Source organism: SAR202 cluster bacterium (genome assembly GCA_016872285.1).
Lineage (GTDB): Bacteria > Chloroflexota > Dehalococcoidia > Lucifugimonadales.
Map to the genome: position 1 here is coordinate 55,107 of VGZZ01000003.1, position 55,539 is coordinate 110,645.

62 protein-coding genes, 4 tRNA genes and 1 rRNA gene (1 of these 67 cut by a window edge) are annotated in these 55,539 nt (G+C 59.8%); 42 read left to right on the forward strand and 25 right to left on the reverse strand.

Annotated features, from left to right (window positions below; translation table 11 throughout):
• On the reverse strand, positions 1-835 hold the 5' portion of the coding sequence (locus FJ320_01785) for an FAD-binding oxidoreductase (protein ID MBM3924712.1). It extends 329 nt beyond the left edge of the window; 835 of the gene's 1,164 nt are visible here — the first part of the coding sequence; it begins with the start codon at positions 833-835; its stop codon lies beyond the left edge, outside the window.
• A 129-nt stretch (positions 836-964) separates the two neighbouring features.
• Between FJ320_01785 and FJ320_01790 the strand changes: the two genes are divergently transcribed.
• Positions 965-2,080: a beta-lactamase family protein gene (locus FJ320_01790; protein ID MBM3924713.1), complete on the forward strand. Its 1,116-nt coding sequence runs from the start codon at positions 965-967 to the stop codon at positions 2,078-2,080.
• A 1-nt stretch (position 2,081) separates the two neighbouring features.
• On the opposite strand, the gene FJ320_01795 is transcribed toward FJ320_01790, so the two are convergent.
• From FJ320_01795 to FJ320_01805, 3 genes are read right to left on the reverse strand one after another with little or no spacing between them, the layout of a single operon-like run.
• Positions 2,082-2,852 (reverse strand): SDR family oxidoreductase, encoded by a 771-nt coding sequence (locus FJ320_01795; protein ID MBM3924714.1) that lies wholly within the window; start codon positions 2,850-2,852, stop codon positions 2,082-2,084.
• Positions 2,853-2,881: 29 nt separating this feature from the next.
• Positions 2,882-3,118 (reverse strand): hypothetical protein, encoded by a 237-nt coding sequence (locus FJ320_01800; GenBank protein MBM3924715.1) that lies wholly within the window; start codon positions 3,116-3,118, stop codon positions 2,882-2,884.
• Between the two features lie 15 nt (positions 3,119-3,133).
• Positions 3,134-3,904: an SDR family oxidoreductase gene (locus FJ320_01805; GenBank protein MBM3924716.1), complete on the reverse strand. Its 771-nt coding sequence runs from the start codon at positions 3,902-3,904 to the stop codon at positions 3,134-3,136.
• Between the two features lie 331 nt (positions 3,905-4,235).
• Between FJ320_01805 and FJ320_01810 the strand changes: the two genes are divergently transcribed.
• From FJ320_01810 to FJ320_01825, 4 genes are all read left to right on the forward strand, one after another.
• Positions 4,236-4,952, forward strand: a complete 717-nt coding sequence (locus FJ320_01810; protein ID MBM3924717.1) for a phosphoadenylyl-sulfate reductase — start codon at positions 4,236-4,238, stop codon at positions 4,950-4,952.
• A 48-nt stretch (positions 4,953-5,000) separates the two neighbouring features.
• Entirely contained in the window at positions 5,001-5,528 is a 528-nt protein-coding gene (locus tag FJ320_01815; protein MBM3924718.1) for a CinA family protein, read from the forward strand.
• A gap of 285 nt (positions 5,529-5,813) precedes the next feature.
• A complete protein-coding gene (locus tag FJ320_01820) occupies positions 5,814-6,416 on the forward strand; it encodes a hypothetical protein (GenBank protein MBM3924719.1) in 603 nt (200 codons plus the stop codon).
• The gene (locus tag FJ320_01825) at positions 6,374-6,910 is read left to right on the forward strand and encodes a DUF1905 domain-containing protein (protein ID MBM3924720.1); all 537 of its coding nucleotides are present in this window, start codon (positions 6,374-6,376) and stop codon (positions 6,908-6,910) included. Before FJ320_01820 ends, FJ320_01825 begins: the two co-directional genes overlap by 43 nt.
• Here the strand turns inward: FJ320_01825 and queG are convergent.
• Both queG and FJ320_01835 read right to left on the reverse strand, forming a co-directional pair.
• Positions 6,907-8,025: a tRNA epoxyqueuosine(34) reductase QueG gene (gene queG, locus FJ320_01830; protein MBM3924721.1), complete on the reverse strand. Its 1,119-nt coding sequence runs from the start codon at positions 8,023-8,025 to the stop codon at positions 6,907-6,909. The genes FJ320_01825 and queG overlap by 4 nt on opposite strands.
• 45 nt (positions 8,026-8,070) lie before the next feature.
• Positions 8,071-8,469, reverse strand: coding sequence for a DUF2203 family protein (locus tag FJ320_01835; protein ID MBM3924722.1), 399 nt, complete (start codon positions 8,467-8,469; stop codon positions 8,071-8,073).
• A gap of 371 nt (positions 8,470-8,840) precedes the next feature.
• Here FJ320_01835 and FJ320_01840 point away from each other — a divergent pair, with 371 nt between their 5' ends.
• From FJ320_01840 to FJ320_01880, 9 genes are all read left to right on the forward strand, one after another.
• The gene (locus FJ320_01840) at positions 8,841-9,176 is read left to right on the forward strand and encodes a hypothetical protein (protein ID MBM3924723.1); all 336 of its coding nucleotides are present in this window, start codon (positions 8,841-8,843) and stop codon (positions 9,174-9,176) included.
• A 73-nt stretch (positions 9,177-9,249) separates the two neighbouring features.
• Positions 9,250-10,074 (forward strand): sulfite exporter TauE/SafE family protein, encoded by an 825-nt coding sequence (locus FJ320_01845; GenBank protein MBM3924724.1) that lies wholly within the window; start codon positions 9,250-9,252, stop codon positions 10,072-10,074.
• Between the two features lie 72 nt (positions 10,075-10,146).
• Complete coding sequence (gene gcvT / locus FJ320_01850; GenBank protein MBM3924725.1) at positions 10,147-11,244, forward strand: glycine cleavage system aminomethyltransferase GcvT; 1,098 nt, start codon at positions 10,147-10,149, stop codon at positions 11,242-11,244.
• A complete protein-coding gene (gcvH, locus tag FJ320_01855) occupies positions 11,241-11,636 on the forward strand; it encodes a glycine cleavage system protein GcvH (protein MBM3924726.1) in 396 nt (131 codons plus the stop codon). The genes gcvT and gcvH overlap by 4 nt, the downstream gene beginning before the upstream one ends.
• A gap of 71 nt (positions 11,637-11,707) precedes the next feature.
• Positions 11,708-12,973 (forward strand): aminomethyl-transferring glycine dehydrogenase subunit GcvPA, encoded by a 1,266-nt coding sequence (locus FJ320_01860; protein ID MBM3924727.1) that lies wholly within the window; start codon positions 11,708-11,710, stop codon positions 12,971-12,973.
• On the forward strand, positions 12,970-14,457 hold the full coding sequence (locus FJ320_01865) for a glycine dehydrogenase subunit 2 (GenBank protein MBM3924728.1): 1,488 nt from the start codon (positions 12,970-12,972) through the stop codon (positions 14,455-14,457). The genes FJ320_01860 and FJ320_01865 overlap by 4 nt, the downstream gene beginning before the upstream one ends.
• Positions 14,441-14,824: a cupin domain-containing protein gene (locus FJ320_01870; GenBank protein MBM3924729.1), complete on the forward strand. Its 384-nt coding sequence runs from the start codon at positions 14,441-14,443 to the stop codon at positions 14,822-14,824. The genes FJ320_01865 and FJ320_01870 overlap by 17 nt, the downstream gene beginning before the upstream one ends.
• A 37-nt stretch (positions 14,825-14,861) precedes the next feature.
• Positions 14,862-14,999: a redoxin domain-containing protein gene (locus FJ320_01875; protein ID MBM3924730.1), complete on the forward strand. Its 138-nt coding sequence runs from the start codon at positions 14,862-14,864 to the stop codon at positions 14,997-14,999.
• Positions 15,000-15,062: 63 nt separating this feature from the next.
• Entirely contained in the window at positions 15,063-15,326 is a 264-nt protein-coding gene (locus FJ320_01880; GenBank protein ID MBM3924731.1) for a redoxin domain-containing protein, read from the forward strand.
• A gap of 52 nt (positions 15,327-15,378) precedes the next feature.
• Here FJ320_01880 and FJ320_01885 read toward each other — a convergent pair whose 3' ends face one another.
• The gene (locus tag FJ320_01885; GenBank protein MBM3924732.1) at positions 15,379-15,642 is read right to left on the reverse strand and encodes a hypothetical protein; all 264 of its coding nucleotides are present in this window, start codon (positions 15,640-15,642) and stop codon (positions 15,379-15,381) included.
• Between the two features lie 216 nt (positions 15,643-15,858).
• On the opposite strand from FJ320_01885, the gene FJ320_01890 reads away from it, so the two are divergent.
• Positions 15,859-17,277, forward strand: coding sequence for an ATP-grasp domain-containing protein (locus FJ320_01890; protein ID MBM3924733.1), 1,419 nt, complete (start codon positions 15,859-15,861; stop codon positions 17,275-17,277).
• Between the two features lie 37 nt (positions 17,278-17,314).
• On the opposite strand, the gene FJ320_01895 is transcribed toward FJ320_01890, so the two are convergent.
• Together FJ320_01895 and FJ320_01900 are read right to left on the reverse strand one after the other, a co-directional pair.
• Entirely contained in the window at positions 17,315-17,608 is a 294-nt protein-coding gene (locus FJ320_01895; GenBank protein ID MBM3924734.1) for a hypothetical protein, read from the reverse strand.
• Positions 17,609-17,829: 221 nt separating this feature from the next.
• Entirely contained in the window at positions 17,830-19,932 is a 2,103-nt protein-coding gene (locus FJ320_01900) for a sodium-translocating pyrophosphatase (protein MBM3924735.1), read from the reverse strand.
• A gap of 235 nt (positions 19,933-20,167) precedes the next feature.
• Here FJ320_01900 and FJ320_01905 point away from each other — a divergent pair, with 235 nt between their 5' ends.
• The 3 genes from FJ320_01905 (at position 20,168) to FJ320_01915 (ending at position 22,148) form a co-directional block, all read left to right on the forward strand.
• A complete protein-coding gene (locus FJ320_01905; protein ID MBM3924736.1) occupies positions 20,168-20,635 on the forward strand; it encodes a thioredoxin-dependent thiol peroxidase in 468 nt (155 codons plus the stop codon).
• Positions 20,636-20,704: 69 nt separating this feature from the next.
• A complete protein-coding gene (locus FJ320_01910) occupies positions 20,705-21,580 on the forward strand; it encodes a tRNA (adenine-N1)-methyltransferase (GenBank protein ID MBM3924737.1) in 876 nt (291 codons plus the stop codon).
• 1 nt (position 21,581) lies between these two features.
• Positions 21,582-22,148 (forward strand): HDIG domain-containing protein, encoded by a 567-nt coding sequence (locus tag FJ320_01915; GenBank protein MBM3924738.1) that lies wholly within the window; start codon positions 21,582-21,584, stop codon positions 22,146-22,148.
• Here the strand turns inward: FJ320_01915 and FJ320_01920 are convergent.
• Positions 22,145-23,356, reverse strand: coding sequence for an SAM-dependent methyltransferase (locus tag FJ320_01920; GenBank protein MBM3924739.1), 1,212 nt, complete (start codon positions 23,354-23,356; stop codon positions 22,145-22,147). The genes FJ320_01915 and FJ320_01920 overlap by 4 nt on opposite strands.
• Before the next feature lie 59 nt (positions 23,357-23,415).
• Complete coding sequence (locus FJ320_01925; GenBank protein MBM3924740.1) at positions 23,416-24,561, reverse strand: citrate (Si)-synthase; 1,146 nt, start codon at positions 24,559-24,561, stop codon at positions 23,416-23,418.
• 197 nt (positions 24,562-24,758) lie between these two features.
• Here FJ320_01925 and FJ320_01930 point away from each other — a divergent pair.
• From FJ320_01930 to FJ320_02030, 21 genes are all read left to right on the forward strand, one after another.
• Positions 24,759-24,850, forward strand: a tRNA-Ser gene (locus FJ320_01930).
• 26 nt (positions 24,851-24,876) lie between these two features.
• Positions 24,877-25,446, forward strand: coding sequence for a hypothetical protein (locus FJ320_01935; protein MBM3924741.1), 570 nt, complete (start codon positions 24,877-24,879; stop codon positions 25,444-25,446).
• Positions 25,447-25,460: 14 nt separating this feature from the next.
• A complete protein-coding gene (gene moaD, locus FJ320_01940) occupies positions 25,461-25,763 on the forward strand; it encodes a molybdopterin converting factor subunit 1 (GenBank protein MBM3924742.1) in 303 nt (100 codons plus the stop codon).
• Positions 25,760-26,251 carry a molybdenum cofactor biosynthesis protein MoaE gene (locus FJ320_01945; protein MBM3924743.1) on the forward strand — a complete coding sequence of 164 codons (492 nt, stop codon included), beginning with the start codon at positions 25,760-25,762 and terminating at the stop codon, positions 26,249-26,251. The genes moaD and FJ320_01945 overlap by 4 nt, the downstream gene beginning before the upstream one ends.
• Before the next feature lie 59 nt (positions 26,252-26,310).
• A 5S ribosomal RNA gene (rrf, locus tag FJ320_01950) occupies positions 26,311-26,427 on the forward strand.
• A 351-nt stretch (positions 26,428-26,778) separates the two neighbouring features.
• Positions 26,779-29,244, forward strand: coding sequence for an ATP-dependent Clp protease ATP-binding subunit (locus tag FJ320_01955; GenBank protein ID MBM3924744.1), 2,466 nt, complete (start codon positions 26,779-26,781; stop codon positions 29,242-29,244).
• A gap of 103 nt (positions 29,245-29,347) precedes the next feature.
• Positions 29,348-30,634, forward strand: coding sequence for an MFS transporter (locus FJ320_01960; protein MBM3924745.1), 1,287 nt, complete (start codon positions 29,348-29,350; stop codon positions 30,632-30,634).
• A 61-nt stretch (positions 30,635-30,695) separates the two neighbouring features.
• Positions 30,696-32,126: a DNA repair protein RadA gene (gene radA, locus FJ320_01965; GenBank protein MBM3924746.1), complete on the forward strand. Its 1,431-nt coding sequence runs from the start codon at positions 30,696-30,698 to the stop codon at positions 32,124-32,126.
• 115 nt (positions 32,127-32,241) lie between these two features.
• Positions 32,242-32,314 (forward strand) — tRNA-Thr (locus FJ320_01970).
• Between the two features lie 81 nt (positions 32,315-32,395).
• Positions 32,396-32,483: transfer RNA gene (locus FJ320_01975), tRNA-Tyr, on the forward strand.
• Between the two features lie 30 nt (positions 32,484-32,513).
• Positions 32,514-32,589, forward strand: a tRNA-Thr gene (locus tag FJ320_01980).
• 29 nt (positions 32,590-32,618) lie between these two features.
• Entirely contained in the window at positions 32,619-33,821 is a 1,203-nt protein-coding gene (gene tuf / locus FJ320_01985; GenBank protein ID MBM3924747.1) for an elongation factor Tu, read from the forward strand.
• Positions 33,822-33,824: 3 nt separating this feature from the next.
• A complete protein-coding gene (rpmG, locus tag FJ320_01990; GenBank protein ID MBM3924748.1) occupies positions 33,825-33,995 on the forward strand; it encodes a 50S ribosomal protein L33 in 171 nt (56 codons plus the stop codon).
• On the forward strand, positions 33,996-34,241 hold the full coding sequence (secE, locus tag FJ320_01995; protein ID MBM3924749.1) for a preprotein translocase subunit SecE: 246 nt from the start codon (positions 33,996-33,998) through the stop codon (positions 34,239-34,241).
• A 9-nt stretch (positions 34,242-34,250) separates the two neighbouring features.
• A complete protein-coding gene (nusG, locus tag FJ320_02000; GenBank protein ID MBM3924750.1) occupies positions 34,251-34,841 on the forward strand; it encodes a transcription termination/antitermination factor NusG in 591 nt (196 codons plus the stop codon).
• 9 nt (positions 34,842-34,850) lie between these two features.
• Positions 34,851-35,273, forward strand: a complete 423-nt coding sequence (gene rplK, locus FJ320_02005) for a 50S ribosomal protein L11 (protein MBM3924751.1) — start codon at positions 34,851-34,853, stop codon at positions 35,271-35,273.
• A gap of 9 nt (positions 35,274-35,282) precedes the next feature.
• The gene (locus tag FJ320_02010) at positions 35,283-35,996 is read left to right on the forward strand and encodes a 50S ribosomal protein L1 (protein MBM3924752.1); all 714 of its coding nucleotides are present in this window, start codon (positions 35,283-35,285) and stop codon (positions 35,994-35,996) included.
• 139 nt (positions 35,997-36,135) lie between these two features.
• Positions 36,136-36,672 carry a 50S ribosomal protein L10 gene (locus FJ320_02015; protein MBM3924753.1) on the forward strand — a complete coding sequence of 179 codons (537 nt, stop codon included), beginning with the start codon at positions 36,136-36,138 and terminating at the stop codon, positions 36,670-36,672.
• A gap of 43 nt (positions 36,673-36,715) precedes the next feature.
• A complete protein-coding gene (locus tag FJ320_02020; GenBank protein MBM3924754.1) occupies positions 36,716-37,102 on the forward strand; it encodes a 50S ribosomal protein L7/L12 in 387 nt (128 codons plus the stop codon).
• 24 nt (positions 37,103-37,126) lie between these two features.
• Complete coding sequence (locus FJ320_02025; GenBank protein MBM3924755.1) at positions 37,127-37,390, forward strand: hypothetical protein; 264 nt, start codon at positions 37,127-37,129, stop codon at positions 37,388-37,390.
• Positions 37,391-37,822: 432 nt separating this feature from the next.
• On the forward strand, positions 37,823-38,746 hold the full coding sequence (locus FJ320_02030; protein ID MBM3924756.1) for a hybrid sensor histidine kinase/response regulator: 924 nt from the start codon (positions 37,823-37,825) through the stop codon (positions 38,744-38,746).
• Positions 38,747-38,899: 153 nt separating this feature from the next.
• Here FJ320_02030 and FJ320_02035 read toward each other — a convergent pair whose 3' ends face one another.
• Positions 38,900-39,682: a prepilin peptidase gene (locus FJ320_02035; GenBank protein MBM3924757.1), complete on the reverse strand. Its 783-nt coding sequence runs from the start codon at positions 39,680-39,682 to the stop codon at positions 38,900-38,902.
• A gap of 341 nt (positions 39,683-40,023) precedes the next feature.
• Between FJ320_02035 and FJ320_02040 the strand changes: the two genes are divergently transcribed.
• Both FJ320_02040 and FJ320_02045 read left to right on the forward strand, forming a co-directional pair.
• Positions 40,024-40,701 carry a JAB domain-containing protein gene (locus tag FJ320_02040; protein ID MBM3924758.1) on the forward strand — a complete coding sequence of 226 codons (678 nt, stop codon included), beginning with the start codon at positions 40,024-40,026 and terminating at the stop codon, positions 40,699-40,701.
• Between the two features lie 34 nt (positions 40,702-40,735).
• Entirely contained in the window at positions 40,736-41,098 is a 363-nt protein-coding gene (locus FJ320_02045) for a cupin domain-containing protein (GenBank protein ID MBM3924759.1), read from the forward strand.
• Here the strand turns inward: FJ320_02045 and FJ320_02050 are convergent.
• The 3 genes from FJ320_02050 to FJ320_02060 are packed head-to-tail and all read right to left on the reverse strand — an operon-like array spanning position 41,095 to position 44,684.
• Positions 41,095-42,432, reverse strand: a complete 1,338-nt coding sequence (locus FJ320_02050) for a CoA transferase (GenBank protein ID MBM3924760.1) — start codon at positions 42,430-42,432, stop codon at positions 41,095-41,097. The two genes, FJ320_02045 and FJ320_02050, sit on opposite strands and share 4 nt — an antisense overlap.
• Positions 42,429-43,625, reverse strand: coding sequence for a CoA transferase (locus FJ320_02055; GenBank protein ID MBM3924761.1), 1,197 nt, complete (start codon positions 43,623-43,625; stop codon positions 42,429-42,431). The genes FJ320_02050 and FJ320_02055 overlap by 4 nt, the downstream gene beginning before the upstream one ends.
• Before the next feature lie 3 nt (positions 43,626-43,628).
• Positions 43,629-44,684, reverse strand: a complete 1,056-nt coding sequence (locus FJ320_02060) for a hypothetical protein (protein ID MBM3924762.1) — start codon at positions 44,682-44,684, stop codon at positions 43,629-43,631.
• 119 nt (positions 44,685-44,803) lie between these two features.
• On the opposite strand from FJ320_02060, the gene FJ320_02065 reads away from it, so the two are divergent.
• Positions 44,804-45,943 (forward strand): aminotransferase class V-fold PLP-dependent enzyme, encoded by a 1,140-nt coding sequence (locus FJ320_02065; protein ID MBM3924763.1) that lies wholly within the window; start codon positions 44,804-44,806, stop codon positions 45,941-45,943.
• Between the two features lie 7 nt (positions 45,944-45,950).
• Here FJ320_02065 and phoU read toward each other — a convergent pair whose 3' ends face one another.
• The 10 genes from phoU to speB form a co-directional block, all read right to left on the reverse strand.
• Entirely contained in the window at positions 45,951-46,616 is a 666-nt protein-coding gene (gene phoU / locus FJ320_02070; protein MBM3924764.1) for a phosphate signaling complex protein PhoU, read from the reverse strand.
• 13 nt (positions 46,617-46,629) lie between these two features.
• Positions 46,630-47,559 (reverse strand): phosphate ABC transporter ATP-binding protein, encoded by a 930-nt coding sequence (gene pstB / locus FJ320_02075; GenBank protein MBM3924765.1) that lies wholly within the window; start codon positions 47,557-47,559, stop codon positions 46,630-46,632.
• A 2-nt stretch (positions 47,560-47,561) separates the two neighbouring features.
• Positions 47,562-48,452, reverse strand: coding sequence for a phosphate ABC transporter permease PstA (pstA, locus tag FJ320_02080; GenBank protein MBM3924766.1), 891 nt, complete (start codon positions 48,450-48,452; stop codon positions 47,562-47,564).
• Positions 48,452-49,288 carry a phosphate ABC transporter permease subunit PstC gene (gene pstC, locus FJ320_02085; GenBank protein MBM3924767.1) on the reverse strand — a complete coding sequence of 279 codons (837 nt, stop codon included), beginning with the start codon at positions 49,286-49,288 and terminating at the stop codon, positions 48,452-48,454. The genes pstA and pstC overlap by 1 nt, the downstream gene beginning before the upstream one ends.
• Before the next feature lie 177 nt (positions 49,289-49,465).
• Positions 49,466-50,419: a PstS family phosphate ABC transporter substrate-binding protein gene (locus tag FJ320_02090; GenBank protein ID MBM3924768.1), complete on the reverse strand. Its 954-nt coding sequence runs from the start codon at positions 50,417-50,419 to the stop codon at positions 49,466-49,468.
• A 179-nt stretch (positions 50,420-50,598) separates the two neighbouring features.
• Complete coding sequence (locus FJ320_02095) at positions 50,599-52,101, reverse strand: HAMP domain-containing protein (GenBank protein ID MBM3924769.1); 1,503 nt, start codon at positions 52,099-52,101, stop codon at positions 50,599-50,601.
• Positions 52,014-52,715, reverse strand: coding sequence for a response regulator transcription factor (locus tag FJ320_02100; protein MBM3924770.1), 702 nt, complete (start codon positions 52,713-52,715; stop codon positions 52,014-52,016). Before FJ320_02100 ends, FJ320_02095 begins: the two co-directional genes overlap by 88 nt.
• 51 nt (positions 52,716-52,766) lie before the next feature.
• Positions 52,767-54,254, reverse strand: coding sequence for an FAD-binding dehydrogenase (locus FJ320_02105; GenBank protein ID MBM3924771.1), 1,488 nt, complete (start codon positions 54,252-54,254; stop codon positions 52,767-52,769).
• Between the two features lie 7 nt (positions 54,255-54,261).
• The gene (locus FJ320_02110) at positions 54,262-54,474 is read right to left on the reverse strand and encodes a hypothetical protein (GenBank protein ID MBM3924772.1); all 213 of its coding nucleotides are present in this window, start codon (positions 54,472-54,474) and stop codon (positions 54,262-54,264) included.
• Between the two features lie 57 nt (positions 54,475-54,531).
• Positions 54,532-55,473, reverse strand: a complete 942-nt coding sequence (gene speB, locus FJ320_02115) for an agmatinase (GenBank protein MBM3924773.1) — start codon at positions 55,471-55,473, stop codon at positions 54,532-54,534.
• Positions 55,474-55,539 lie beyond the last annotated feature (66 nt).

Sequence of the window (55,539 nt, forward strand, 5' to 3'; positions counted from 1 at the left end):
GGTCAACGCCTTGCTCGTAGTGGTTAACCTCCGCCTCCCCCTCGCCGATGCCGATAAGGGTCAAGTCCTCAGCGTCGGGACGAAAGGAGAACTCCTGAGCGATGTCACCGACGGTGGGGTGCTGCGGCAGAAGCCCCTGGGGTCGCCGCACCATGACCACCTGGTGTCGAGTAGTAGTGATGGGCAGTTCCAGGCCCAGCGGCTGCAGCAGTCGAGGCGTCCACGGCCCCGCCGCTACCAGCACCCGCGGCGTCGATATAAAGCCTTTAGGCGTCTCGACACCCGTGACCTTGCCGCCAGCGGTGATGACGCTGGTCGCGCCCGCCCGCATATATACCTCGGCGCCCATCTCGCGAGCGCGGTGGGCGAAGCCTGTCGCGGTCAGATACGGGTCCGCGTAACCCGATTGCGGCTCGTAGGCGATGGCGCCGGCGTCGGAGACCTCCAGCATTGGCGCCAGGTCCTTCACTTCATGATGGGATACCAGCCGCGTGTCGATACCCAGGTCCTGCTGCATCGCCACGTTCTGCTTAAGAGGCGTCACGTCCTCCGGCTTCACGATGGCGAAATAGCCCGTCCGCACATAGCCCGCGGACTGTCCAACAATTTCTTGAAAATTCTGAAAGACATCCAGGCTCTTCCACGCCATGCCGGCGGTGATAGGGTTGGAGTAGTGCATCCGCAGGATGGCCTGGGAGCGGCCGCTGCCTCCAGACGCTAGCACGTCCTGCTCCAGCAACGCCACGTCTCGCATGCCCAGGGTGGCCAGGTAATACAGAGCGCTGCACCCGGTCACACCCCCGCCGATAATTACAGCTTCCGCGGTCTTACGCATTTCAACCGCCGTCGAGTGATGGCCCCATTATAGTCGGCGGGCGAAGGGGTACAACTGCCTGGTTGACCCGCCTCCATCCCATCGCTAATATCTTCTTCGTTCACACTATACCCCCGCGAGGAGGACTCCATGGCTACCCAGGCGCCCGCCGCTCACAAGCTCGACCCCAAGAAGCTGGACAAGGTCAAGACCCTTTTCCAGAAGCAGCTAGACCAGGGCCTTCACCCCGGCGCGGCCATGGCCGTCTATCACAACGGCAAGCCCGTCCTCGACCTCTACGGCGGCGTCGCCAACAAGGAGTCGAAGCAGCCCGTCACCAAGGACACCCTCTTCGTCACCTATTCCTGCTCCAAAGCCCTGGCCGCCTTCTGCTGGCTGGTCATGTGGGAGCGAGGCCAGATCGAGCTGAACCGTCCCATCGCCGAGGTATGGCCGGAGTTCGGCAAGAACGGCAAGGAGAAGATTACCTATCGACAGGTCCTCACCCACACCGGCGGCTTTCCCGACACCCCCACCGAACTGACCTACGACAAGATGGTCAAGTGGGACGCCGCCGTCAAAGCCATGGAGAACGCCAAGCCCAAGTACCAGCCCGGTCAGGTCATCGCGTACCACTCCATAAACTTCGGCTTCGTGATCGGTGAAATTATCCGCCGCGTCGATGGCCGCACCATCAGCCAGTTCCTGAAGGACGAAGTCACCGGCCCCCTGGGCATCAAAGACATCCATATCGGCCTGCCGGCCAAGGACGAGAAGCGCGTCGCCAAAGCCTACTCCATGCCCGGCTTCGAGCGCCCCGAGGCCGTGGACTTCTACAACACCCCCGCCTGCCACCAGGCCGCCATCCCCGCCGCCAACGGCATCGCCACCGCGCGGGACCTGGGCCGCTTCTACGGTATGCTCTCCATGGGCGGCACCCTGGACGGGGCGGATATCATTCGATCCGGCGCCATCAAGGGCGCGATTATGAAGCAGGTGGAAGGCACCGACATCAACGACCAGCGGCGGCAGGTCAAGCTGGGCCTGGGCTTCGCCCTCGACGCAGCGCCCATGGGGAAACCCGCCAACGCCGGCAAGAACCGGCCCGCCGTCTTTGGACACGGCGGCATGGGCAGCTGCATCGCCTTCGCCGACCTTGAAACGCGGCTGGCTGTGGCCATTCTCACCAGCGGCATCCAGCCCGAGCCCAAGAACACCCAACGCCTCTCCGCTCTGTCCCAGGCTGTCTGGGACGCGCTGGGGTAGGCTACACCTGCCTCCCGCCCGCCATCGAGCCGCCGTCGGCCAGGATAGTCTCGCCGCTGATAAAGGACGAAGCGTCGGAGGCCAGGAAAAGTATAACTTCCGCCATCTCTTCCGGCTGGCCGATGCGCCCCATGGGGTGATTGGCCGCGCCGCGAGCCAACGCCTCGGCGCTCTGGCTGCTGCCCCGGGCCTGGGGCGTGTCGATTAACCCCGGCGCGACGGCGTTGACGCGAATCCCCCTGGGTGTGCACTGGCTGGCGGCCACCTTGGTCAGGTGCATCACTGCCGCCTTGCTTATCGAGTAGGCGATGGACCGAGTCTGGCCCTGGTAACCTGTAATCGACGCGATGTTCACAATCGACCCGCTGCCCTGCTTCAGCATCTGCCGCACTGTGGACTGGGTGCAGAAAAACAACCCCTTGAGGTTGGTGTCCATGATCTGGTCCCAGTCTCGCTCGTCCACGTCCTCTATCTCGGGCGTCAGCACCAGCACGCCCGCCGCATTGACCAGCGCATCGATCCGACCAAACTTCTTGACTGTCGCCGACACCATGGCGCTGATTTGGTCGAGTTTGGACACGTCCGCCGCCACGCCATAGACGCTGCGGCTGATTTTTCGGCCTTCCGCCACGGTCTCGTCGATGCCTCGACGGTTGCGGTCAGCCACCATTACCTTGGCGCCCTCGCGCAAAAATAGCATGACCGTGGCTTTGCCGATACCCGAGGCCCCGCCGGTGATAAGGGCTACCTTGCCTTTAAGCCTGTCGCCCATGCCCGCCCCCTTTCTCGCTGGCGCGGGAATTAACCTATCGCCTTCTTGATAATGCCCTCGAACCGCTTCTTCTCCTTAGCGTAATTCTTCGGCTCCACAGGCACCGGCAGTTTTTCCAATTCGGACGCCAGCACGCCCTTCATGACCTTGGACTCCTTAGCGTTCAGCTTCCACATGGCCGACACGTCCTCAGGGCTCCACATGGCCGTCTGTCGGAAGCCATAGTCCTCGATGGCCTTGTTCGCTATCTCGGTTAGTTTGTTCATTTTAGTTCTCCCTTATTACCTGCGGCCATAGCCGGCCCGCGCGCCGCCGTCCGCTATGTAGGTTGTGCCCGCTACGTAGGAAGCCTCGTCGGAGGCCAGGAACAGGATAACGTTGGCAATCTCTTCCGGCTGGCCGATGCGATGCATAGGGTGCCAGTTCTTCACGTTTCCAATTGCCTCGGCGCTCTGGGTGCTGCCCCGCGCCTGGGGCGTGTCCACCGACCCGGGCACTACGCAGTTGATTCGAATACCCTTGGAGGTGTACTGGCCCGCCGCCACGGAGGTTATGTGAATCACGCCCACCTTGCTAATGTTATACGGCAACGAGCGCGTCCACGCGTCCAACCCTGCTGAAGACGATATGTTGACTATGGCCCCGCCGCCGTTCTTTATCATCTCCGGTATGGCCGCCTTCATGCACAGGAAGACGCCCTTCAAGTTGATGTCGATGATTAAGTCCCAGTCCCGCTCCTCGATCTCCGCCAAGGGAGGGCACAACTGGAGGACCGCCGCCAGGTTCACCTGCACGTCGATCTTGCCGTACTTCTTTACCGTGGCGTCTACCATTTCCTTTACCTGGTCCCACTTAGACACGTCGACAACCACGGTGTCTACGGTTTTGGAATACTTCCCCGCCAGCTTGGCCGTCTCCTCCATCCCCGCGCGGTTGCGGTCGGCGATCATGACCTTGGCCCCTTCTTTGGCAAACAGCACCGACGTAGCCCTGCCCATGCCCGTCGCGCCGCCCACCACCAGGGCCACCTTACCCTTCAGCCTGTCACCCATAGCTGGACTCCTTTCATTGAACCCTCGAAGATTTTCAGTAAAGCGGCGCCATTATAGGGGCCGCCTTCTGAAGCCCGCAACCTGGGGCACCGAAGGGCTTGACACGCCAGCCTTATTGCATTTCAATAGTCGGAACGCTATGCGACTTGACGACGACCTCTTTCATTTGTGTATAAGCCCCACATAAGGGCCGTTTTGCTTTAACCAGCGTTTCGGACGCGCCCGCTCACTTTGTGTTGAGCGGGCTTTTTGTTTCCAGGGCAGCTTTTGCGTTGCGCCCTTTAAGTCGTGTCCCTTTGCCTTTATTAATTCCCAACAAGGAGTTTGTCTCATGCAGACCGATTTGACCCCCGAACAGATCCATGAACTAGTCGACGGCCTCCACTTCGCTCAAAAAGTGGACCGCTCCCTAAACCTCATCGCCGAGACCTATGAAAAGTACGGCGACCGCATGGTGGTAGCCAACAGCCTGGGCAAAGACTCCCTGGTCGTCTGGCACCTGGCCAAGCGCGTCAGCCCCAAAATTGGCGGCTTTGTTGTCACCACCCGATATAAACCCAAAGAGACCGTACAGTTCATGAACGACCTGGTGGCGCAGCATCCCGAGGTGCGGGTCTTTAAAAACGACACCCCTCAGCCCGACCGCCTCTACGCCTCCGACCCCGACCAGTGCTGCTACAACCTCAAGGTCCTGCCTACTCGCTGGGCCATTGAGCAGATGAACGTCGAATGCTGGGTTACCGGCCTGCGCTGCACCGAGGGCCGCACCCGCACCAACTTCCGCGAGATCGAAGAGCTAGACCCGGGCCTGGTCAAGCTCAACCCCATTCTTCTGTGGCATGAGCGCGAGGTGTGGCAGTACCTGGCGCTGCACCAGGTGAAGGTAAACCCGCTGTATGAGCTGGGCTATCGCTCGCTAGGCTGCGCCCCCTGCACCTCCATAGCCACCGGCCCCAACGAGCGCGCCGGTCGATGGATCGGCACCAGCAAGTGCGGCGGCGAGTGCGGCATCCATACCAAGCCGCTAAAGGTGGCGGCCAAGGCTTAACTTCCACAGCTAGTCATATAGGGCGTCCCGCCGCGGCGGGACGCCCTATTGCGTTGCCGCCGCGGCGGGTATATCTTCCAGCCCATGCCATCGGAACGCGACCTTCAAGACGCCGCCCAGCGTGTGGCCCGCCTGCTGACCCAGCAAGGCCTGACCATCGCCGTCGCCGAGGCTACGGGCTGCGGCCTCACGGGCTACCTGCTCACCAGCGTCCCGGGCAGCTCAAAATTCTTCCTTGGAGGCATCGCGCCATATTCTCGGCAGGCCAAGTTAAATGTCCTCAAGATGGACGCCGCTGCCCTGGACGAACATGGCTCCGTCAGTCGAGAATCGGCGCTGGATATGGCGCGGCGGGTGCGTGAAGTCTTTGGCACTGACATCGGCCTGGCGGAAACGGGCGTCGCAGGCCCTGGCGGCGGCACGGCGCAGAAGCCCGTGGGCCTCTGCTTTGTCGCCCTTTCTTCGAAAGATAGCAAAGACGACTGTCAGGCGCACAACTTTACTGGTGACCGGGGAGCGGTGCGACAGCAAACAGCACTGACAGCCCTAAAGATGACGGAAAGTTTTATCAATTGAAGAAATGTTAACAGCTACTATCCAGTTGCAACCAAACCTTTACCTGCTTCGTAGTAAGGGTGTAGAATCGGGTCATAGGGGTACAATGGACGCCTTTCAAAGCATCGGATGGATCCTCCTATACGTCTTCGTGATAGCATTGGTGCCCAGCGTTGTAGTGCTGTTGGCCACTTTTCTAACGGGCCTCGGCTTTTTCATACGCGACCTTAAGTATGACATCAGCAAGAAGCTCAAAAAGAAGGCCGCGGAGCCTTAGGGCGGTTAAGACCAATTTTGTCAGGAGATATGACTATGGTATCGGTGCGCCAGATCAAAATAGAGCCTCTGACCGACGAAGCCTTTTCCCCCTTCGGCCAGGTCTTGGGTAGAAAAAATACCACCCCCAACTTCGAGGCCCGCGGCGGCTCCACTCTCTCTTGGAAAGTCGACTACGAGTGTAAAGGCGTCACGGAAGTCCAGTATATGCGCGTCGACTTCCAGCCCGTCTGGAGCATCGATTTCGTCGAGCGGCATACTGAGGTCACCCAGAGCTTTATCCCGGTCAACGGCAGTCCCATGGTCTTCGTCGTCGCCCCAGCCACCGACATCAAGGACCCCGCCTCCGCCCCCGACCCCGACAAGTTCCGCGCCTTTTATATGGACGGAACCAAGGGCGTCATGCTCAACATCGGCACCTGGCACTCCCCCAACCGCCTCGCCGTCCGCCCGCCTGAGTGCGAGTTCATTATCCTCAGCTCCATTGAGACCACTGAGGAGCAAAAGCGCGTCCGGAAGCAAGGCGGCACCCACAAGCTTACCCATTTCATCAACTTCAAAGAGCGGTTCGGCATCACCTTCCTGCCCGTGTGGGAGACCTACCCCAGCCTGGCGCTGCCGGTCAAGAAGTAGTTTCTCTACTAAGACCACCATCGCCAGTGCAGACGTTTGAAGCCAGGCTGGAGTCCGACCACGACAGCGGCGCCTGGGCCGGCATCCGAGTCCCCTTCGACGCCGAGATGGTCTTAGGCAGCAAAGGGCGCATCTCTGTAACCGGCCTGATTAACAGCGTGCCTTACGAGTCCTCCATCTTTCCCATGGGCGACGGCACCCACTTCATGCACATCAACAAAACCCAGCAAAAGCAAGCGGGCGTGAGCGTGGGCGCCCTGATGACCGTTAGCATGGAGGCGGCTATCGCTAACAATGAGCTTGATGTCCCGTCGGATCTCCTGGACTTCCTCCGCGAGAACCCTCAGGCCCTTGCGGAGTTTGAAAAGCGTACCCATGCTTTTAAGAAAGAATATATTTCATGGATCGAATCGGCCAAGCAGCCGGAAACTCGACTGCGGCGTATTAAGCGGGCCGTGGCCAAGATTGCCGCAGGCCGTCGCATGTACGACTAGCCTTCCCCCACTCCCAGCGCCCTCCGAATCTCCTCCCTCACATCCTCATCGTCCTCCTCTCCCAGCCGGCCCTTCAGCTCCTCCTCCCCACCCAGCCTCCCCAGCGCCCACGCCGCATGTCCCCTGACGATGGGATGCTCATCACGCAGCGCCTTCGCCAGCGCCGGCACCGCTGACCCGTCGCCGCCGTTGTTGCCCAGGGCGACGCAGGCGTTGCGCTTCAGGCCCCACAGCTTTGCCCGCTTGATGGGGCTGTTGGCAAATCTCAGGCGGAACTCCTCCTCCGTCATTTCTAATAACTCGGTCAATTCCAGTGTCGTAAACCGCTTCTTCTGGAACGCTTTCTCTTTCGAGTATTCGGCCTTAACGTTCACCGGACAGACGTCCTGGCAGATGTCGCAGCCGAAGACCCAGTCGCCCATCAGCGGCCTGAGTTCCAGCGGTATGGGCCCTCGGTTTTCGATGGTCAGATGGGATATGCACCGTTTGTTGTCCAGGACGTAAGGCGCGACGATAGCCCCCGTGGGGCACGCGACGATGCAGCGCACGCACTCGCCGCAGGTCTTCTTCGACGGCGCATCCGGCTCCAATTCCAGGTCTGTTACTACCTGCCCCAAGAATATCCACGAGCCGTGGCTGGGGCTGAGGATGTTGGTGTTTTTGCCGAACCATCCTATGCCCGCCCGATGAGCTGCTGCCCTATCCAGCATAGGCCCGTCGTCCACATACCACCTCGCCCGCACCTCCCTGCCCAGCCGCCGTGACAGCCCCTCCACATAGGACTTCATGCGGGCCTTCATCACCTGATGGTAGTCGTCACCCCAGGCGTAACGCGCGACCCGTCCAGACGTTGTCTCGGCTTCAGGCCGCTCCGGCAGGTGGTAGCTGAGGCCCAGCGATATAATCGACTTCGCGCCAGGCAGCAACACTTGTGGGTCTGCGCCCCGGGACACCCGCGCCTCGGTAAACCAGGGCAGGCCGTCCATCAGGCCCCGCCGAATGCGCTCCAGCGTCACGGCCTTATGCTCGTCGAAGGCCTCCGCCGACGCCACGCCCACCAGGTCAAATCCCGCCTCACGGGCGTGCTTCTTGATCAATGCCTTTATGGAGTCCATACCACTAATCTACCAGCACTGGCGACGATTTATACAGCAGCGCGGCTAAAGGGGCTTTCGCGAGCTATAACCCTCGTTGGTGCCGTGCCACCAGTCGATACTTTTCTCGCCACGCACCCAGCATAGGAAAATCTCCCGCTGGCCGCTCATGGATGGGAAGTCCACCAGCCCCATCCTGATATCCCTGACAATGATTCCCCTGTCATTTATCTCCTCGACGACCTTGGCGGCCTGGCTCCTCAGCTCTTCTTCCTCCCGCCTGATCTCCGCCATCTCGGTGTCGATGTTGTGGTGGCCGTTTCCCCGAGTCTTGCGCTTCAGCAGCTCCGAATGTTCCTCAGTCTTCGACAGCTTCTCGATAATTGGGTCCATCTCATGGAACTTAGTTTCCAGCCAAGGTAGGGTCTGGCGGGCCTCTTCCAGGGAGAAAAGTCTTCTTCTCATAAATCAATCACTCTTCTTTATGGACGCATTTATACTTTACTCGCCCTCGCCGCGCAATGCTTCTGGTTGTAAGGCGCCGTGGCTATTGACGAAGGCGCCTTCTGGCGCATATCATCTAACGCAATGTTTTCTCGCTCAGAAGACGACCTGTTTCATCTCTGTACCCGCCTCTAGAGGGGCGGGCTCTCCAACTTTCGGAAGCAACCTTCGCCCCTTTCCGTTCGTCTCGGAAAGGGGCTTTTTGACGCCTACTTTTAGGGTTTAGCCAGCTTCCACCCTTCCTCTTAGTCCTAGCTCATTGCCTTCATAGCCCAACGCCCGTCCCTCTCTAACCTCGCTTCTTACTCAATACATGCATTTGAGGTATAGAAATGGGATGGATTCAAAGGTTTCTTAGAGAAAAAGCTGTTAGGCCGGAACGGCGCCGTGAGGGCCGCTACAGGGTATTCAGCAACGTGGAGGCTGCCGGCGTTCCCAACCCCTGGACCCGCCAGCTCCTACAGCTAGCCGACGGCAGGCCGGCCTCGGAAATCGCGGAGGCCGTTTCCAGAGAACACAGCGCTGCGGGGCCCCTGTCCTCGGAGCTGGGCGTTAACAGCCATTTGATGCGGCGCAGCGTTTACGAGTCCCTTCACAACATGGCAAGTCTTGGCCTGGTCCGCTTGGAGCCGATGGAGTCCACGGCGCAGCCCGTCCACTGTCGATAGGCTGAGTTGCTTCAGGGGCGCGCGTCGCCCTCGGTAAACATTCGTACTCTCCATCAATCCTTGAGGTGCTCCGATGGACTTATGGCTCTGGCTTCTTGTGGCCGCCGCTGGCGCGGCGGGGCAGTTTCTAGATGTTGTGGCAGGCATGGGCTTCGGCGCCCTCTCCAGCACCCTCCTGCTGGCGGGCGGCGTTTCGCCGGTGACGGTTGTAGCCACTATCAGCATCGCGAAAATCGGCAGCGGCCTTGTCTCGGGACTCTCTCACTGGCACGCCGGTAACGTACGAAGGGACTGGATATGGCCACTGCTGCTGCCGGCGGTGGTGGGCGCCGTGGCGGCGGCCCTGCTGGTCGCTTACGCTCCCAAGGGCGCCATTAGAATCACAGTCCCTTTCCTGCTGCTGCTCATGGGTCTGCTGATACTCCGACGCGCCTTGAGCAAAAATATCCAAGTCCCCGCCGTCGCAGGCGGCAGTCCTGACGCTCCCATACCCCTCTCAGCCCGTTTGCCGGTTCCCTTCGCCGTGCCGCGATTGCCCAAGACCCTCGGAGTGTCTGCTGTGGGGCTGGTTGGAGGAGTGATGAACGGCTTAAGCGGAGCCTTTGGCCCCTTCACCACTTCGTCCCTGCTCCTGATAAAAAAGGGCCACCCACGCTATGTCGTCGGCACGGTGAACTTCGTGGAGTTCTTCGTCGCCCTGGCCGTCGCTTTCACTTTGCTCCCCCAGATGTCTAAAATCGACATCGTCCTGCCTGCCGCCCTGGTAGTCGGGGCGCTGATAACCAGCCCCTTGGGCGCTCGTCTCGCCAAGAGGCTGGACGCACGGTTTTTAGCCCTGCTCATCGCCCTCACGCTGGTAGGCCTAAACCTGTGGAGCATTGCTGTCGCCCTGACCTAGACGCCGGCCCTCGGCTTGACAGCCCCATCCGTCACTCCCTACCATCCCTTCATCCCTTTTAAAGAGAGTCCCATGTCCACTCAGACCCTCCAACGCACCGCCCTCTACCAAACTCACGTGGGCCTCAAAGCGCGAATGGTGCCCTTCGCCGGCTGGGAGATGCCGGTGCAATACGGCAGCATTCTGGAGGAGGCCAGGGCCGTCCGCACCAAAGGCGGCCTCTTTGACGTTTCCCACATGGGCCGCGTCTACATCTCCGGCCCTCATGCCACCGACCTCCTGGACTGGATACAGACCGGCAGCATCGGCAGCCTTAAGGAGACCCGCGCCCGCTACTCCCTGGTCTGCGACGAGAAGGGCGGCATCATCGACGACACCGTGACCTACCGCCTCGCCCCGGACCGCTATCTGCTAGTCTGCAACGCCTCCAACCGTCCCGCCGTCCTGGCCTGGGTTGACCGATGGCGTAAGCAGAAGTTCTCTCAGACCACCATCGACGACGTTACCACCAAAACCGTCATGATCGCCGTCCAGGGGCCGGCCACCGCCGCCCTCATGGACACCCTCAGCCCCGACAAGCCCTCAGCCATGCGCTACTTTTCCGGCGCCGACGCCAGGGTCAACGGCAAGAAGGCCTACATCGGCCGCACCGGCTACACTGGCGAGGACGGCTACGAGGTCATTGTGGACGCCGCCGACGGCCCCGGCCTGTGGAAAACCCTCATGGACAAAGGCATGGCCGCCTGCGGCCTCGGCTCCCGCGACGTCCTCCGCCTGGAGGCCGCCCTCCCCCTCCACGGCAACGACATCGACCTCACTACCACACCTCTCGAAGCTGGCCTGGAACGCTTCGTAAAGCTGGACAAGGAGTTCGTCGGCGCGGGCATCCTTCGGCAGCAGCAAGCCCAGGGCGTCAAACGAAAGCTGGTGGGCCTCTTCCCGGAAGGCCCTCAAATCCCACGCCACAACTATTTGGTCAAAGTTAATGGAAAAGACGCGGGGCACATCACCAGCGGCGGTTACTCCCCTACCCTTGACAGGAATATAGCTATGGGCTATGTTTCCCACGAATTTTCAGCCCCCGGCAGCAAGATTCAGATAGATATACGGGGACGCCTCTCCGATGCCACTGTCACTCCTCTACCTTTCTACACAAGGAAAAAAGACTGATGAATCCTTCCGACCGCAAGTATTCAAAAGAGCATGAATGGGCTAAGACCGACGCCAAGGGCCTGGTTGTCGTGGGCATCACCCACTTCGCCCAGGACCAGCTCGGCGACATAGTTTACATCGACCTGCCCAAGGTCGGCGCCAAGATCGAGCAGTTCAAGAAGCTGGGCGAGGTCGAGTCTGTCAAGGCCGTGTCGGATATCTACACCCCCGTCGGCGGCGAGGTGGTGGAGGTCAACAAGGCCGTGTCGGAAAAGCCCGAGACCGTCAACCAGGACCCCTTTGAAAAGGGCTGGCTGGTCAAAATCAAGGCCGCCAACGCCAACGCCGACTTGCAGAAGCTCATGACCGCCGCCCAGTATGATACCTTTTTAAAGACCGAGGCCCACTAATCTTGGCACAGCACAATTCTCACCCCTTCCAGTCCCACTATATCCCCAACACACCCAAAGACCGGCAGGAGATGCTCCGCGCCGTCGGCGTCTCCAGCGTCCAGGACCTCTTCGCAGACATACCCAAAGAGCACCGCAACCCGCCTTTGGACATTCCCGCGCCCATGTCTGAGCTTGAGCTAAAGGCTGAAATGTCTGCCTTGGGCCGTCTCAACAAAGATATCCAGTCCAACGTCTGCTTCCTGGGCGCCGGCGCTTACAACCACTTCACCCCTAGCATCGTCAAGCCCCTCATTACTCGAGGCGAGTTCCTCACCTCCTACACCCCCTACCAGGCGGAGGTGAGCCAGGGCACCCTCCAGGTGGCCTACGAGTTCCAGACCATGATTTGCAGCCTCATGGGCATGGAAGTAGCCAACGACGGCATGTACGAAGGCGCCTCCAGCCTGGCGGAGGCCGCCCTCATGGCCTGCCGCGTCACTGACAGAGGCGATATCTATATCCTCGACACCGTGAACCCTTCATATCGCGAGGTTGTCGAGACCTACGCCCTGCCCCAGGGCTTGAACGTCAAGACCGTCTCGACCAGCAACATCAAACTTCCCGACACCGCGGCCTGCCTACTCACCCAGTACCCCAATTTCTACGGGTACATGGAAGACCTGGCGGCCTACAAGCGCCTTACCCAGGAAAAGGGCGCGCTGCTGGTCGTCTCCGCCGACCCTGTGGCCGCCGGCATGTTCAAGTCCCCCGGCGACCTGGGCGCGGACATTGTCACCGCTGAGGGGCAAAGCCTGGGCGTGCCCCTCAGCTACGGCGGCCCCTACGTGGGCATCTTCGCCACGCGGCAGCAGTACATACGCCAGATGCCGGGACGCATTGTCGGCAAGACGGTGGACGCCGAGGGCAAGACGGGCTACGTTCTCACCCTACAGACCCGCGAGCAGCACATCCGCCGCGAGCGCGCCACCAGCAACATTTGCACCAGCCAGTTTCTCCTGGCCCTGGCCACTACCATCACCATGGCTGCGCTGGGTAAACAGGGCCTGCGGCAGGTAGCCGAGCTTTGCTACCAAAAGTCCCACTACGCGGCATCAAAGATTAGCCACATTAAGGGCTATTCCCTGCCCATAAAGGGCGTTTTCTTCAAAGAGTTCGTGGTGCAGTGCCCCCAGCCGCCCGCCAAAATCAACCAGCGCTTGCTGGAAAAGGGCATCATCGGCGGGCTGGATATCAGCCGGCAGGTCCCCAACAGAATGCTCCTCTGCGTCACTGAAATGAACAGCCGCCAGGAGATAGACGCCCTGGCCGCCACCCTATCGGAGTTCAGCAAATGACCTCTCTAATCGAACACCGCCGCAAGCTTCTCATGGAGCGCAGCTCCCCAGGCCGCGTGGGCGCCGTCCTTCCCCACTCCGACGTCCCGCCCCAGGAGCTGCCCCACGCGTCGATGCTCAGGTCGGAAGTCGACCTGCCGGAGATCTCCGAGCCCGAGGTAGTGCGATACTTCACCACCCTCAGCCAGCTCAACTTCTCCATTGACACCAACTTCTACCCCCTGGGCAGCTGCACCATGAAGTACAACCCCAAAATCAACGACGAGATGGCCTTCTCGGCGGGCTTTGGAGCCATCCACCCCAACCAGCCCGATGACCAGATCCAGGGCGCCCTTAAGCTGATGTTTCGATTGCAAAACTACCTGGTGGAAGTGTCTGGCATGAACGCCGCCAGCCTGGCTCCCCTGGCCGGCGCTCAGGGCGAGTTATCCGGCGTTCTTATGATGCGCAAGTACCATCAGGAGCACAGCAGCGGTAAGCGCCTCAAGATGCTCATTCCCGACAGCGCCCACGGCACCAACCCCGCCTCCGCCGCCATGGCCGGTTTCGACGTCGTCTCCATACCCACTGACCGCGACGGCAACACCGACCTGGCCGCCCTCAAAAAAGAGGCCACCAGCGACCTCGCGGGCATGATGATCACCCTCCCCAGCACCCTCGGTCTCTTCGACCGCAACATTGCCCAGATATGCAACATCATCCACAACGCCGGCGGCCTGGTCTATGCCGACGGCGCCAACATGAACGCCCTCCTAGGTCAGGTGAAGCTCGGCCAGCTGGGCTTCGATGTCATGCACATCAACCTTCACAAGACCTTCAGCACCCCCCACGGCGGCGGCGGCCCTGGCGCGGGACCTGTGTGCGTAAAGTCCATCCTCCGGCCCTACCTCCCCGCACCCATCGTCGAGCAGCACGCCGTCGGCGGCAAGGAGCATTACCAGCTTATACGCCCGTCCAAGAGCATCGGAAAAGTCGCGGCTTTCCACGGCAACTTCGGCGTCCTAGTCCGCGCCTACACCTACATACGCACCCTGGGCAACGCCGGCCTCAAGCAGGCCAGCGAGAACGCCGTCCTCAACGCCAACTACATCCTCGCCAACCTCCGCGACTACTACCACCTGCCCTTTGACCGCCCGTGCATGCACGAGGTTATCCTGTCGGCGGTGAAGCAGAAGGAGGAAAAGGGCGTTAAGGCCCTGGACGTCTCCAAGCGTCTCCTCGACTACGGCATCCACGCCCCCACCATGTATTTCCCCCTGACCGTCGAGGAAGACCTGCTTATCGAGCCGACTGAGACCGAAAGCAAAGAGACGCTAGACCGGTTTATCGAGGTTATGCGGACGATAGCCAAGGAAACCAGCGACGACCCCGATATGGTGAAGCACGCGCCGCACACCACGCCGGTGCGGCGGCTGGACGAGGCCCGCGCCGCCCGCCAGCCCGATCTGCGATGGCGCAGGCCCGAGCATGTCGGTAGTAGATAATCGAAGCGCCAGGGAGCTGCCCTGGCGCCCCAACTACCGCGTCTTCGCCGTCGCCGGCATGGACGACGGCCGCGACGCCACCCTCCACTACAGCCTCATTGACCCCGGCGCCGGCGCGCCCCTCCACACCCATGACGTCGACGAATTTATCTGCGTCATCGAAGGCCGCCTAAACGGCCGCATCGGCGACGAGAAGAAAGTCGTTGAGGCCAACCAGACTATGGTCATACCCAAGGGCGTGCCCCACGGCTTCAACGGCGCCGGCCCCGGCGCCGCCCGCACCCTGGCCTTCTTTCCCTGCCCCGACGGCCAGCAGAAGACTAAGTACCTGGAAGGCGGCCCGCCAGAGATTTACAAGAAGAAGTAGCCCCACGTCCCTAGTCATCAAAAAGGAGGAACCCCGTATGCCCGCAGAAGTCGGCAAACCCGCTCCAGACTTCACCCTCACCAACCAGTCAGGGGAGAAAGTCTCTCTTAGCCAGTTCAAAGGCCAGAAAAATGTAGTCCTCTCCTTCCACGTCTTCGACTTCACAGGTGGTTGAACTAACCAGGTCTCCTCGTTCAACCAGGCTAACGCCAAGTTCGAGGAGAAAGGCGCCCAGGTCTTGGGCGTAAGCTGCGACAGCCACAACTCCCACCGCGCCTGGTCCAACGCGCTGGGCAATATTCGATACCCCATGCTGTCGGACTTCCATCCCCACGGCGCTATGGTCAAGGCCTATGGCCTGTTCAACGAAAGCAACGGCGCCCCCAAACGCTCCGTCATCATCGTAGATAAGCAGGGCGTCGTGCGGTTCCGCCAGGAGTACGCTCCGGGCACCCAGCCCAACCCCACGGACATCCTGGCCGAGCTCGACAAGATCAAGTAACCGCGTTTTGTAAATAGACGAGAAAAGGGCTCCGATAGATCGGAGCCCTTTTCTATTTACCTAAATCATATCCTATAGCCCTCAGGGCCTCGGCGTAAGATACAAAACCTTCAAAGGCCATAAGCGTTATCGGCAGGTAGTAGTTATCGACTAAAAGGTCTGCCTCGTCCTTGGCCGGCCCCGCCGCGTAGACTCTAGTCCCGGCCTGACCCCGGCCATTGGACACCACAATGTGCTGATCGCCCTTGTACGGGGCCGCCAGCCAGAACTTCGCGTCGTGTTTATCTATGCTGAGGACCATCTTGGCTGCGGGCATGGTCTGCCTCTCTTAGAGCCTCGCCATGAAAAGGAACATTTGTCGCGCGGCATATAGAATACCAATCCAGCCGCTGGTCTTCATTGATTAACCAGGACATTTTGTGTGTAATTTCTCTCCAAGGACGCCCCGGTAATATAACGCGGCTCCTGATATATAATATTTCTTCGTGATGAGAGACCATTCCGTCTCAAAAATCTGGCAGGACCCGTCTTTGTGTTCTCCAAAGTCCTGATAGCCAATCGCGGCGAAGTCGCGCGGCGCATCGCCCGCACGTGCCGGCGGCTGGGCGTCTCCACCGTAGCCGTCTACTCCGGCGCCGACGCCGGCCACCCCCACTCCCGTGACGCCGACGAGTCGTATCGCCTTAAGTCGGCCTCCTCGTCCCAGAGCTACCTGAATATACCGGCGCTGCTGGACGTCGCCCAGCGCAGCGGCGCCGAAGCTGTGCACCCGGGTTATGGGTTTCTCTCGGAAAGCCCGGAGTTCGCCGAGGCCTGCCGGAAGGTTGGACTGGTCTTCATCGGCCCGCCGCCGGAGGTCATGCGGCGCGTGTCGAACAAGGTCCAGGCCCGCCTGGAGGCCGTCCGGGCCGGCGTCAACACCATCACCGCCACCCAGAGCTTCGACGACCCTCGAAAAGCCATGGAGATGGCTGAGCATGTGGGCTTCCCCCTGATTATCAAGGTCACCAGCGGCGGCGGGGGCTACGGCATGCGGGTAGTGCGCACCCCCGACAACCTGTTGTCCGCCTTCGACCAGAGCCTGCGCACTGCCACAGGACTCTACGGCAAAGCCTCCGTCCACATGGAAAGATACATCCATCCGGCAGCCCACGTGGAGGTTCAAATTTTTGGCGACGGCCATGGATCTGTCCTGCACCTCAACGAGCGCGACTGCTCGGTGCAGCGACGGCACCAAAAAGTCATCGAAGAGGCCCCGTCGCCCAGGCTGGACAGCGCCCTGAAGCATCGCATCGTCAGCGACGCCGTGAGCCTTATGCGGCATGTCGGCTATGTAAACGCGGGAACGGTGGAATTCCTAGTGGACCCCCAGGGCCGGCACTATTTCATGGAAGTCAACTGCCGCCTTCAGGTGGAGCACCCTATAACCGAGGAGATAACCGGCGTTGATCTGGTGGAAATGCAACTCCGCGCAGCCGCCGGCGAGCCTCTGAAGCTGTCCCAAGACCAGGTGACGCCGCGGTGCCATGCCATCGAGGCGCGGGTGTTCGCCGAGGACCCCTACCTAGGCACCCTATCGGTTGGCGAGGTCACGGATGTCTCCGAGCCCGCCGGCGAAGGGCTGCGTCTGGAAAGCGCCGTATTCTCGGGCTACAAGGTTACGCCAAGCTACGACCCCCTGGTAGCCAAGCTCATTGCCAAGGGTGGCACGCGTCAACAAGCCATTCAAAGGCTTGTTCAGGGCCTGGAGTCCTTCCGAATAGGGGGAATCCAGACCAACATACCTCTACTGCTGGCCGTGCTGAAGCATCCCGAGTTTTTATCGGGCGGCTACACGTTGGACTTCCTGGAGGCTGTCATGGATGACCGCCTGAAGGAGCGTAAGGACCGGGCCAAGGCCGCCGCCGTGGCCGTAACCTTTGCCCTGGAGGAGCGAGGCCTACGACTCTAGAAGACCAGGCTTAGCCTAATACAGGCCAGCCCCCACATTAAACGCGCGCTGTTTTGTAGAGCTGGTACACAGTGTTGGAGGTTGGCGTTTTGGGCGCTTCAGGGTGGCGTTCCAGATAGTCTTCCCACCACCAGAAGCTCATCATATCCCCATCGCACTTGTCGTACTGGCACCGAACGGCGGCCTGGCTGCCCGTTCCCTTGCGGAACTGCTTTTCAAAGTCCGAAAGAAACACGAAGGTTGACTCTAATCGACCGCGGGCTTCTCTGGGCTCCCGGCTGAGCGACACCTCGAAGCAGCGCTGGCAGCGAAGACACCAGACCCATTTCACACAGTTCATATTCTGATTTAGCCCCGCCTATGCAACTTTAAGCTCCTAATAGGAGACTCCAATTGGCTGGCAAAGTTCAAGGACTATGAGGCATTAGTATAGGCCACTTTTAATCGCCTGGCAGCGCAAGAAATTATGGGCGGCTTCTTGGTCTAGGGTCGCGGGAAAAGCCAAGGGCCCTCTAATTGTTGGAGGGCCCTTGGCTGCTTTTGAAGAATCGTCTATACGAACAGCGGCGCCATCACCAAAGTGACGGTGGCTAGGAGCTTCACCAGCACGTGGAGGGAAGGCCCGGCCGTATCCTTCAAAGGATCGCCGACCGTATCTCCCGCGACGGCGGCCTTATGGGCGTCGCTGCCCTTGCCCATGACCTCATCGCCTTCCTTCAGGTTGCCGGCCTCGATGTACTTCTTGGCGTTGTCCCAGGAGCCGCCGGCGTTGTTAAAGACCGTCGCCAGAATTATCCCGCCGATGGTGCCGGCCATTAAGAATCCTGCCGCGCCCTCAGCCCTAAAGATCAGGCCCACGACAATGGGCGCGCCCACCGCCAGCAGCCCCGGGACTACCATCTGCCTTAAGGCCGCTATGGTGGTTATATCCACGCAGCGGGCAAAGTCGGGACGCTCAGTGCCGGCCATGATGCCCGGCCGTTCCCGGAACTGGCGGCGCACTTCTTCGATGATAGAGCTGGCCGCTCTTCCGACAGCTTTTATGGCCAGGGAGCTGAACAGGAAGACCAGCATCACACCCAATAGGGCGGCGATGAAAACCTCCACCTCGGCCAGGTTGACCGACTCTATGACCTCACCAGCCTTAGCGACCTCGTCGAGGAAGGCCTGAAATAGGAGGAAGGCCGCCAGGGCCGCGGACCCCATGGCGTAGCCTTTAGTCAGCGCCTTGGTGGTGTTGCCGGCCGTGTCCAGCCGGTCCGTAATCTCCCGCGTCTTCTCTGACGAGCCTGACATCTGAGTGATGCCGCCGGCGTTGTCCGTTATGGGGCCAAAGGTGTCCATGGCCAGCACATAGGCCGCGCTCATCAGCATAGCCATGGTGGCTACGGCCGTGCCGTAGACTCCGCCGTGGTCTACGCCGCTCTCCTCTCCCAGCCAGTAGGCCGAGAAGAGGCCGATGCCGATGACCACTGCCGTGCTGAATGTGGTCTCCAGGCCTACGGCGATGCCCGATATGAAGTTGGTGGCGGGGCCGGTCTTGGAGGACTCGGCGATGTCCTTAACCGGACGCCAGCTTCCCGCCGTGTAGTACTGAGTTATGTAGATGAACGCAATGCTGACCGCGATGCCCACCATACCCGACGCGAAGAACCACAGCCATTCGTCCAGCATGACGTACGTAACCAGCGCTAGAAAGCCCGCCGAGAGCAAGGCCACCACATAGTAGCCGCGGTTTAAGGCGGCCATGGGATCCTCGTTCTCCTTGGGCCGGACGAACATAACGCCGGCTATGCAGGCGATAAGCCCGAAGGCCCGCACCACCAGCGGGAACAGTATCCACTCCTCGTTCCCGGTGGCGAGGAAGACCGCCACACCTAAAATCATCGCGCCGATGTTTTCGGCTGCGGTGGACTCGAAGAGGTCGGCGCCGCGGCCCGCGCAGTCGCCCACGTTGTCGCCCACCAGGTCCGCCACCACGGCGGCATTTCGGGGGTCGTCCTCGGGAATCCCAGCCTCCACCTTCCCCACCAGGTCGGAGCCTACATCGGCGGCCTTGGTGTAGATGCCGCCGCCAAGCTGCGCGAACAGGGCCACGAAGCTGGCCCCGAAGCCAAAGCCCACGATTAAGAAGGGCGTCTGCTCAGGCTTGTCCGCGCCCCCGTAGATGTAGTAAATCGCCGCCACGCCGATGAGGCTCAGCGCCACCACCAGGAACCCCGACACCGCCCCGCCCCGCAGGGCCACCGTCAGGGCCTCGCTGAAGCTGCGCTGCGCCGCCGAGGCTGTCCGCAGGTTGGCCTTGACTGATATATACATGCCAATGAAACCCGCCAGGCCTGAACACAGCGCGCCAACTATAAACGCGACGCCTGTCAGCAGGCCAAGCTCGAACTGGCTGACGTCGGCGCTCTCGGCGGATACCTCCCCCAGAAGGCCGACCACCACGGCAATGATTAAGCTCATCGCCAGCGCCAAGAGGCCTATGGTGCGGTACTGGCGCTTGAGGAAGGCCATGGCCCCCTCGAAAATCATCCCGGCCACCTCCTGCATGGCAGGCGTGCCGGTATCTCGGCGCAGCACGTCTTTGGCCAGCCATATCGAGAAGAGGACGGCCAGGGCGCTGGCGCCTGGAACTACCCAGATTAGGTCCATGATTTAACGCACCTTCTAAAGCAGGTTTCCCTTCCAAGGGCCCTATGCGATTAAAATAGGCTGCGGCAAAGAATACTATCGGTAAGTACGAAATTCGTCAATGCAGTCAGGTGATGCCGCGCGCCGATTGTAGCAGCCTTTGCCCGGCCTCGGCGGGCGAGCGAAATCGCAGTTGACACCCTTAACCTCCCTTCCTAGACTTGCCTCCATCGCAACGTATTCAAGGAGCATTCCCATGCCAGAGCCCAAAGTCGGCGACAAGGCCCCGGACTTCTCTCTCCCCGCCTCCAACGGCAAGACCATCTCCCTCAAGGGCCTGGCAGGCAAAAAGGTCGTCCTCTACTTTTACCCCAAAGATGATACCCCCGGCTGCACCAAGGAGGCCTGCGGCTTCCGCGACGCCAACATTGAACTCGGTAAGCTGGGCGTCCAGGTCCTCGGCGTGAGTGCCCAGAACGTCGCCTCCCATCAGAAGTTCACCCAGAAATACAACCTCAACTTCCCTCTCCTGGCCGACACCGAAAAGACCGCCGCCAACGCCTATGGCGCCTGGGGCGAAAAAGTCTTCATGGGCCGCAAGACCATCGGCATGATACGCAAGACCTTTCTCATCGATGAGAAGGGTAAAATCGCCAAAGTCTGGCCCAAGGTCAAGGCGGAAGGCCACGCCGAAGAGGTCCTCGCCGCCATTAAAGCTGAGTAGTCCCATCCCAAACACCTCACGCAGCCAATACTTATATAATGAGGGCCAAAACTCCTCTGGAACAAGGACTTGTCGGAAAAAGACACCATCATGCAGGCGTTAGCCACCGTCCTCGGCGAGGCGTCCCATCGAAGCCTCTTCCGCGAGGGCGATTTGGCCCTGCTCATCGACCGCAAGAATCGCCGGTACCTCCTCACCCTTAAAAGCGACGGCGTCTTTCACACCCACCTGGGTTATCTAAAGCACTCTAACATCATCGGCCAGCCCCAGGGTTCCTGGCACCAGACCACCAATGGTCACCGCCTCCTGGCCCTTAAGCCTACCCTGTCTGATTACATCCTGCAGATGGAGCGCGTCACCCAGGTTATCTACCCCAAGGACGTCGGCGCCATCCTCATGCTGGCCGACATCTTCCCGGGTGCGCGAGTCGTCGAGGCTGGCTTTGGCTCCGGCGCCCTCACCCTGGCCCTCCTCCGCTCCACCGGCCCCGCCGGCCACGTCACGTCCTACGAGTTGCGCGAAGGCCAGGCCGCCAAGGCCCTCAACAACATCCGTCCCCTGCTCCCTTCCGACGCCCCCCTAACCCTTAAAGATGGCGACATCTACCAGGGCTTCGATGAGCGGGACATCGACCGGCTGGTGCTGGACGTGCCCGAGCCATGGCACGTCGTCCCCCACGCTCTCCACAACCTCACCCCCGGCGGCATCTTCCTGGCCTTCCTCCCCACCACCATCCAGGTCCACCGCCTCGTCGAGGCCATCAGCGCCCACCCCGAATTCCAGCTCGTCGAGACCATCGAGGTTATGTTGCGGCCCTGGCACGTCAGCCACAACAGCATGAGGCCCACCCATCGAATGGTAGGCCACACCGGCTTCATCACCACCGCCCGCAAGTGCCACCCCAGGCCCGGCGGCGCCCAGCCCATCCAGCAGCAGGAGGTGTAACATGGACCGCGCCAGCACCATCCAATTCCTTCAGCAGCACGTCAAGACCGATGTCCTTATGCGCCATTTGCTCGGCGTTGAAGCCGCTATGCGCGCTTATGCCCGGAAGTTCGGCCAGGACGAGGAGAAGTGGGGCGTCGCCGGCCTTGTCCACGACTTCGACTGGGAAATCGCTCCGACGCCCGAGTCCCACCCCATGTACGGCGCCGAGCTCCTGCGAAAGGCTGGCTATCCCGAGGAGATCGTCCGCGCCGTCCTCACCCACGGTGACCACACCGGCATTCCCCGCGAGTCGCGGATGGAAAAGACCCTCTTCGCCGTCGACGAGCTTTCAGGCTTCGTCCGCGCTGTAGCCCTGGTCCGCCCCAGCAAAAGCCTCGACGACGTGACGCCCGACAGCGTTCGCAAAAAGATGAAGGACAAAAAATTCGCCGCCGACGTCAAGCGCGAGGACATCACCAAAGGCGCTGAGGAGATGGGCCTGGAGTTGAATCAGCACGTCCAGTTCGTCATCGACGCCCTCAAGCCCGTGGCCCGCGACCTGGGGCTAAACAGCGGCCAGCCCTAGCCCAATCCCCACCGCCCCTCCATCAGCGGCACGTGGTGCGCCGTCCGCAGCGGTACAGGCAGCGACTCCACCAGCCTCGCCGCCTCCTCGCCGCCCTCCACGCCCCACAGCGGTCCTTTGGGCGCATCCTTGCACTGAATCAGCACCTTGAAGTCCCCCAGGCCGCCCGCTCTCGCCAGCTCCAGCATTCCCATCCGGTTGGCGTCCCTAACCCTCTGCTCTAACCCCATCGACGGCAACTTAGCTATCATCTGCCGCAGACCAAGGTTTGCTAGAAATCGCGCCTGCGGCAGCAGCGCCACCGGCGTCAGCCCCGCCCCTCGTCCCATCTCCACCACCGACGTGAAGTCCACATGCGACGTCATATCCTGCTGCCCGATGTGCACATAAGGATTGTCTATCTGGGCGTGTTTATAAAACGTCGTCAGCGTACCCCGCTTCCGCTCGATGGAGTACAACTCCCTGGCCTGATACCCGTAGTCAACTGTGACAACATACCCCCGCTTCAAAGCTGAGAACACCTCTCCCAGCCACTTCTCCAACCCCAGGTTAATCTCCGCCGTCTGTCCCTCCGTCAGCTTCACCCCCAGTCGGTCCAGCCGCTCCTCCAACCCTACCGTTGATGGCTCGTCCAGCGTCTCCGCTGGCTCCCCTCCCCTGAGCGTGACGTAGACCTCATACAACCTGCCGCCGCTAGCCGTCACCCGATGCACCGGCATAGCGTCCAGCAGTTCATTGGAGAGCACAACGCCCTCCACACCTTGCGCAGAAAGCTCAGAAGCCGACACCCGCTGCACCCTGCTGCTCAACTCGCGCGGCAACGCCCCCTCCGCTCCTGCCTGGCCGCGCCTGTCGATACACAGATAGCGTAGGGCGTCCAGGAACCCGTCGGGCAGTTGCGCCGCATAGCTCATGAAATCGTGGCAGAGGAGACCGTCACCCGCTCCCTGCTCCAACACCCAAAAGTTGCCAGTCCTGCCCATCAGTCCCCACATCTGCCACGCCTGCGCCGCCAACAGCGCTCCAAAGGCTGGGTGTGCCCCCGGCGAGGTGTAAAAATCTCCCTTGGCCCCGGTGGGGTCGCCGGAGGTATAGTAGCCGCCGTTAGGCCAGTAGAGGGCCGCTTCCATAAACTCGGCAAAGGTTATCGCGCCTTTTGCCTTGATTCGACGCTTTACCTCTTCGTATGCCGAAAGTCCAACTGTCACAACGCTCCCCAAATTAAAAGGGGGCCGTACGGCCCCCTTAAACGCTTGTCTAACTTGGCTTAACTCCGCTGTTGAATTGGCACGTAGGCCACGTCCATAGGGCCAGTGTATTCGGTGAGGGGCCGGATGAGAATGTTGTTGTCGTACTGCTCCATACACTGCAGCGTCCAGCCTGGTACACGTCCCAGGGCAAAGATAGGGATGAACAGGTCCTCGGGGATGCCCAGCAGGTGGTAGATGGAGCCGGCGTAAAAATCGACGTTGACGTAAATACCCTTCGACTGATACGGCTTCATCGCCTCTTCCAGCTTGGTAAGAATCTGGAACCAGTGGGGCTGGCCCTTCTGCTCGCCCAGCTTCTGGGACCGCTCCCGCAAGTGCCGCGCCCTGGGATCTTCCGCCCGGTAGACGCGGTGCCCGAAGCCCATGATGCGGCCTCTGCCCTCAATGGTCTTGCGGGCATAGGCCTGGGCGTTCTCCGCGCTGCCGATCTCTTGCGACATCTTCATCACCGATTCCGCGGCCCCGCCGTGGAGCGGCCCCTTTAGCGTGCCGATGCCCGTAACCACGGCGGAGTGCAGGTCCGATAGGGTGGAAGCGGTGACCCGGGCCGCGAAGGCCGAGGCGTTGGAGCCGTGTTCGGCGTGGAGAATAAAGTCCACGTCCATAAGCTTCTTCTCGTCATCGGTGGGCTTCTTGCCCGTGAGCATATAAAGGAAGTTGCCGGCGTGGTTCAGATCCTTGTCCGGCTTCACGGGCTCCTGGCCGTGGCGAATGCGATGGTGCGCCGCCACTATCGCCGCCGCCTGGGAGGTTAGGCGGATGCCCTTCCGTAGAGTGGCATCCTTGGAGTTGTCGTTCACCTCCGGATCGAAGGCCGACAGGGCGGACACGGCCGTCCGCAGCACATCCATGGGGTGGGCCTTTTTAACAAGGCTGATAAGCTGAAGCAGCTCGGCAGGGATAGGGCGCGCCGCCTTCAGGTCCTTGTCCAGTCTGGCTAAGTCGTCCCGCTTGGGGAGGCTTCCATATAGGAGAAGGTAGACAACTTCCTCAAAAGTAGACTTCTCGGCCAGGTCGTGGATGCTGTAACCGCGATAGAGAAGTTTACCCACCTGGCCGTCGATGAAGCTGGCGGCGCTGGTGTCGAAGTAAACGCCTCTAAGGCCTCGGGCAATAACTGGGGCTGCGGCTTTGGCTTCCATGGGGAGACTCCTTAAGAACCGATTATGCCCGCCATTGCGTCAACGACGGGTTTACGCTATCCAGGATTTCAGTCCTAGATGCGTTTGAGATTCTAGCAAAGGCCTATATACGTGTCAACGAGAATCGGATTGGCTCCGCCAGGTCTCGCCATTGAGGGCGTGGCGCGGGCCCTTAGGATATAATCTACAAGGGTTGTGGAGGGATGCCGGAGCGGACGATCGGGGTAGTCTTGAAAACTACTGTCCTGACTTGTCGGGACCGTGGGTTCGAATCCCACTCCCTCCGCCACATATAACTAGGGACTCGATTTTTAGATGACTAGGCAGCCAACGCAGGACAAGAAGAGCAGGCCCATTTCTGACGACGCCGTCAAGAAGGCCACCGGCAAGACCGCCGCCCAGTGGTTCGCCGTCATGGACGGCTTCGGCGCGCGAAAGATGCCCCACAAAGACATCGCCCGCCGCCTGGCCGAGACCCACCCGGACATCAGCGGCTGGTGGTCCCAGATGATTACCGTCCTCTATGAGCAAGAGCGCGGAATGCGCCAGAAGCACCAGACAACTTCGGGTTTCCAGGTCAGCGCCAGCAAGACCGTTCCCATCGCCCTTGATATGCTTTTTCATTCCTGGACAACCGATGATATTAGACAGCAATGGCTGGACCCCGCGTCCGTCACCGTCCGGTCAGCCACCCCGCAGAAGTACCTGCACATGGCCTGGAAACAGGACAAGTCCAGCATCGACATCAACTTCTATCCCAAAGGCGACGGCAAGAGCCAGGTGACGGTGCAGCACAGCAAGCTCCCCGACGCCCAGGCCGGCGAAAAGATGAAAGCCTACTGGAAAGGTGTCCTGGACCTAATGCAACAGGCCCTGGCCTCATAGCTACAAACTATACTATGGAAACCCGCAATCCCTCAAAATCACCCGGGGCCGCTTCCCCCGGCGAGTTATCTATCAATGTGCGCTTCTTCGCTTTATACCGGGAGCGCGCCGGCGGCCCCACCCACACCTTCCGCCTTCCGCCAGGCTCCACCGTCGCAGACCTGGTGTCCGCCGTGCGGCGCCGCTTTCCAGAACTGGCCCCCCCAGGTGTGGACATAGTCGTAGCGGTCAACCAGGAGTTCGCTGACAAAGAAGAAGTCCTCAAACAGGGGGACGAGGTCGCGCTAATCCCGCCCGTTAGCGGAGGCTGTATATGATTGTCCTCACCACTGATGCCCTAGACCCCGTCCCTATCACAGCATCCGTCCGCCGCGACTCCAACGGCGCAGTAGTCACTTTCCTCGGCGCCACCCGCAGGACATCCGAGGGTAAGACGGTCCTGTATCTCGAATACGAAGCCTATGAGCCTATGGCCCGCAAGAAGCTGGAAGAGGTCCGGCTAGAGGTCATGGCCGAGTTTAGGCTACAGGACATCGCCATCGCCCATCGGTTCGGCAGGCTGGAAATCGAAGACCTCAGCCTGGTGGTAGTCGTGGCGTCGCCCCATCGAAAAGAGGCCTTCCAGGCCTGCGCCCGCATTGTGGACAGGATAAAAGAGTCCGTCCCTATCTGGAAAAAAGAGGTCTTTTCAGACGGCCAGGTCTGGGTAGGGTGCCAGACCCACAACCACTCCATATCCAACCTTTCCGGCGCCCATGCCTCCCACGGGGATAAACGTGGCGCCGCAAACCTTGGCGTAAGGTAGGGTAAACACCCCTTGCGAAATTAGGCCTTTTGCAGGATAATGACTCTCACGTTGTTTTCCCTGGTGGTTAGAGCGGGGTGGCCCCACCCGTTCCCATTCCGAACACGGAAGTGAAACGCCCCAGCGCCGACGATACTGCCTTGGCGACAAGGTGGGAAAATAGGCCACCGCCAGGGGAAACTCGGACAACCCGCTCTTTACTCTCCCAACCACTTCCCCTTCCGCTGCATATGTGATTCAATTGTTAAATGATTCACATTCTTCGAAAAATCCCGATAAACTCATCTTGTACGCCTTTACACTTTTAGCTTTACCTACATATAATAAATCTAACCCCTGCGCGGCCCGTCACAAAGAGACAGAACTCGTAAGGAAACAGAACTGCGCAGGACGGCCCTTCGTACTAAATTAATAGGGGCTACACGCTTCGGTAATTAATCAGGAAAGGGGGGAATTCCTCACCGGAAGCACACCGCACAGACTGTGTCCATTATGCAGTCAGCCCCATCCAGGTTTGAGGAAGATCCATGTCAAGCAGATTTGAAAAGTTCTCGGAAAGAGCAAGAAAAGTCCTGACATACGCTCAGGAAGAGGCTCAGCGGTTTAATCATAACTATATCGGCACTGAACACATTCTCCTCGGCCTCGTCAGGGAGCATGAGGGTGTGGTGGCCAGGGTCCTCACCGACCTTGGCATCGATTTGAATAAGGTCCGCGCCGCTGTCGAATTTATTATCGGCCGCGGCGAAAAGCCCGTCAGCGGTGAAATTGGTTTGACTCCTCGCGCTAAGAAGGTTATCGAGCTGGCGGTGGACGAAGCCCGCCGCATGAACCACTCCTATATCGGCACCGAGCATCTTCTGGTAGGACTCCTTCGCGAGGGCGAGGGAGTGGCCTCCGGCGTTCTGGAAAGCCTGGGCGTCACCTTAGATAAGGTGCGCGCCGAGACCCAGAAGGTCCTCAGCCAGAGCGCGCCCTCGGCCCCCGGTCAGGGCTCCCGCAGCGCCACCCGCACTCCCACCCTTGACCAGCTAGGCATAGACCTCACCGCCGCCGCCAAGTCCAGCAAGCTGGATCCTGTGGTAGGCCGCGAGAAAGAGCTCGAGCGCGTTATCCAGATCATCAGCCGCCGCACCAAGAACAACCCCGTCCTCATAGGCGAGCCGGGCGTCGGCAAGACCGCCATCGTCGAAGCCCTGGCCCAGCGCATTATCACCGGCCAAGTCCCCGAAACACTTCAGGGCAAGCGGCTGCTGACCCTGGACATGGGCGCCCTGGTCGCCGGCACTAAGTATCGCGGCGAGTTCGAAGAGCGCCTCAAGAAGGTCATTGAAGAGATACGCAACTCCGGCAACTGCATACTGTTCATCGATGAGATGCACACCATTGTCGGCGCTGGCGCAGCTGAAGGCGCTGTCGACGCCGCCAACATCCTCAAGCCCTCCCTCGCGCGCGGCGAGCTTCAGACCATCGGCGCCACCACCCTGGACGACTACCGCAAGCACGTGGAGCGGGACCCCGCCCTGGAGCGTCGCTTCCAGCCTGTCATGGTGGAAGAGCCTACTGTGGAAGAAACGGTCAGCATCCTCAAAGGCATACGCGTCCGCTACGAAGAGCATCACAAGGTCACCATAACGGACAAGGCCCTTCACTCTGCCGCTACTCTGGCGGCCCGGTTTATCCCAGACCGTTTCCTCCCCGATAAGGCCATTGACGTGATGGACGAGGCCGCCTCACGAGTGCGCCTGCGCTCCAGCGCTACGCCCCTGTCTGTCTACGAGACCATGCGCGTCCTTGAAAGCGTCCGAAAGGAAAAGGACGACGCCATCGGCGGCCAGCAGTACGAGTACGCCGCCGAGCTTCGCGACCGCGAGCTTCGCCTGGCTGAAAAGCTGGAAGGCCAGAAGGAGCAGTGGCAGGACACCCAAGTTAAAGAGAAGCCCGTGGTCCAGGATGAAGACGTGGCCCACGTTGTAAGCCTCTGGACCGGCATCCCCGTCACCAAGCTCGCCCTGGAAGAGACTCAGCGCCTCCTCCACATGGAACAAGAGCTGCACAAGCGCATCATTGGCCAGGACGAGGCTATTGTCACTATATCCAAGGCTGTGCGCCGCGCCCGCGCCGGCCTCAAGGACCCCAGGCGGCCCGTGGGCGTATTCCTCTTCCTCGGCCCCACCGGCGTCGGCAAGACCGAGCTTGTGCGCGCCCTGGCCGAGTTCATGTTCGGCTCGGAAGAGGCCATGATTCGCCTGGACATGTCCGAGTTTATGGAGCGTCATACCGTCGCCCGGCTCATCGGCGCGCCCCCTGGCTACATCGGCTATGAAGAGGGCGGCCAGCTCACCGAGGCCGTTCGCCGCAAGTCCTACTGCGCCATACTCCTGGACGAGATCGAGAAGGCTCACCCCGAGGTCTTCAACATCCTCCTCCAGATCTTTGACGATGGTCATCTGGCAGACGCTAAGGGTCGCCGCGTAGACTTCCGCAACGCCATTATTGTGATGACCAGCAACCTGGGCTCCGACCTTATCCGTCGCGAGACCGCTATGGGCTTCTCCATCAAGGCGGAAGAGGCCAAGACTGGTGAGCAGGCTTACAAGCGAATGAAGGACAAGGTGCTGGAAGAGGTCAAGCGCTTCTTCCGGCCGGAGTTCCTTAACCGCATTGACGCCACCGTGGTCTTCCACACCCTGGCCAGGGACCACATCCTCCAGATTGTGGACCTCCTGCTCAAGCAGGTAGAGAAGCAGCTTTCCGAGAAGCAGATCAAGCTGGAAGTCACCCAGGCCGCCAAGGAACATCTGGGCGCGAAGGGCTACGATCCCAACTTTGGCGCCAGACCCCTGCGCCGCCTTATACAAAACGTTGTTGAGGATAAGCTGTCTGAGGAGCTTCTGGCCGGACGCATCCACGGCGGCGATACCGCCGTAGTTGACCTTGAAGGCGAGGATATCGTCATCAAGGCCAGCGTACCTGCCGTAGCTTCCACCTAAAGATACGGCCTCGCCTGGAAGGCGGATACGCATACGCCCACGGTTGACGGCCATCGCCGGCACCATCAGATAAATAAGCCAACGCCAAGAAAGGCCTGCTCCAATGAGTAGGCCTTTCTTCTATGGCTGGGTGGTGGTGGCTGCCCTTTTCATGGTGAACTTCGCCACCATGGCCACTGGCACCCTTAACTTTGGCCTCTTCGTCAAGCCCATGGGTGACTCCCTGGAGATGTCACGCGGCTTCATCGGCTGGTCCCAGACCACCCGCATGCTCTCCAGCGGCCTGTCCAGCGTCATCATAGGTAGGATGATAGACCGTCACGGCCCCAAGCTCCTCATCATCATTTCCTCTGTTGTCACCGGCATCAGCATGATAGCTATGTTCTACATCAACGCGCCGTGGCAGTTCCTGGTCCTTTTCGGTGTTATGGGACTCTCCGGGCTGTCATCCCCGGGGGCCCTCCTAACCTCCACACCGGTAGCCAAGTGGTTCGTAAAGAAAAGGGGCCGGGCGCTGGCGCTGACCACTATGGGTATAGGTATGGGGGGCATCGCCTTCATGCCCATCACCCAGATTCTCATCGACGCCGTGGGATGGCGCGGCGGCTGGGTGCTCCTCGCCATCATAGGTGTAGGCATTACAGTCCCCCTGGCGGCCTTCTTTATTCGCCGCCAGCCGGAGGACATGGGCCTCCGTCCTGACGGTGACCCACCGGACTCCGAACGCCCCGTCGGCGCCGTCGCTTCCGCCAGCCGTCAGGACGAGTATCCCTGGACCGTCCGCGAGGCCACACGCACTCGCGCCTTCTGGCTCCTTATCGCCTTCTTCTCCATTTTCGGCATCGCCCAGGGACTGGGCAGCGTCCACCGGCTTCCCTATTGGGAGGACAAAGGCTTCGACGCCACTATTGTTTCCCTGGCCTTCTCCGCCGACGCCGCCGGCGCCGCCCTCATGGCCTTCGGCGCCGGGCTGCTGGTGGACCGGTTTCAGGTCCGTTATGTAGCCTTCTGCTCCTGCATAGGGTTTATCGTGGCTGTAATACTGATGATTATGGCCTACAACACCTTCTTCCTATTCGCCTCCACCACCATCTTCGGACTGGCCGTGGGGGCCAACATGATCGTCACCGCCTACGTCTGGGCCGCATACTTCGGCCGCGCCTTCCTGGGCACCATTCGAGGCATCGTTATGCCAGCTGTCCTCATAAGCCAGGGTATCGGCGCGCCCCTGGCGGGATACATCTACGGCGCCAACAACGACAGCTACATCCTGGTCTGGTGGATGCTTATTGGCCTATTCGGCATGGCCGGACTCCTGATACTTAACATCAAGGCGCCGCCCAGGCCTGTGGAGAGCACCACCGTGCAGCCCCAGCCCGCCACGCCGTGAGCGCGGCTGCCCCCTCTGGTATAATTGTTCTAGCTTTTTCCTAGACTGCCGAGCGCCCAATTTGCCTTCCAACAAGACCCTTTTCTTCTGCCAGAACTGCGGCCACGAAAGCCCTAAGTGGATGGGCTTTTGCGCCGCCTGCGGCCTCCGCGAACCCCTCGTGGAGGCCCCGTCCGCCCCCAAGTCCGCCGCCCGCCGAAGCTGGATCGGCGGCGTCGGTTCCCAGCCCCAGGAGCTGTCCCAGGTTTCGACCAAAGACCAGCCTCGCATATCGATGGGTATGCCTGAGGTGGACACTGTCCTCGGCGGCGGCCTCGTCTCCGGCTCCCTCCTTCTCTTTGCTGGCGAACCCGGCGTCGGCAAGTCCACCCTGCTGTTGCAAGTCGCCAGCCACGTCTCCGGCCAGGGACGGCAGGTCCTGTATGTATCGGGCGAGGAGTCCGAGCGGCAAATAAAGCTTCGCTCCGACCGCATGGCCCTGTCCGGCCAGGGCGTCTTCCTCCTCGCCGAGACCGACGTCGACCTGATTCTTCAGCGCCTCAACGAGATGAAGCCCGCCCTGGCCATCATTGACTCCATCCAGACTCTATCCACCCAGGAGATCGAGTCCGGCCCCGGCGGCGTGGCCCAGGTGCGCGAGTGCGCCCTCCGCCTCCTTCGATGGGCCAAGGCCTCCTCCACCCCCGTGCTGCTAGCCGGGCATGTGACCAAAGACGGCGCCCTGGCCGGCCCCCGCGTCCTGGAGCACATGGTGGACGTTGTCCTCTATCTGGACGGCGAAAACCTCGGCGCCCACCGTGTCTTGCGGAGTGTCAAGAACCGCTTCGGCTCCACCAACGAGGTGGCCATCCTGCAAATGGACGGCAAGGGACTCAAGGAAGTCCAGGACCCCTCTCAGGCCCTCCTGGCCGAGCGAGGCGTCAAGGCCCTCGGCTCCGCCATCACCCCCATCCTGGAAGGCACCCGGCCACTAATGGTCGAGATACAAGCCCTTACCTCGCCTTCCGGTATGCCCGTGCCCCGCCGCACCGCCAACGGCGTGGACTTCAACCGAATGATCATGGTGGCCGCCGTCCTGGGACGCCGCACCAGGCTCTCCACCGCCGCCCAGGATATCATCGTCAACGTGGCCGGCGGCATGAAAGTTACTGAGCCTGCCGCGGACCTGGCGTTAGCCTTAGCCCTTGCCTCCAGCCTGAAAAACCAGCCCATAAAACAAGACCTCGTCGCCATCGGCGAAATCGGCCTCAGCGGAGAACTGCGCTCCGCTACCCAGATGGAGCGCCGCCTCTCGGAAGCGGCCAGGCTTGGCTTCAAACAGGCCATCCTGCCCGCCACCTCCCAGGGCAAATTGCCCCTTCCTCAAGGAATGACCCCCATCTATGTCCCCACCCTGGCCCGGGCCGTCACACTGGCTCTAGACAACTCCATGAACGGCGCGCAGTACGATGGCCCGGACATGGAGGAACCTCCGCAGGACGACAGCCCCTAGATATCCCTTCGTCTAAACCCTCCAAACGTCCTTGACGAAATTAACTGCATTTCGTACAATTTGTTATCACGTGACGGCCATGCCGTCGCGTTTATACGTTTGAGGGCGAATACGGGCCCCAGTAGCTCAACTGGCAGAGCAGCTGATTTGTAATCAGCAGGTTAAGGGTTCGAGTCCCCTCTGGGGCTTTCCCGGCGCTCGTTGTGAAAGTCCCAATCATATAGAGTAGGTAAGTCTTTCTCTTGTGTTAAACTCATTACCAAAACTTTGGAGGGGTGGGTGAGCGGCTTAAGCCACCGGTCTGTAAAACCGGCGCCCGGAAGGGCTTCGTAGGTTCGAATCCTACCCCCTCCACCATAAGAGGTCACAACAATCTAGACGCCCCAAGCCCACATAGCTCAGCCGGCAGAGCACGCCCTTGGTAAGGGCGAGGTCGGCGGTTCGATTCCGCCTGTGGGCTCCAGATTTGCAAACTTTTTAGAGGAGCCTTAGATGGCAAAGCAAAAATACTCTCGTTCCAAGCCCCACCTGAACGTCGGGACCATTGGCCACGTGGACCATGGCAAGACCACGCTGACGGCGGCTATCACCGGCGTTTTGGCCGCTCAGAACACCGGCGTCAAATTCATGAAATATGAAGATATTGACAACGCGCCGGAAGAGCGCGCCAGGGGTGTCACCATCAACATCTCCCACATCGAATATGAGACGCCCACCCGCCACTACGCCCACGTGGACTGCCCGGGCCATGCCGACTACATCAAGAACATGATCACCGGCGCGGCTCAGATGGACGGCGCCATCCTCGTGGTCAGCGCCCCGGACGGCCCCATGCCCCAGACCAGAGAGCACATCCTCCTGGCCCGCCAGGTGGAAGTGCCCCGCATCGTGGTCGCCCTTAATAAGGTGGACGCCATGGAAGACGAAGAGCTCCTCCAGCTCGTCGAACTGGAAGTCCGCGAGCTCCTCAAGCAGTACCGCTTCCCCGGCGACGAGATACCCATTGTCCGCGTCAGCGGCCTCAAGGCCCTGGAGGAAGTCCAGGCCGGGAAGCCCGGTCCCTGGTCCCAGAAGATCCTCCAGCTGGTGGAAGCCATGGAGAAGTACATCCCCGTGCCCGCCCGCCCCAAGGACAAGCCCTTCCTCATGCCCGTCGAGGACGTCTTCGGCATCAAGGGCCGCGGCACCGTGGTCACCGGCCGTGTCGAGCGCGGCACCATCAAGGTGGGCGACGAAGTCGAAATCATCGGCTTCGGCGCGGTCAAGAAGAGCGTGGCCACCGGCCTCGAAATGTTCCACAAGACCCTGGACGAGTCCGAGGCCGGCGACGCCGTCGGCGTCCTCCTGCGCGGCATTGAGCGCGAGGACATCGAGCGCGGCAACATCCTCGCCAAGCCCGGCAGCATCAAGCCTTACTCCAAGGTCGATGCCGAGGTCTACGTGCTGAGCAAGGAGGAGGGCGGCCGTCATACCCCCTTCTTCACAGGCTACAAGCCCCAGTTCTACATTCGCACCAGCGACATCACCGGCGACATTAAGCTCCGCGAAGGCGTGGAGATGGTCATGCCCGGCGATAACACCCAGATGGAAGTCAACCTCATGTACCCGGTGGCCCTGGAAGAAGGCATGCACTTCGCCGTCCGCGAGGGCGGCAGGACTGTGGGCGCCGGCGTGGTCACTAAAGTCAAGGAATAGGTCATGGCTAAGAAGCGTGGAGACGTTAGGACTCTAATCACCCTCCAGTGCCCGGACTGTCGCGAGCGGAACTACAACACTCAGAAAAACCGCCGCAACGACACGGGCCGAGTGGAGTTTAATAAATACTGCCCCCGCTGCCGCGGCCACAAGCTGCACAAGGAGATACGGTAAATGGCCAACAGGCCCACAGGCGCCGCCCTGCGCCGTCCCTCCTCTGAGGAAGTGCGGCGGTTCAGCCCTTTTCGATTCCTCGGAGAGGTGGTCTCTGAACTCCGCAAGTGCGTTTGGCCCAGCCGGGATGAGACTGTCCGTCTCACCATAGTCGTCCTGGTCGTCGGCGGATTCGTCGGGGCGCTGCTCGGCGTCTTCGACTTCGGCTTCAGCAGGACTTTCACTAAATACATCGTCCTGCCATAGTTGGAAAACATGACAACCTCCAAAACCAGCAAAACTGATACCGCCGCTAAGAACACCCAAGACGCCCGCTGGTACATTGTCCACACCTACTCCGGCCAGGAAGAGCGGGTGAAGAAGAACCTGGAGTTGCGCATCAACAGCCTGGATATGCAGGACAAGATCCTCCAGGTTATTGTCCCCACCGAGGAAGAAATAGCTATCAAGGACGGCAAACGCCGCTCTGAGCGGAAAAAGGTCTTCCCAGGATACATCCTGGTCCAGATGAAGATGGACGACGAAAGCTGGTACGCCGTGCGCAACACGCCAGGCGTCACCGGCTTTGTCTCCACCGAGGACGAGCGCGACAAGCGACCTAAGCCCATTGCCCTGGAACCCAAGGAGGTCGACGCCATCCTTGCTCAGATAGAGTCCGGACCTCCCAAGATCACCGTGGGCTTACAGGTGGGCGAGACCGTCCGCATCACCGCCGGCCCCTTCGCCGACTTCATGGGCGTGGTCAACGACGTGGACCCGGACAAGGCCAGAATTCGCGTGCTGGTCTCCTTCTTCGGACGCGAGACCCCCGTGGAGTTGGATTTCTTGCAGGTAGAGAAGGTCTAGGAGTAACCATTGGCTAAGAAAGTTAAAGCAATCATTAAACTGCAGCTGCCGGCTGGCCAGGCCACCCCGGCGCCCCCCGTCGGCCCTGCCCTGGGCCAGCACGGCGTCAATATCATGGCCTTCGTCAAGGAATATAACGCCAAGACCGCCAACCAGTCAGGGTCTATCATTCCCGTCCACCTGACCGTTTACGAAGACCGTTCCTTTACCTTTGTGGTGCGGACCCCGCCGGCCTCGGACATGCTACGTAAGGCTGCCAACGTCCCCAAAGGCTCCGGCCTGGCGGGCCGGGAGTCCGTTGGCAAAATCCCCCGCGCCAAGTTGGAAGAGATCGCCAAGCAGAAAATGCGGGACCTCAACGCCGCCAGCGTAGAAGGCGCCGTCAAAATTGTTGAAGGCACCGCCCGCAGCATGGGCATTGAGATAGTTTAGGAGACTCCTGTGAATAAACACGGCAAGCAATATCAGGAAGCCACTAAAGTCGTCGACAGGGAGAAGGCCTACAACCTGGACGAGGCTGTGGAATCCCTTCTCTCGATGAAGACCTCCAAGTTCGATGAGACCGTCGAACTGCACCTCCGCACCAACGCCGACCCTAAACAGACCGACCAGGCCGTACGCGGCGTAGCTACTCTGCCCCACGGCCTGGGCAAGAGCGTTCGGGTCCTGGTCTTCGCCAACGGCGAAGCCGCCGACCTGGCCAAACGCGCCGGCGCCGATTTCGTCGGCGACGAAGATTTAATCAAGCAAGTTGAAGGCGGCTGGACCGAGTTTGACGTGGGCCTTGCCGTGCCGGACATGATGGCCAAGATAGGTAAGCTGGGCCGCGTCCTTGGCAGAAAGGGACTCATGCCCAACCCCAGGACCGGCACCATGGTGCAGCCCAGGGACGTTCCCAAGGCCGTGGAAGAGGCCAAGAAAGGGCGCGTCGAGTACCGCACTGACCGCACCGCCATTATCCATGTCCCGGTAGGAAAGAAGAGCTTCCCCAAAGAGAAGCTTGTCGACAACATCAATTCCGTCATGGACGCCGTGGTAAAAGCCAGGCCGGCGGGCATCAAGGGCGCCTTTATACGCACCGCCTTCCTTACCAGCACCATGGGACCCAGCCTCAAACTTGACGTCAACCAGGTGGCTTCTGATAAAGTAGAGTAGTTTTAGAAACCTTCGCTGAAGACAGCGGGCCTCCGCCTTAGGCGGATTAAAAAACTCAGCCCGCCGAAGCGTACAGGAACAGCTCCATGAGCTTTATTCCCTGCGCTTTGGCGCAGGGATTTTTGTTTAGAGAGGTTCTATGCCCACACAAAAAAAGATTGATGAAGTCACGGAGCTGAAGGAAAAGATCTCCAAGGCCACCATCGCCATCGCCACCAACCCCCAGGGTCTCGGCGGCGCGGCCATGACGGACCTGCGCAGCAAATTGCGCGAGAAGAAGATCGAGTATCGAATGGTCAAGAACACCCTGGTCGGCATAGCCGCGGACCAGGCCCAAAAACCGTCCCTCAAGGACGTGGTCAAGGCCACAACCGTCATCGCCTTCGGTTATGGCGAGCCCGTGGACGCCGCCAAAGCCCTGGACGAGTACATTCGAGCCACCAGGGCCAACATTGTGATCAACGGCGCCCTCATGGGCACCCAGGTCCTCACCGCCGAGCAGGTCTCTTCCCTGGCCTCCCTCCCGCCTAAATCCCAACTAGTCGCCAAGCTCCTGGGACAGCTTCAGCTTCCCATGGCCCGGCTGGTCGGAAGCCTGAAGAGTCCCATCTCCGGTCTAGGAATCGTGCTGCAAGCGCGGATTAAACAGATGGAGTCCGCCAAACCCGCCGCATAGGTATCGGAATTTTTAAAGAACAAGCAAAACGCTAGGAGGAATCATGACTAAGGAAGAACTGCTAACGGCTATCAAGGGTATGTCAGTCCTGGAACTGGCTGACCTGGTCAAAGAGCTGGAAAAGGAGTTCGGCGTCTCCGCTGCCGCGCCTGTGGCCGTGGCCGCCGCTCCCGCCGCCGGCGGCGCCGCCGGTGGAGCCGCTGCCACCGCCGAGGAGAAGACCGACTTCTCCGTCACACTCCAGGAAGTCGGCCCCAACAAGATTAACGTCATCAAGGCCGTCCGGGAGGTCACCAACCTGGGCCTGCGTGAGGCCAAGGAGCTGGTTGAAGGCGCCCCCAAGGCCGTTAAAGAGGGCGTAGGCAAGGATGAGGCTAACAACATCAAGAAGAAGCTTGAGGAAGCCGGCGCTAAGGTAGTCCTGAAGTAACGCCTCTTCCGCTGGCGGCTTAACGTGAGCAAGCGAAAAGATAGAGAGCGCTTCCTGGCCCAGCGGCGCGTCAACCCCGACTACACGGGGTTTCGAGGCCGCGGCGCCCCCGCGCCCTCCCCGGCTCCCACCGAGGCAGTCACCTGCTCTCGATGCGGCCGCAAGCGCAATGTGGCCGCGAATGTGGCTGCTCAGGCCCAAAAGGATGGCAAGTACATCTGCTCCATCTGCCAGGACGAACTGGCCGCCCAGCAGGCCGCTTCCCCCACTGACCCTTCGACTAGCTAGGTAAACACCTCTGCGCTCAAAAGGACTGGGCCTCTCACATGAGAGGCCCAGTCCTTTTTTGTGGTTCCTAATTTTTCTTTCCCTCTTCTCCCGTAGTCGGGAGAAGAGGGCTGTAAGCTCGCCGTGGCGAGATAAAGGGTGATGAGGGTGCCCCGACTAGTACCAAGGTTGGATCATTGTTCAAAGAAACCCGTGATGATAATCCTTCTCTTCAGCGTTACGTAAAGTACCCCCATCATCAGGCTTTCCTCACCTTCCATAATGAAGAGCCCTATTCTCATCCCAAAACACCAAATTAGACCCCTTCGTACGGTGCGCGTGTCATAAACGCCTGTGGTATAGTAATCAGCTAGCTAGCCTACAAGGAGCGCTGTGCACCTGGGCTACGCTTCATATCCCCACTAAACCCAGGTGCCTAATCTAGGTCTTTCTATGCCTCAGTCGGCAGCCAATCGGTCCAGCGCTAAGCCGGCTCCTGCTAAACGAAAAATCCTCATCGCTGACGATGAGGAAATGATTCAGGAGCTGCTCACAACCCTTGTGGCGCCTCTCCGCTGCGACGTCCTTACCGCCCGGGATGGCGACGCCGCCCTGGACCTTATAAAAAGCGAGCATCCCCATCTGGTAATCCTGGACGTCGCCATGCCCAAAAGGACTGGACTCCAGGTCGTCAAAAGCCTCAAGTCTGACCTTGCCACCTCGTCCATCCCCATCGTCCTCGTAACCGCCCTGACCTCCGAGACCGACATAAAGATGGGCCTCGACTCCGGCGCCGACGCGGTCATAGGGAAACCTTTCAGCACCCAGGCCGTCCTTGATACCGTCGGCAAGCTCCTGGAAACCCAAACAGCCTCCACCAAGGGCGCGGAGGAGTCGCGGTCGACTAAGCCCGAACCCTCCTTCGAAACCATGACCCGCAGCCAGCTCCTCATCTACGCCAAGGAGCTAGGCGACCTGTATCGAAAAACCGAGGTATTGAACGAAGACCTCCAGCAGCAACGCCAGGAGACCTTCCACTTCTTCAACGTCCTCTGCCACGAAATTCGCACAGCCCTGACGCCCATCGTCTCCTCCACCGGCCTCCTCGCGGAAACCATGAAGGCCCCACCCCAAAGCACCGACGCCAGACTGTTGAACAATATTGCCGCGGGCGTGGAAATCCTGAAAGCGCGGGTGGAGGAGCTGCTGGAGCTGGCCGGACTGCAGACCAAGGCCTTCAAGGTATCCTTTACATCTGTAGACGTTAAAGCCCTTCTCCACGAGACCTGCGATATCCTCCAGCCCGCGGCACGGCGCAACCACCAGCGTATCGCCCTCCATATAAAGGACAACCTGGCCCCCCATACAGGCCGATAGAAGCAGGCTTCAGCAGGTCTTTCTCAACCTCCTGACCAACGCCCTCAAATACAGCCCTACCAAAGGTGTCGTCGAGGTGAGGGCCGACGACAGCGGCGGAAATCTAATCAAAGAATTTGTTTCGCCCCCACAAAACGAATAAGTTCTGGTGCCCTACCTCCCCAGCAGGTCCAAATACCACCCATACGCCCCCTCCCCCGCCAGCAGCAGCGCGATGGCCGATGCGGCCAAAAACGGCCCGAAAGGCATCACGTCCTTGCGCTTCATTCCCCTTATCTTCATCAGCGCCAGCGCGGTCAGCCCGCTGACCACAAAGGCGATGAAGAAGGCCGCCAGGATATGCGGGAACCCCAGTACCGCCCCCATTAGACCCCCCATCTTTACATCCCCCTCCCCCATGCCGCCTCGAGACGCCACGTAGACCAACAGCATCGCCCCAAACCCCGTCCCTACACCGACCAGACACCTTAGGTACGCCTCGCCCACTGAATGTTCCATCCCCACCGGCCCCCATGGGAACGTGACCAGCGCCACGGGGAAGGCCGCTAGCAGCACCTTGTTCAGAATAAGCCTGTGTTCCATGTCGATAAAGAAGATGATCAGGAACACGCTTATGTTAACTATCGCGATAAGCGTCTCTACATTGGCGCCGTACAGATACGCCGCCGCGCCGAAGAGCGCCCCGGCCCCCGCCTCCACCACCGGTACCCTCACCGGAATCCGCGCCCCGCAGTACCGGCACCGCCCTCGAAGCCACAGGTATGCCAGCAGCGGCGTCAGGGCGTATAGCTCAATGCGCTTGCTGCAGGCGTCGCAGTGGGACTTCCCAGAGACCAGAGACTCGCCCCGCGGCAACCGGTCGATAGCCACGTTCATGAAGCTCCCCACCGCCACCCCCACCACCGCCAGGTAAGCGATGAGCGATGCGTCAGTCATAGGAGCCAATTATAGGTTCTGCCGCGCCCCGCAAAAACGCTCCCGCAAAGGCTTTTCACCCAAAAGTCCCCGCTCAGGCTTTTGTGGTACTATCTTGCCCAGCAGCAAGCGCGCCCGGCGCTGACAACCCAAGGCATCCCGAGGAGAAATTCATGCAGTTCCTCAGAGTCCTTGCGAAGAAGCAGTCCGCTCTTAGCCGTGCCGAATGGGCCGTCTTCGGCGCTATTGTAGTGGTACTGGCCGTCCTCGCCGCCGGCGCCATCACCCGGAGTTGAAAATTGGGCCAGGGAGTCCCCCAAGGAGTCCCAAAGATGCAAGATACACCCGCCCCTTACACCGCCATGATTCGGGACCTCCCCACCGAGGAGCGCCCCAGGGAACGCCTCAAAGCCTTTGGCCCCTCCGCCCTCAGCAACACCGAGCTTCTCGCTATCCTCTTGCGCACCGGAGTCACCGGCGAAAGCGTTATGGGTCTTTCCTCCCGCGTCATCCGCCGCTTCCAGGGCCTCGCCGGCCTGGCCCGCGCCTCCTACTCCGAACTCTGCTCTGAGCACGGCATCAGCGAGGCCAAAGCCTGCCAGCTCCTCGCGGCCCTGGAGCTGGGGCGCCGGTACTCGTCCCTCCAGCCCGAGGAGACCCCTAGAATCAGTTCGCCGCGAGATATCGCCAACCTCCTCATGGGCGAGATGTCCTTCCTACAGCAAGAACACTTGCGAGTAGTAGTCCTCAACACCAAGAACCAGGTTCAGGGCATAAGCCGGGTGTATATCGGCAACGTCAACTCGGCCATGGTGCGTGTGGCGGAAATCTTCAAGCCCGCCGTCACCCAGAACTGCCCCAACGTCATCGTCGTCCACAACCACCCCTCCGGCGACCCCACCCCCAGCGCCGACGACATCGCCATCACCCGCCAGCTGGTGGGCGCTGGCAAGCTCCTGGACATAGAGCTTCTCGACCACATCATCATCGGCGGCGGCAACCAGTTCTTTAGCATGAAGGAGAAAGGGCTGGGTTTCTAAGCGGGCCTTGCGCCTGCCATTAGGGTAGGGGACAATGGCGCCTGACCTCTTCTATTACGGAGGTAATATGCCTTTCTTTTACAATGCTAAGGATCGAAAAGCTAAAGAGATTGTCAAAGGCGGACGCATCCGCAGCTTCTGGGGCAAGAACACCCTCCTGTCCTACGTGGACATTGACCCTAACGTAGAGGTGCCGCGGCACACCCATACCCAGGAGCAGTCCGGCATTATGTTAGAGGGCAAAATGGAGATGGGCATCGGCGACGAGGTCCGGGTACTCTCCCCTGGCGACATGTATATCATCCCGCCCGGCGTGGAACACTACGCCAAGACCTCGTCCTCCAAGGCCAAGGTGCTGGACATCTTCGCCCCTGTCCGTGACGACTACAAGTACTAGCCCAGCCGCTCTTTGTAGTCGACGTCGTAGTCCTGTATCCAGCCCAACAACTTCTGCTGCTCCAGCGGCAGCGGCCTCGGCGACGACGCGCCCACCGGGCTCCTTCCGATAACTCCCTCCCGCTCCAGCCTGGCGACGTCTCCGGCGCTCAGCCCCAGGATGTCCCGCAGTACATACTCGTTGGCCTCCCCCAGCGACGGGCCGGGGCCTTGTATCCGAGACTCCATGCCTGAGCTTCGCCATCCTCTGCTGATGTAAGGCTTCTCACCTATGCCGCTGTCCGGGCTATGATGCACACCCTCAAAGAACCCTCGAGCCTTGTAATGCGTATCCTTGAACATATCCCGCGCTTTCATCACCACCCCGCAGGGCACCCCCACTGACTGCAACGTATTCATGATTTCATGCTTATCCCGCGTTCGAGTCCACTCGCTGATCCACCTGTCAACCTCGTCCTGCCGCTCGTATCGCGACGCCGGGTCCGCATACTTAGGGGATTTCGCCAACTCCAGCTTCCCAATAGCCCCGCACAAGGTCTGCCACTCCTGGTCATCCCGCACCGCTATGGTCACCCACTCGTCGTCACCTCTGCATGGATAGCACCCGTGGGGCGACCAGCTTAGATGTCGGTTGCCCAATGGCCTTTGTCTTCGGCCATTGAAAGCGTGGTCCAAGATACCTTCGCCCACAAACGACGCACCAACCTGGTACATCGCCAGGTCTATCCACAGGCCTCGCCCTGTGCGCCGACGGTGTATCAGCGCCGCCATCAGCGCGAAGACCGCCGTCCATGCCGCGATGAAGTCGGTGTAAGAGTTGCCAATCTTGGCCGGGACGCCATCGTAGGCCATAAAGGCGCCGGTGCCGTGCACCGACTCCAATGTGGCCGCCACCGCCCCATACTCGCTCCATGGCCCCGAATGCCCGTAGCCTGTGTTGGACAGCAGAATGATGTCCTCTTTCAGCTTCTTCAGGCTAGGATAGTCCAGCCCGAAGCGGCGGCTCACTCGAGGCGTATAGTTCTCAATGACCACATCGCTTTTGGCGATGAGCTGCTTCAGCGGTTCCAAGGCATCGCCCTTTGTCAGATCCAACGTCAGGCTGCGCTTGCCTCGATTCAGTGTATGGAATGTCCCAGATCTCTCCCACCACAATTCCCCCGGCTGGTTATCAGGCAGCGCGAAAAGCTGCAATCGAGTGTCCGGTATGTGACACGCCTCCACCCGGATAACCTCCGCTCCCATGTCCGCCAGGTGCGCCGCTGCGTAAGGCATGGCGTACACACGGCTCACGTCCACCACTCGAAGGCCTTTCAAGGGTAACGCATCGCTCATATGACCCCCCACCTGCGAAGTAGTGACATCTCCTCCTTGCCATAACCCAGCATTCCGCAGTAGACTTCCTCATTGTGCTGGCCCAACAGCGGCGCGGGCCTTTGCATCCGATAACTACCCTCGCTCAATCTGACGATTTCCCCCGGAAATTCAACTCCATCAGCCTCCAGGTTCGTCCCTTTCGTGTAGAACCCTCGCGATCGAAGCTGCGGACATTCAAATAAATCACCCGCGTCCTGCACCATACCAAAAAGCAGGCGCCGCTCCGCTGAAGCGTGGAACAAATCTTTTCTGTTCCACTTCCACAGCCCCTTGATCAGTAGGTCGTATAGCTCCGGCCCGTGGGCTATGCGGCCCTCTGCAGTAGAAAACTTCGGGGCCTTCATCTCCTCCACGCCCAATAGTTCCACCGCCACCTCCCACGGCTGCGACCCCTGGGCTGAGGGCAGGACGTATCCATCGGCGCAAGGCATAACCTCGTCCAGGCCCGAGTTCATCGGCGACCGCCGGCCTCGTACCGCGCCCATGTAAGCGTAGGACGATACAGCTTGCACCAGATGGAGTGCCATGCACTCGGTAATCGACACATCGATGTGCTGGCCCTTTGATGTAGCCATGCCCTGATACACCGCCGCCAGCGTCGCTCCCGCCGCCTGCGTCCCTGCCACGTACAGCGACTGGTCCAGGGCATTGCGGATGGGCTCCTTATCGGCGTCGCCGGACAGGTACATCAGCCCGCTCATGGCCGTGGTGACGATATCGCTAGCCTTATAGTCACGGTACGGCCCCATCTGGCCGAAGGGCGTAATGGATGTCATGACCAGAGACGGGTTCTCACTGGACAGCGCCTCATATCCCATACCAAAGCCCTTTAGGTGCGATGGCGAATGGCCCTCCACCACCACGTTCGCCCACTGGGCTAGTCTCTTGAGAATCAAGCAGCCCGTCGGCGACACGATATCCAGAGTTATCGACCGCTTGTTGGTGTTCAGGTACAGGAATGGTATGCTTTTCTCAGCGTGGGGCGTGTTACCAACAAAAGGCCCATGGCGTCGCAGCACATCCCCGCTGCCGGGTGCCTCTAATTTGATGACATCGGCACCGTAGTCTGCCAGCAATCGAGCGCAAAAGGAGGATGCCTTGCCGCCTCCCAATTCCAGAATCTTGATGCCGTCCAACACCTGCCCCAGCAATGGCTACTCCTCCCACTCCAGCGGCAGTCTCTTATCTCGCTTCGGCAGCGCCACTGTCGCTGAGCCTGTCGCGCTCTGCTGGCCTCGCTGGTTCCGCAGGCCGACCTCCAATTCCACCAGCCCGTAATGCCTCATATCTCTCGTAGCTGTGACCTTTCCATGGGCCGTCAACGAGTCGCCCGCATAGTCCATGCCGCGATGCTCGATGTAGTACCGCTTGAGCCACCCCTCATCCCCGGCGAAGCGCATCAGCATCTCGCCGATGTACTGGTTCTTCAGGGTTCCGTTGACCACTACGTTAGGCAGCTTCTGAAGCAGCATGGTAAACGCCAGGTCCCAGTGGATTCGGGCGTAGTTGCCGTTGGCCGCCGCCCATCGTACCAGGTGGGTCGTGGTCACCGGGCCTTTCACCAGCGGCGTCACATCCTGCCCCACCGACACCTCCTCAAACCATCGCTGCGGTCCGACCTTCCATCGCGGCCCCACCACCACCTCATTCCTGGACGGTGGCGATACCAGTGTCAGCTTCATCGTAGCCTCATTGACAGTGCCTTCCGCTTCCTCCCTCAACTCTCGAAATATATTCACCCGTTTGATCTTCACCACCACCTGGCCTTTCTGGTTGGTCTGTGTCTCCTCTCGATGCACAAAGGCCAGTAGCCCTGACCGTCCCTCCTTCTCGTACACGTCCGTGACCCTATATTGACGAGTCATCGTGTCGCCAACATAGGCAGGTCGTACAAAGTTCCACTCGGCGCCGCCGTTAAAGCCGTAGCTTTTGATGCTGGTCGGTATCTCTAGAATCCCCTCCTGCCCCGCGCCAAAGTAGTTGATGGGCTGCTTCCACTCCTTCCACGTCGCCAGGGGAGGACAGATAAGGCGGCCAAAGCGGCTTCGTCCGGCATATGCCTCGTCGAGAAACATCGGGTGTGGAAATTCGATGGCGTCGGCCAGGTCGTAGACCATCTCCCTGGATATAGGGAAGAGGTTGGCCTCCAGATCGGAAACCGTGCCGACCAGCGCCTTTACCTCCGGCGTCAACATGCTGCGACGAGCCAATGCACCCTCCTGCTCAAAGCTGAGGCGATGCTACATCGCTCTACGCTCAGGGTCAACGTCGCGTTTCCCGTTGTGATGCCTGATGCTATACTCCCCGCAACCTTCGCAGGAGTCTCGCCATGTCCACCAAACCCAAAGCCTCGGGCGTCTATGAGCGCCTTGGCGTAAAGCCCATCATCAACGCCGCCGGAACTGTCACCCGTCTGGGCGGCTCAAGACCCCGGCCTGAAGTCCTTGATGCCATGGCCCAGGCCGCCGTGACTATGGTCAACATGGCCGAGCTTAATCACCAGGCCGGCGAGGTCATCGCCCGCGCCACCGGCGCCGAGGCCGGGCTTGTCTGCAACGGCGCGGCGTCGGGCCTAATGCTTCAGGCTGCCGCTGTCATCGCCGGCAGTAACCCCGCCAGGATGGCCCGCCTGCCCGACACCGACGGCATGAAGAACGAGATCGTTATCCAGACTATGCACCGCTTTGTCTATGACCAGTCCTACCGCGCCGCCGGCGCTAAGCTGGTGACGGTGGGCGAGGCCCGCAAGTGCCAGGACTGGGAGCTGGAGGCGGCGATCAACGACCGCACCGCCGCCGTCGCCTACCTATTCTCGCCCTTCACCTGCAAGACGCCCCTGCCCCTGCCTAGAGTCGTTGAAATCGCCCATGCCCACGGTGTGCCCGTCATCGTCGACGCCGCTTCTATGGTGCCGCCCCGCGAGAACCTTCGTAAATACATTCGCCAGGGCGCGGACCTGGTGACCATCAGCGGCGGCAAGGGCATCCTGGGGCCGCAAGGCTCCGGCCTACTCTTCGGACGTAAGGACCTCATCGACGCCGCCTGGGCCAACGCCAGCCCCAACCAGTTCATCGGTCGAGGCATGAAGGTGTCCAAGGAGGAGATCGCCGGCTTCGTCACAGCACTGAATATATTCGTCAAGGAGGACGAGGCCGCGCAGATGGCCCGATTCCGCCGCATGAGCCAGCAGGTCGTCGACGCCCTCATAGAAGTCCCCGGTGTCAGCATGTCCATCCATCACGACGACCACGACTACCTCATCCCCTGCGCCCTTATAACTCTGACGAAAAGCTGGAAAGGCCGCCCTCGCGCCGAGTTATTGAAAGCCCTGGAGTCTGGCAACCCGCCCATTCACCTTCAGACCACCTACCAGCCCGAGTATGAAATGGCGGTGGACCCTTTCAACGTCTCAGAGGAGGAGCTGCCAGTTCTCATACGAAGGCTGAGGGAGGAACTGACGCGGCGGTAGTTACAGTCTAGTACTTGGAAACGTTTATCTCCTGGAACTTGCCCGTCACCAGGTAGATAACCCGCTCCGCTATGTTCGTCGCGCGGTCAGCCACCCGCTCCAGGTCGTGGGCCACCCATAGCAGGAAGGTGGCGCGCTTGATGGTCTTGGGGTCCTCGATCATGTACATCAGCAGCTCGCGATACACCTGGTCGTAGAGGGCGTCGACTTCATCGTCGTCACTGCAGACCTGGAAGGCCATGGCCACGTCACGGTTCACTAGCGCGTCCAGGGCCCGCTTTAGCATCTGCGACGCCTTCTCAGCCATTCTGGGCACATCGATAAGGGGCTTCAGGGGCGGCTCCTCGCCCATCATAATGCTGATCTTGCCGATGCCCTCAGCGTAGTCGCCCATCCGCTCCAGCTCGGATGCTATGTTAAGGACGGCGATGATGCGCCGCAGGTCGCGGGCTACCGGCGCCTGGGTGGCTATGAGGTTGATGCACCGATCCTCGATTTCATACCGCTTCTGGTCTATGTGGTCGTCCTCGCGGATCACCTGGCGTGAGGCGTCCAGGTCGCGGCGTTTTAGAGCGTCGAGGGCCTTGGCCACCGCCTTCTCCACCATGTTGCCCATGAGGAGGACTTCGTCCTCCAAGGCCCTAAGCTGCGACGCTAACTTGTTGGTAATCATGATTCCTCCCCTTCTAGCCGAACCGACCTGTTATGAAAGCCTCTGTCCTCTCATCCTTAGGCAGGGTAAAGACCTGAAGGGTATCTCCGTCTTCGACCACAAAGCCCGACCTGTCCTTGTCCATGGTCATAAAGATGGTGCGGTCCGAAATTCTAGCCGCCTGCTGAATATTATGCGTCACAATGACAATGGTGTAATCATGGCTGAGGGTACGAATTAGCTCTTCGATGGCCTGGGTGGCCACCGGGTCCAGGGCTGAGGCCGGCTCGTCCATAAGTATCACCTCGGGGTTCACCGCCAGGGCACGGGCGATGCACAGCCGCTGCTGCTGCCCGCCAGATAGGTTGTAGGCCCTATCTTTTAACCGCTCCTTTACATCCTCCCACAAAGCCGCTTGCTTGAGCGACCGCTCCACAATCTCATCCATGTCCACCTTGAAGCCGTTGATTCGAGGCCCAAAGGCCACGTTATCATAAATGGACTTGGGGAACGGGTTTGGCTTCTGGAACACCATACCTATCCTGAAGCGGATCTCCGTAGGATCGGCACGAGGGTCATATATGTCCTCGCCGTTAAACAAGGCCTCACCCTCAATTCGCGCGCCGGGTATGCTGTCATTCATACGGTTGAAGCAGCGCAGGAGGGTGCTTTTGCCGCATCCCGAGGGGCCGATGATGGACGTCACCCTCTTCTCCGGCACCCTGATGTTTATACCCTTGAGCGCGCGGAAGCTGTCGTAGTAGACGTTGAGGTCTTTAGTTACCAGCTTTCCAACAGTTTTGATCTCCTCCTCGGGTTCCGTGCCTTCCAGCCTTCGCAAGATGTCTTCGGCTATCTTTATCCTGACCTCGGAGGACTTGGAAGTTTCCCGCCTGGCGGGGCGGGTTTCGGCTTCTCCGACGCTGGAGGGCGCGGGCTCCTTCTCCGTAGCCCTTGGCTGCATGCTCACCCTTCGCTCCTCCTCTGGAATTTATTGCGCAGGATTATAGCCCCCGCGTTCATAGTGAGCAGAATAACTAACAACACTATGATAGCCGCCGCCGCCAGACTTTGGAAATCCGCTTGAGGCCTGGAAACCCAGTTAAAAGTCTGTATAGGCAGCACGGTGAACTGGTCCAAGGGACTGGTGGGGGTAAAGGCGATGAAGGTCAACGCACCTATGACTATAAGCGGCGCCGTCTCGCCAATAGCCCTGGATAGGGCCAGGATATTGCCGGTCAAGACTCCTGGCAGAGCTTGAGGAAGCACCACGTTCCATGTGGTCTGCCATCGCGTCGCGCCCAGGGCGTAGGAGGCCTGGCGGAGCGAGTCGGGCACAGCCTTGAGGGCTTCCTGGGCCGCTATGATGATTATGGGAAGGATTAGAAGAGACATGGTCAGCGCCCCGGCCATTACACTTCGTCCCATCTCCATGCCTCGCACAAACACCGCCAGTCCTAGAATCCCGTAAACAATTGATGGAACACCCGCCAGGTTAGTTATGTTCAGCTTGATGAGAGAAATCGCCCAGTGCTTTGGAGCATATTCCTGCAGGTATATAGCGGCGCCCACTCCCAAGGGAAAGGCGATTAACGCTGTGAACCCCATGAGCCATAGGGTGCCAAATAGGGCCGATTTGATCCCCGCATCCACAGGCCTCCTGGAAGGAAAACTGGTGATGAAGTCCCAGTCCAGCCATCGCCAGCCGTCCCTGACCACATCCACCATTAGCACCACCAGGAACACCACTCCCACGAGGGTAGCCATGAGGGTCAAGCCGTAGAAAGCGCTGGAGCGCTTTTTCATGCCGGAGGTCCTGCGTTTGTAAGCGGCGGGCGTAGTTATAGCCACTGCCATTAATACTCCTCCCTGTACCGCCGCACCACCAAATCGGCGATGATGTTGAGTATGAAGGTCATCACAAACAGCGTCATACCCACCGCGAAAATCGTCATAAACTCAATGCTGCCGTGGGGAGTGTCCCCCAGGCTGGTCTGAGCGATGTATGCCGTCATGGTCTGCACCCCTTCAAAGGGGTTGGCCGTCAGGTTGGGCACCGCGCCCGCGGCTATGGTAACAATCATAGTCTCGCCAATGGCCCGAGACGCAGCCAGTATGAAGGATGCGATAATCCCTGACAGCGCTGCCGGAACCACAATTCGCAGCGACACTTGCAGCTTGCTCCCGCCCAGGGCGTAGGCACCGTCGCGCAGGGACCTGGGCACCGCTACCATGGCGTCTTCGCTCAAAGAGGCCACCATGGGAATGATCATGATGCCCATGACGAGGGCCGCGCTGAAGGCGTTAAAGATAGCCGCGTCCGGATTTAATTGCCGCACGATGTTGGGGGTAATAAAGGTCAGAGCAAAGTAGCCGTACACCACGGTGGGAATCCCGGCCAGGATTTCGAGGATCGGCTTGAGGGTACGCCGCAGCCTGTCAGGCGCGTACTCGCTCATAAAAATGGCCGTAGCCAGTCCCACCGGAAGGGCGACAACGCACGCGCCCAAGGCCACGAGCAGCGTGCCGCTCACCAAGGGAAGGATTCCAAAATGCTGCGGCTGGAATTTGGGCGCCCACTGGGTGTCCGAGATGAAATCCCAGAAGGGCACGGTCTTAAAAAAGCTGAAGGTCTCTGTCATAAGCACCACAATGATGCCCAGGGTGGTGCCTACCGAGACCAAGGCGCACATTAGCAAGAACGCATGGATAAGGCCCTCGCTGACCTTACGGCTGCGCCTGCGGCGCCCTAGAGTCGTCCCTCCATCGGTTGACTTTTCAATAGCAGCAGCTATGGTAAGCCCTTTTGCTAATTTTGTAGTTGAAGGCCTGCTAACGTTTTCCTAGCTACAGGCCGCCTTAGCTTCCAATTACTCGACATACAACTCCTCCAGCGTCTTCCCAGATGCGCTTTCTACATACACAGTACCCGCTTTACCTTGTTCAAAGCGGTTCCTGACCGCTTGATATACTTCCTGGGGCAGCGCAATGTAACCTACCTCTTCGGCTAAAGCAATCCCTTCGTCGCTCAAGTAATACTCTACAAGCTCTTTGATCCCTGTGGTCTGCTCTGCTGAAGCTGCTACATATATCAATAGGGGCCGGCTCAATGGGTATGAACCGTCAGTAATAGTCCCCCCTGAAGGCAGCACTGGGCCCCCTCCTTTGCCATCATCTATGGCCGCTAGCTTCAGTTTATCTTTGTTCTCCACGTAGTAGGAGTATCCAAAGTAGCCAAGAGCGTACCGAGAGTCTGCTATGGCCTGTACCAAGACATTATCGTCTTCTGATGCGATATAATCTGGCCGCGACGCCTTGGCTCTGCCCACAACAGCTTCAGTAAAATAATCAAATGTACCCGAATCCGTACCCGCGCCTACCAGAACAATCTCTTCATTGGGCCATTCAGGCCGCACTTGATTCCACTTATTGATAGCGGAGCTCGGTTCCCATATCCTTTTTAATTCCGCCATTGTCATACTGCCGGCCCAGTTGTTCTCCGGGTTCACCACTACAGACAAGCCGTCGTAGGCCACCGGCAGCTCAACGAACTGGATGCCATTTTTTGCGCATTCTGCAATCTCTGATGCGCTGATGGGCCGTGACGCATCGCTAATATCCGTCTCACCAGCGCAGAACCGTTTAAAGCCGCCACCGGTGCCGCTGATGCCTACAGTGACCTGCACGTTGCGGTGCAGCTTCATGAATTCCTCTGCTACGGCCTCAGTTATGGGAAACACAGTGCTGGAGCCGTCAATTCTCACGGTGACGCCACCGCCGCCGCAAGCGGCGCTGATTAATAGGCCCACAAACGCAATGGCCATCAGGGCAAGTAGGAGTATCTGCTTCCTAAAGCCCACCCTTACTCAATTTTCTCCTTCTCATTCATCACCACTATCTTCCATCAATAAATAAAAAGAGGTGTTAACGCTAGGTTAACACCTCCTTAACAGCCCGTTAAGGCATGAATGGGAAGTTTATGCGCGGCCCATGGTCTAATGTGTCATCCTCGACTGGCCGTAGGCAGGGTAAACCCAAAGGTGCTGCCCTCACCCAAATTGCTCTCCACCCATATCCGACCGCCGTGGGCCTGAACGATGTGTTTAGCGATAGCCAGTCCCAATCCTGTCCCGGTGTCAGACCTGGACCTGTCCACCTTGTAAAATCTCTCAAAGGTGTGCGGCAGATGCTCCGGGGCTATGCCTATGCCGGTGTCTCGCACCGTGACTTCTAAAGCGCCATTGATGCTCCTGGCATCGACCTGGACTTTCCCTCCTCTTGGCGTGAATTTGACCGCGTTCTCCACTAGGTTAGCCACCACTTGCTGGATACGGCCCTCGTCCGCCAGCGCAGGCGGCAGGCCGCCGCTGCTGCTCACTGATAATTCCACGCCCCTGTCATTGGCCTGCGTCTTATAAAGTTCCACAGCTTCCTTTATGGGCCGGTAGATATCCACCGATTCCAGATTTAGCGAGTCCTCACCGCTCTCCAGCCTGGATAGGTCCAGCAAGTCGCCGACCAGGCGGGTCATCCTGTCAACGTTGCGGCTAATGCGCTCGAGGAATTCGCGGGAAGCCTTAGGGTCCTCTAGAGCGCCGCCCTCCAGCGTTTCCACTGATGCCTTGACCGAAGCCAGGGGCGTGCGCAGCTCATGGGAGACGTTGGCTACAAAGGCTTTCCTGGTAGTCTCGACTCGGCGGGCTTCCGTCAGGTCGTGTACTACCAGCAGCACGCCTTCTCCATGTTCCCCTGTAAGCGGCATGGCTACGATGTTCAAGAACTTCTTGGTGGGACTGAATTCGATCTCGAGGTTGTCGGGCTGTCTGAGCCGCTGACATCGAATGACCATGCTGTTGATGTCGTGGTCGCGGACCGCCTCGATAAATCGCTGCCGCTTTGGAGGGCTTGACGGCATGGCCAGCAGCGCCGAGGCCGCCGGGTTTACCAGCGATATTCGCCCATCGCCATCCAGCAGCACCACACCGCCAGCCATGGTGGCCAACACCGCCGACAGGCGCTGGTGGCTGGCATTGGATTCAGCCAGCTTATTCTTCAGGCTGCCAGCCATGGCGCTTAATGAGTCCACCAGCTCCCTGGTCTCCTCAGAAGAACCATGGGTCATCACCTCGTAATCCAAATTGCCGCCGGCCAGCTTGCGGGCGGCTTCTGTGATATGACGAATGGAGCGGGTACTGCGGCGGGCTATCATCACCGCCAGAGCTACAGCCAGGACTGTGACCACCACGGTAGCGATGCCCGTAACTGTGATAACGCGCTCCAGAATGGTATCGGCAGCACCGTCGGCCGTTAACTCATCCCTCAGATAAAGGACTAGGATTACAGTAACAATAGCCATGGCCGCCACAATAAGGGCGGTGTAGGCCAAAGCGATGCGCCACTGGATGCTGCGAGGCATTCTCATATGTCGTACCGGTAACCGGTGCCCCGGACAGTCACGATCCGTCTCGGCGAACCTGGCTCCAACTCTATCTTCTCTCGAAGCCATCGAACATGGACGTCCACGGTGCGAGTGTAGCCCACAAAATCGTAGCCCCAGACCTGGTCCAAAAGCTCGTTGCGTGTGAAAGCCTTGCCTGGGTGGGTGGCTAAGAAAGCCAGCAGATCATACTCTTTTGGTTTCATTTCCAATGGCTTCCCCTCCAGCTTTGCCGTCCGCGCCTTCAAGTCCAAATTCAGGCCTTCTACGCTCACCGCTTCAGGCACATTATTCTGCGGCGGCTCCATTTCCGCGCGGCGCATCATGGCTTTCACCCGCGCCATAAGCTCGCGCATGCTGAAGGGTTTGGTCATGTAATCGTCCGCGCCGACGTCCAGCCCTGACACTTTGTCTATTTCGCGGTCCCACGCTGTCAGCATAAGTATGGGCGATGTCATCTCCCGACGGAGCATACGGCACACCTCCAACCCGTCCATCCGAGGCAGCATCAAGTCCAGCACGATAACTTTCGGGCGATGCCGCCTCGCCATCTCTACCGCCCTTTCGCCGTCGCCCGCGGTGAGGACGTTGTAGCCTTCCCTGGACAGGTTGTACTGGACAGCGGCCTGCAGGGTATCGTCATCCTCCACTAATAACACACTGCGCTCTTTGAGAAGACTCATAGCGCAATTATAGCAATGGTTTGCAGGCAGGTTTTAACGCTGCGTTAACAACTAGCTACCAGCGTCGGTTTCCCCCGCCGCGCTCCGCCCCGCGATCCGGCCAAATACCGACCCCGCCATTAGCCCGGCACCGCCCGGGTAGTTGTGGTAAAACAGCCCGCCGACTAGCTCGCCGGCGGCATACAGGCCTGGTACAGTCGAACCCTCGGTGTTTATGACCTGGCCCTTTGCGTTTATGCGCAGGCCGCCGAAGGTGAAGGTTATGCCGCAGGTAACTGCGTAGCCCAGGTATGGCGGCGAATCTATTGGCTGCGCCCAGTTGCTCTTGGGAGGAGTGAGTCCCTTGGTGGCCTTGCCGTCCAACTTCGTAGGATTGTACTCCCCGGACTGCACCGACGCGTTGAAGCGGCGCACCGTCTCCGACAGACCTACCTTATCGACTCCCAGGGACTCCGCCAGCCCTGCGATAGTCTTCGATTCGGCCATAGTCACTCGCGATATGCGGTACTCGTCGCGCAGCAGGTGCTTGACCTTGTCGTCGAAAATTTGGAAGGCAACCCGCTGGGGCTGGTATAAGATTTCGCGGCCGTACTTGGCGTAAGTATAGTTCCGCAGGTCCGCTCCCTCATCCACGAACCGCTGGCCTTTGATGTTCACGATGATGCCGAAGGGGTAGGAGTGTTTCTGGAACAGATCTGTCACAGTGCGGTCCCCAAAGGGCGGCGCGTTCAGGTCCCAGGCTACGGCGTGGCATCCGCTCCAGTGGCCGTAGGACTGGGCGCCAACTTCCAGGGCCATGCGTATGCCGTCGCCGGTGTTATAGGGGACGCCGCGCACCTTGGCCAGCTCCCAGCCAGGCCCCAGGTATCGAGTGCGCATCTCGGCGTTGGCCTCGAAGCCGCCGCAGGCCAGGACAATCGCTTTCGACTCCAGTTCCTCTAAGACTTTAGGCCCTTGTATTACGACGCCCCGCACTCGGCCACGCCGGTCCTGCAATAGTCGAATGCCCTTTGTGTCATACCTAATCTCAACACCCCTGCGCTGGCACATTTCAAAAAGTTGGTCTGACAACCCTTTGCCGCCACCGACAGCCTCCACCGTAAGCCCACCCCAGAAACGGTGCTTGTCACCCACCTTGAAGGACTGGCGGCCGTAGAGCAGGACAAATCGCATGCCCTGATGCCGCAGCCATACCATCGTAGGGTGGGACTGGCTCACAAGGGCCTGGGCCAGCTCAGGGTCGCTGAGGCCTTCGGTCACGCGCATGAGGTCGTCGTAGAACTTGGACTGGGGATAACTGCCGACGTCGATGCCTGCCTCTTCTTCCGACGACATATCGGGTATCAGGGCCTTGATATCGTCGATGCCGTTGTAGGCGCAGCGGATGGCGCCGCCGGTGAAATAGGTGTTGCCGCCCCGGAAGTGCTGCGGCGCTTTCTCCAGAACCACGACTCGCGCCCCCTTTTCTCGCGCCGAGAGCGCGGCGCACAGGGCAGCGTTGCCGGCGCCTACGATGATGACGTCAAATTTGGTGTCCATGAGTCCTTCAATTAGCCGTGCTTTTCTTGACCATCCTTGCGATTGCCACGCCGCCCGCGAAGAGGATAACCACACCTATCAGATAACCTACTCCGAGACCGGCCTTGTCACCTACGAAGGCTGTGATGGCCTGACCCAGGACTAACAGGCATAACACACCCACCACCGCCATGACTATCAGCCCCGCGCCGCCGCCGATGTAGTCAACGGCCCGTTTCATGCTTAGAGTGTCCTATAAAACTTGGGCCAGTATAAAAGGCGGGTTAGCCCGTTACAATTAGCCCTGACCAGCCCTTGGAAGCACGCATAGTATCTCATACAGTAAATTCGCGGCCAGGACGCTGGTGATGTTGCCTGAATCGTAGGCGGGGCATACTTCCACCACGTCCGCGCCTACTATGTTCAGCCCCTTCAGGCCTCGGATAGCTTGCAACGCCTCGTAGCTGTCCGGACCGCCGACCTGGGGCACGCCTGTACCGGGCGCGAAGGCCGGGTCGATCCAGTCGATGTCCAGCGACACGTAGACAGGGCTGCCACCCAGCGGCTCCAATTGTTCAACCAGGTATTCAACGCCTCGTTTTTTTATCTCCTCCGATGTTATCTGATGAAAACCCTGGCTTATGGCAAAGTCGAAGTCGTTAGGAGTGAAAAGCTGGCCGCGGAGGCCTATCTGGAAGGTCTTGTCTCCCTGTACCAGGCCCTCTTCCATCGCCCGGCGAAGCCATGTGCCATGACTCAGCTTCACACCGTAGTGATCGTCCCAGGTGTCGGTGTGGGCGTCGAAATGAATCACTGCCACAGGTCCGTGCTTTTTCTTCATCGCGCGTAGTATGGGAAGGGTGATGGTGTGGTCGCCGCCAATGGCTATAGGGACGACATTGTGGCTGCACAGCGTGTCCACGAACTTAAAGATGCTCGCAATGGTTTCATCCACTGATAGGGGATTAGTCTCTACGTCTCCTATATCTGCGACCTTGAGCTTGCTAAAGGGGTCGATTCTTAGCTCCGGGTTATAGGGCCGGATGAGGGCAGACTGGACCCGTATATCCCTTGGGCCGAAGCGCGCGCCAGGGCGGTAGGTCACCGTCGAGTCGAAGGGCACGCCGAAAAGGGCCACGTCTATCTTCGACGGGTCGGTCTCGATGGGCAGTCGCATGAAGGTGGGGATGCCGGTGTATCGCGGCGACTTGAGGGCGTCACGAGGGTAGTATTCGTTCATATATGTCCCCCTTCAAAACAGTCTCAGTGTTTCATAGATAAAGCCTAACCAAAACTCAGACTTTAT

Excerpts from the sequence above, each read along its gene's own strand:
- FJ320_01790 (MBM3924713.1), top strand. The coding sequence starts at position 965 with ATGGCTACCCAGGCGCCCGCCGCTCACAAGCTCGACCCCAAGAAGCTG.
- FJ320_01795 (MBM3924714.1), bottom strand. The coding sequence starts at position 2,852 with ATGGGCGACAGGCTTAAAGGCAAGGTAGCCCTTATCACCGGCGGGGCC.
- FJ320_01800 (MBM3924715.1), bottom strand. The coding sequence starts at position 3,118 with ATGAACAAACTAACCGAGATAGCGAACAAGGCCATCGAGGACTATGGC.
- FJ320_01805 (MBM3924716.1), bottom strand. The coding sequence starts at position 3,904 with ATGGGTGACAGGCTGAAGGGTAAGGTGGCCCTGGTGGTGGGCGGCGCG.
- FJ320_01810 (MBM3924717.1), top strand. The coding sequence starts at position 4,236 with ATGCAGACCGATTTGACCCCCGAACAGATCCATGAACTAGTCGACGGC.
- FJ320_01820 (MBM3924719.1), top strand. The coding sequence starts at position 5,814 with ATGACTATGGTATCGGTGCGCCAGATCAAAATAGAGCCTCTGACCGAC.
- queG (MBM3924721.1), bottom strand. The coding sequence starts at position 8,025 with ATGGACTCCATAAAGGCATTGATCAAGAAGCACGCCCGTGAGGCGGGA.
- FJ320_01835 (MBM3924722.1), bottom strand. The coding sequence starts at position 8,469 with ATGAGAAGAAGACTTTTCTCCCTGGAAGAGGCCCGCCAGACCCTACCT.
- FJ320_01840 (MBM3924723.1), top strand. The coding sequence starts at position 8,841 with ATGGGATGGATTCAAAGGTTTCTTAGAGAAAAAGCTGTTAGGCCGGAA.
- FJ320_01845 (MBM3924724.1), top strand. The coding sequence starts at position 9,250 with ATGGACTTATGGCTCTGGCTTCTTGTGGCCGCCGCTGGCGCGGCGGGG.
- gcvT (MBM3924725.1), top strand. The coding sequence starts at position 10,147 with ATGTCCACTCAGACCCTCCAACGCACCGCCCTCTACCAAACTCACGTG.
- FJ320_01860 (MBM3924727.1), top strand. The coding sequence starts at position 11,708 with ATGCTCCGCGCCGTCGGCGTCTCCAGCGTCCAGGACCTCTTCGCAGAC.
- FJ320_01865 (MBM3924728.1), top strand. The coding sequence starts at position 12,970 with ATGACCTCTCTAATCGAACACCGCCGCAAGCTTCTCATGGAGCGCAGC.
- FJ320_01870 (MBM3924729.1), top strand. The coding sequence starts at position 14,441 with ATGTCGGTAGTAGATAATCGAAGCGCCAGGGAGCTGCCCTGGCGCCCC.
- FJ320_01875 (MBM3924730.1), top strand. The coding sequence starts at position 14,862 with ATGCCCGCAGAAGTCGGCAAACCCGCTCCAGACTTCACCCTCACCAAC.
- FJ320_01885 (MBM3924732.1), bottom strand. The coding sequence starts at position 15,642 with ATGCCCGCAGCCAAGATGGTCCTCAGCATAGATAAACACGACGCGAAG.
- FJ320_01900 (MBM3924735.1), bottom strand. The coding sequence starts at position 19,932 with ATGGACCTAATCTGGGTAGTTCCAGGCGCCAGCGCCCTGGCCGTCCTC.
- FJ320_01905 (MBM3924736.1), top strand. The coding sequence starts at position 20,168 with ATGCCAGAGCCCAAAGTCGGCGACAAGGCCCCGGACTTCTCTCTCCCC.
- FJ320_01915 (MBM3924738.1), top strand. The coding sequence starts at position 21,582 with ATGGACCGCGCCAGCACCATCCAATTCCTTCAGCAGCACGTCAAGACC.
- FJ320_01925 (MBM3924740.1), bottom strand. The coding sequence starts at position 24,561 with ATGGAAGCCAAAGCCGCAGCCCCAGTTATTGCCCGAGGCCTTAGAGGC.
- FJ320_01935 (MBM3924741.1), top strand. The coding sequence starts at position 24,877 with ATGACTAGGCAGCCAACGCAGGACAAGAAGAGCAGGCCCATTTCTGAC.
- moaD (MBM3924742.1), top strand. The coding sequence starts at position 25,461 with ATGGAAACCCGCAATCCCTCAAAATCACCCGGGGCCGCTTCCCCCGGC.
- FJ320_01945 (MBM3924743.1), top strand. The coding sequence starts at position 25,760 with ATGATTGTCCTCACCACTGATGCCCTAGACCCCGTCCCTATCACAGCA.
- FJ320_01955 (MBM3924744.1), top strand. The coding sequence starts at position 26,779 with ATGTCAAGCAGATTTGAAAAGTTCTCGGAAAGAGCAAGAAAAGTCCTG.
- FJ320_01960 (MBM3924745.1), top strand. The coding sequence starts at position 29,348 with ATGAGTAGGCCTTTCTTCTATGGCTGGGTGGTGGTGGCTGCCCTTTTC.
- tuf (MBM3924747.1), top strand. The coding sequence starts at position 32,619 with ATGGCAAAGCAAAAATACTCTCGTTCCAAGCCCCACCTGAACGTCGGG.
- rpmG (MBM3924748.1), top strand. The coding sequence starts at position 33,825 with ATGGCTAAGAAGCGTGGAGACGTTAGGACTCTAATCACCCTCCAGTGC.
- secE (MBM3924749.1), top strand. The coding sequence starts at position 33,996 with ATGGCCAACAGGCCCACAGGCGCCGCCCTGCGCCGTCCCTCCTCTGAG.
- nusG (MBM3924750.1), top strand. The coding sequence starts at position 34,251 with ATGACAACCTCCAAAACCAGCAAAACTGATACCGCCGCTAAGAACACC.
- FJ320_02015 (MBM3924753.1), top strand. The coding sequence starts at position 36,136 with ATGCCCACACAAAAAAAGATTGATGAAGTCACGGAGCTGAAGGAAAAG.
- FJ320_02020 (MBM3924754.1), top strand. The coding sequence starts at position 36,716 with ATGACTAAGGAAGAACTGCTAACGGCTATCAAGGGTATGTCAGTCCTG.
- FJ320_02030 (MBM3924756.1), top strand. The coding sequence starts at position 37,823 with ATGCCTCAGTCGGCAGCCAATCGGTCCAGCGCTAAGCCGGCTCCTGCT.
- FJ320_02035 (MBM3924757.1), bottom strand. The coding sequence starts at position 39,682 with ATGACTGACGCATCGCTCATCGCTTACCTGGCGGTGGTGGGGGTGGCG.
- FJ320_02040 (MBM3924758.1), top strand. The coding sequence starts at position 40,024 with ATGATTCGGGACCTCCCCACCGAGGAGCGCCCCAGGGAACGCCTCAAA.
- FJ320_02045 (MBM3924759.1), top strand. The coding sequence starts at position 40,736 with ATGGCGCCTGACCTCTTCTATTACGGAGGTAATATGCCTTTCTTTTAC.
- FJ320_02050 (MBM3924760.1), bottom strand. The coding sequence starts at position 42,432 with ATGAGCGATGCGTTACCCTTGAAAGGCCTTCGAGTGGTGGACGTGAGC.
- FJ320_02065 (MBM3924763.1), top strand. The coding sequence starts at position 44,804 with ATGTCCACCAAACCCAAAGCCTCGGGCGTCTATGAGCGCCTTGGCGTA.
- phoU (MBM3924764.1), bottom strand. The coding sequence starts at position 46,616 with ATGATTACCAACAAGTTAGCGTCGCAGCTTAGGGCCTTGGAGGACGAA.
- pstB (MBM3924765.1), bottom strand. The coding sequence starts at position 47,559 with ATGCAGCCAAGGGCTACGGAGAAGGAGCCCGCGCCCTCCAGCGTCGGA.
- pstA (MBM3924766.1), bottom strand. The coding sequence starts at position 48,452 with ATGGCAGTGGCTATAACTACGCCCGCCGCTTACAAACGCAGGACCTCC.
- pstC (MBM3924767.1), bottom strand. The coding sequence starts at position 49,288 with ATGTGCGCCTTGGTCTCGGTAGGCACCACCCTGGGCATCATTGTGGTG.
- FJ320_02090 (MBM3924768.1), bottom strand. The coding sequence starts at position 50,419 with ATGGCCATTGCGTTTGTGGGCCTATTAATCAGCGCCGCTTGCGGCGGC.
- FJ320_02095 (MBM3924769.1), bottom strand. The coding sequence starts at position 52,101 with ATGGCTTCGAGAGAAGATAGAGTTGGAGCCAGGTTCGCCGAGACGGAT.
- FJ320_02100 (MBM3924770.1), bottom strand. The coding sequence starts at position 52,715 with ATGAGTCTTCTCAAAGAGCGCAGTGTGTTATTAGTGGAGGATGACGAT.
- FJ320_02105 (MBM3924771.1), bottom strand. The coding sequence starts at position 54,254 with ATGGACACCAAATTTGACGTCATCATCGTAGGCGCCGGCAACGCTGCC.
- FJ320_02110 (MBM3924772.1), bottom strand. The coding sequence starts at position 54,474 with ATGAAACGGGCCGTTGACTACATCGGCGGCGGCGCGGGGCTGATAGTC.
- speB (MBM3924773.1), bottom strand. The coding sequence starts at position 55,473 with ATGAACGAATACTACCCTCGTGACGCCCTCAAGTCGCCGCGATACACC.